The organism is Vibrio sp. TRT 29B02, from assembly GCF_050113655.1.
Lineage (GTDB): Bacteria > Pseudomonadota > Gammaproteobacteria > Enterobacterales > Vibrionaceae > Vibrio.
In genome coordinates this window covers 1-43,305 of the sequence record NZ_JBNJOJ010000038.1, presented here as the reverse complement: position 1 = coordinate 43,305, position 43,305 = coordinate 1, and the positions used below count along the sequence as shown (strand labels likewise).

The 43,305-nt window shown below is 45.7% G+C and carries 44 protein-coding genes and 3 pseudogenes; 17 read left to right on the top strand and 30 right to left on the bottom strand.

Translation table 11 applies throughout. From position 1 onward, the window contains the following. Positions 1-504, top strand: a pseudogene (locus tag ACQEXT_RS18950) (hypothetical protein); the annotation flags it as partial. Continuing rightward, positions 501-884 (top strand): hypothetical protein, encoded by a 384-nt coding sequence (locus ACQEXT_RS18945; protein ID WP_171052139.1) that lies wholly within the window; start codon positions 501-503, stop codon positions 882-884. The pseudogene ACQEXT_RS18950 and the gene ACQEXT_RS18945, both read left to right, overlap by 4 nt. A gap of 147 nt (positions 885-1,031) precedes the next feature. On the opposite strand, the pseudogene ACQEXT_RS18940 reads toward ACQEXT_RS18945, so the two are convergent. Beyond that, positions 1,032-1,315: pseudogene (locus ACQEXT_RS18940) on the bottom strand (IS5/IS1182 family transposase); the annotation flags it as partial. A 57-nt stretch (positions 1,316-1,372) separates the two neighbouring features. Between ACQEXT_RS18940 and ACQEXT_RS18935 the strand changes: the two are divergent. Next, positions 1,373-1,729, top strand: coding sequence for an AraC family transcriptional regulator (locus ACQEXT_RS18935; RefSeq protein ID WP_240800879.1), 357 nt, complete (start codon positions 1,373-1,375; stop codon positions 1,727-1,729). Between the two features lie 73 nt (positions 1,730-1,802). Here ACQEXT_RS18935 and speB read toward each other — a convergent pair whose 3' ends face one another. Then, complete coding sequence (gene speB / locus ACQEXT_RS18930) at positions 1,803-2,729, bottom strand: agmatinase (RefSeq protein ID WP_426953193.1); 927 nt, start codon at positions 2,727-2,729, stop codon at positions 1,803-1,805. After that, a complete protein-coding gene (gene speA / locus ACQEXT_RS18925) occupies positions 2,730-4,697 on the bottom strand; it encodes an arginine decarboxylase (RefSeq protein WP_426953192.1) in 1,968 nt (655 codons plus the stop codon). A 229-nt stretch (positions 4,698-4,926) separates the two neighbouring features. On the opposite strand from speA, the gene ACQEXT_RS18920 reads away from it, so the two are divergent. Then, entirely contained in the window at positions 4,927-5,448 is a 522-nt protein-coding gene (locus ACQEXT_RS18920) for a DUF2058 domain-containing protein (protein ID WP_138971152.1), read from the top strand. An 84-nt stretch (positions 5,449-5,532) separates the two neighbouring features. On the opposite strand, the gene cspE is transcribed toward ACQEXT_RS18920, so the two are convergent. The 18 genes from cspE to ACQEXT_RS18830 form a co-directional block, all read right to left on the bottom strand. Further along, positions 5,533-5,745: a transcription antiterminator/RNA stability regulator CspE gene (gene cspE, locus ACQEXT_RS18915; protein WP_138971153.1), complete on the bottom strand. Its 213-nt coding sequence runs from the start codon at positions 5,743-5,745 to the stop codon at positions 5,533-5,535. A gap of 323 nt (positions 5,746-6,068) precedes the next feature. Then, positions 6,069-7,292, bottom strand: coding sequence for a beta-ketoacyl-ACP synthase (locus tag ACQEXT_RS18910; RefSeq protein WP_331417248.1), 1,224 nt, complete (start codon positions 7,290-7,292; stop codon positions 6,069-6,071). Further along, positions 7,289-8,014 carry a 3-ketoacyl-ACP reductase FabG2 gene (locus ACQEXT_RS18905; protein WP_331427411.1) on the bottom strand — a complete coding sequence of 242 codons (726 nt, stop codon included), beginning with the start codon at positions 8,012-8,014 and terminating at the stop codon, positions 7,289-7,291. The genes ACQEXT_RS18910 and ACQEXT_RS18905 overlap by 4 nt, the downstream gene beginning before the upstream one ends. Beyond that, complete coding sequence (locus ACQEXT_RS18900; RefSeq protein WP_426953191.1) at positions 8,011-8,475, bottom strand: hotdog family protein; 465 nt, start codon at positions 8,473-8,475, stop codon at positions 8,011-8,013. The genes ACQEXT_RS18905 and ACQEXT_RS18900 overlap by 4 nt, the downstream gene beginning before the upstream one ends. Then, positions 8,468-9,655 (bottom strand): beta-ketoacyl-[acyl-carrier-protein] synthase family protein, encoded by a 1,188-nt coding sequence (locus ACQEXT_RS18895; RefSeq protein ID WP_426953190.1) that lies wholly within the window; start codon positions 9,653-9,655, stop codon positions 8,468-8,470. The genes ACQEXT_RS18900 and ACQEXT_RS18895 overlap by 8 nt, the downstream gene beginning before the upstream one ends. A 5-nt stretch (positions 9,656-9,660) precedes the next feature. Beyond that, positions 9,661-10,281, bottom strand: coding sequence for a DUF3261 domain-containing protein (locus ACQEXT_RS18890; RefSeq protein WP_426953189.1), 621 nt, complete (start codon positions 10,279-10,281; stop codon positions 9,661-9,663). Continuing rightward, entirely contained in the window at positions 10,278-12,623 is a 2,346-nt protein-coding gene (locus ACQEXT_RS18885) for an MMPL family transporter (protein ID WP_426953188.1), read from the bottom strand. The genes ACQEXT_RS18890 and ACQEXT_RS18885 overlap by 4 nt, the downstream gene beginning before the upstream one ends. Then, entirely contained in the window at positions 12,595-13,203 is a 609-nt protein-coding gene (locus tag ACQEXT_RS18880) for an outer membrane lipoprotein carrier protein LolA (protein ID WP_331427406.1), read from the bottom strand. Before ACQEXT_RS18880 ends, ACQEXT_RS18885 begins: the two co-directional genes overlap by 29 nt. Beyond that, positions 13,200-13,649, bottom strand: coding sequence for an acyl-CoA thioesterase (locus tag ACQEXT_RS18875; protein ID WP_426953187.1), 450 nt, complete (start codon positions 13,647-13,649; stop codon positions 13,200-13,202). The genes ACQEXT_RS18880 and ACQEXT_RS18875 overlap by 4 nt, the downstream gene beginning before the upstream one ends. Further along, entirely contained in the window at positions 13,649-15,202 is a 1,554-nt protein-coding gene (locus tag ACQEXT_RS18870; protein ID WP_426953186.1) for an HAL/PAL/TAL family ammonia-lyase, read from the bottom strand. The genes ACQEXT_RS18875 and ACQEXT_RS18870 overlap by 1 nt, the downstream gene beginning before the upstream one ends. Then, positions 15,183-16,895, bottom strand: coding sequence for a glycosyltransferase family 2 protein (locus tag ACQEXT_RS18865; RefSeq protein ID WP_426953185.1), 1,713 nt, complete (start codon positions 16,893-16,895; stop codon positions 15,183-15,185). Before ACQEXT_RS18865 ends, ACQEXT_RS18870 begins: the two co-directional genes overlap by 20 nt. 1 nt (position 16,896) lies before the next feature. Further along, positions 16,897-17,256, bottom strand: a complete 360-nt coding sequence (locus ACQEXT_RS18860; protein WP_426953184.1) for a 3-hydroxyacyl-ACP dehydratase — start codon at positions 17,254-17,256, stop codon at positions 16,897-16,899. A 15-nt stretch (positions 17,257-17,271) separates the two neighbouring features. After that, the gene (locus ACQEXT_RS18855) at positions 17,272-18,654 is read right to left on the bottom strand and encodes an AMP-binding protein (RefSeq protein ID WP_426953183.1); all 1,383 of its coding nucleotides are present in this window, start codon (positions 18,652-18,654) and stop codon (positions 17,272-17,274) included. 5 nt (positions 18,655-18,659) lie between these two features. Further along, positions 18,660-19,220 (bottom strand): hypothetical protein, encoded by a 561-nt coding sequence (locus tag ACQEXT_RS18850; protein WP_331427400.1) that lies wholly within the window; start codon positions 19,218-19,220, stop codon positions 18,660-18,662. Further along, positions 19,220-19,477, bottom strand: a complete 258-nt coding sequence (locus ACQEXT_RS18845) for an acyl carrier protein (RefSeq protein ID WP_269375223.1) — start codon at positions 19,475-19,477, stop codon at positions 19,220-19,222. Before ACQEXT_RS18845 ends, ACQEXT_RS18850 begins: the two co-directional genes overlap by 1 nt. Before the next feature lie 15 nt (positions 19,478-19,492). Then, on the bottom strand, positions 19,493-19,753 hold the full coding sequence (locus ACQEXT_RS18840) for a phosphopantetheine-binding protein (RefSeq protein WP_006879085.1): 261 nt from the start codon (positions 19,751-19,753) through the stop codon (positions 19,493-19,495). Between the two features lie 6 nt (positions 19,754-19,759). Continuing rightward, a complete protein-coding gene (locus ACQEXT_RS18835; RefSeq protein ID WP_426953182.1) occupies positions 19,760-20,533 on the bottom strand; it encodes a lysophospholipid acyltransferase family protein in 774 nt (257 codons plus the stop codon). After that, positions 20,530-21,258, bottom strand: a complete 729-nt coding sequence (locus ACQEXT_RS18830; RefSeq protein ID WP_426953181.1) for a beta-ketoacyl synthase chain length factor — start codon at positions 21,256-21,258, stop codon at positions 20,530-20,532. Before ACQEXT_RS18830 ends, ACQEXT_RS18835 begins: the two co-directional genes overlap by 4 nt. 70 nt (positions 21,259-21,328) lie before the next feature. Here ACQEXT_RS18830 and ACQEXT_RS18825 point away from each other — a divergent pair, with 70 nt between their 5' ends. From ACQEXT_RS18825 to ACQEXT_RS18810, 4 genes are all read left to right on the top strand, one after another. Next, positions 21,329-21,721 carry a hypothetical protein gene (locus ACQEXT_RS18825; protein WP_331427397.1) on the top strand — a complete coding sequence of 131 codons (393 nt, stop codon included), beginning with the start codon at positions 21,329-21,331 and terminating at the stop codon, positions 21,719-21,721. Between the two features lie 29 nt (positions 21,722-21,750). Further along, on the top strand, positions 21,751-22,818 hold the full coding sequence (locus ACQEXT_RS18820) for a class I SAM-dependent methyltransferase (protein ID WP_331417233.1): 1,068 nt from the start codon (positions 21,751-21,753) through the stop codon (positions 22,816-22,818). Positions 22,819-22,855: 37 nt separating this feature from the next. Beyond that, positions 22,856-24,103: an NAD(P)/FAD-dependent oxidoreductase gene (locus tag ACQEXT_RS18815; RefSeq protein ID WP_426953196.1), complete on the top strand. Its 1,248-nt coding sequence runs from the start codon at positions 22,856-22,858 to the stop codon at positions 24,101-24,103. A gap of 82 nt (positions 24,104-24,185) precedes the next feature. Continuing rightward, a complete protein-coding gene (locus ACQEXT_RS18810) occupies positions 24,186-24,437 on the top strand; it encodes a DUF3081 domain-containing protein (protein ID WP_138971154.1) in 252 nt (83 codons plus the stop codon). 44 nt (positions 24,438-24,481) lie between these two features. Here the strand turns inward: ACQEXT_RS18810 and ACQEXT_RS18805 are convergent, their stop codons facing one another. Beyond that, a complete protein-coding gene (locus tag ACQEXT_RS18805) occupies positions 24,482-24,841 on the bottom strand; it encodes a DUF413 domain-containing protein (RefSeq protein ID WP_138971155.1) in 360 nt (119 codons plus the stop codon). Between the two features lie 197 nt (positions 24,842-25,038). Between ACQEXT_RS18805 and ACQEXT_RS18800 the strand changes: the two genes are divergently transcribed. Beyond that, entirely contained in the window at positions 25,039-25,932 is an 894-nt protein-coding gene (locus tag ACQEXT_RS18800) for a LysR family transcriptional regulator (RefSeq protein ID WP_426953180.1), read from the top strand. Positions 25,933-26,023: 91 nt separating this feature from the next. Here the strand turns inward: ACQEXT_RS18800 and ACQEXT_RS18795 are convergent, their stop codons facing one another. After that, entirely contained in the window at positions 26,024-26,227 is a 204-nt protein-coding gene (locus ACQEXT_RS18795; RefSeq protein ID WP_138971157.1) for a hypothetical protein, read from the bottom strand. A gap of 147 nt (positions 26,228-26,374) precedes the next feature. Here ACQEXT_RS18795 and ACQEXT_RS18790 point away from each other — a divergent pair, with 147 nt between their 5' ends. The 3 genes from ACQEXT_RS18790 to ACQEXT_RS18780 are packed head-to-tail and all read left to right on the top strand — an operon-like array spanning position 26,375 to position 28,624. Next, a complete protein-coding gene (locus ACQEXT_RS18790) occupies positions 26,375-27,742 on the top strand; it encodes a DNA-3-methyladenine glycosylase 2 family protein (RefSeq protein WP_426953195.1) in 1,368 nt (455 codons plus the stop codon). Next, entirely contained in the window at positions 27,739-28,215 is a 477-nt protein-coding gene (locus ACQEXT_RS18785) for a methylated-DNA--[protein]-cysteine S-methyltransferase (protein ID WP_426953179.1), read from the top strand. The genes ACQEXT_RS18790 and ACQEXT_RS18785 overlap by 4 nt, the downstream gene beginning before the upstream one ends. A 4-nt stretch (positions 28,216-28,219) precedes the next feature. Continuing rightward, positions 28,220-28,624 carry a hypothetical protein gene (locus tag ACQEXT_RS18780; RefSeq protein ID WP_138971159.1) on the top strand — a complete coding sequence of 135 codons (405 nt, stop codon included), beginning with the start codon at positions 28,220-28,222 and terminating at the stop codon, positions 28,622-28,624. On the opposite strand, the gene nhaD is transcribed toward ACQEXT_RS18780, so the two are convergent. The 3 genes from nhaD to ACQEXT_RS18765 all read right to left on the bottom strand — a co-directional run bounded on the left by nhaD (position 28,617) and on the right by ACQEXT_RS18765 (position 33,427). Beyond that, positions 28,617-30,053 carry a sodium:proton antiporter NhaD gene (nhaD, locus tag ACQEXT_RS18775; protein ID WP_331427393.1) on the bottom strand — a complete coding sequence of 479 codons (1,437 nt, stop codon included), beginning with the start codon at positions 30,051-30,053 and terminating at the stop codon, positions 28,617-28,619. The two genes, ACQEXT_RS18780 and nhaD, sit on opposite strands and share 8 nt — an antisense overlap. A gap of 237 nt (positions 30,054-30,290) precedes the next feature. Then, a complete protein-coding gene (locus tag ACQEXT_RS18770) occupies positions 30,291-32,081 on the bottom strand; it encodes a leukocidin family pore-forming toxin (protein WP_426953178.1) in 1,791 nt (596 codons plus the stop codon). A gap of 443 nt (positions 32,082-32,524) precedes the next feature. Next, the gene (locus ACQEXT_RS18765) at positions 32,525-33,427 is read right to left on the bottom strand and encodes a LysR family transcriptional regulator (protein ID WP_138970841.1); all 903 of its coding nucleotides are present in this window, start codon (positions 33,425-33,427) and stop codon (positions 32,525-32,527) included. A gap of 121 nt (positions 33,428-33,548) precedes the next feature. Between ACQEXT_RS18765 and ACQEXT_RS18760 the strand changes: the two genes are divergently transcribed. Beyond that, positions 33,549-35,567: an alkyl/aryl-sulfatase gene (locus ACQEXT_RS18760; protein ID WP_426953177.1), complete on the top strand. Its 2,019-nt coding sequence runs from the start codon at positions 33,549-33,551 to the stop codon at positions 35,565-35,567. 73 nt (positions 35,568-35,640) lie between these two features. Here ACQEXT_RS18760 and ACQEXT_RS18755 read toward each other — a convergent pair whose 3' ends face one another. Beyond that, entirely contained in the window at positions 35,641-36,945 is a 1,305-nt protein-coding gene (locus tag ACQEXT_RS18755) for a dicarboxylate/amino acid:cation symporter (RefSeq protein ID WP_426953176.1), read from the bottom strand. Between the two features lie 447 nt (positions 36,946-37,392). Here ACQEXT_RS18755 and ACQEXT_RS18750 point away from each other — a divergent pair, with 447 nt between their 5' ends. The 4 genes from ACQEXT_RS18750 to ACQEXT_RS18735 all read left to right on the top strand — a co-directional run bounded on the left by ACQEXT_RS18750 (position 37,393) and on the right by ACQEXT_RS18735 (position 40,100). Continuing rightward, the gene (locus tag ACQEXT_RS18750; RefSeq protein ID WP_138970842.1) at positions 37,393-38,013 is read left to right on the top strand and encodes a LysE family translocator; all 621 of its coding nucleotides are present in this window, start codon (positions 37,393-37,395) and stop codon (positions 38,011-38,013) included. Positions 38,014-38,303: 290 nt separating this feature from the next. Continuing rightward, entirely contained in the window at positions 38,304-38,762 is a 459-nt protein-coding gene (locus ACQEXT_RS18745; protein ID WP_331417223.1) for a YaiI/YqxD family protein, read from the top strand. 9 nt (positions 38,763-38,771) lie between these two features. After that, positions 38,772-39,725, top strand: coding sequence for a LysR family transcriptional regulator (locus tag ACQEXT_RS18740; RefSeq protein ID WP_426953175.1), 954 nt, complete (start codon positions 38,772-38,774; stop codon positions 39,723-39,725). Between the two features lie 135 nt (positions 39,726-39,860). Then, entirely contained in the window at positions 39,861-40,100 is a 240-nt protein-coding gene (locus tag ACQEXT_RS18735; RefSeq protein WP_138970845.1) for a YdcH family protein, read from the top strand. Between the two features lie 141 nt (positions 40,101-40,241). On the opposite strand, the gene ACQEXT_RS18730 is transcribed toward ACQEXT_RS18735, so the two are convergent. The 3 genes and pseudogenes from ACQEXT_RS18730 to ACQEXT_RS18720 form a co-directional block, all read right to left on the bottom strand. After that, complete coding sequence (locus ACQEXT_RS18730; protein WP_426953174.1) at positions 40,242-42,038, bottom strand: aminopeptidase P family protein; 1,797 nt, start codon at positions 42,036-42,038, stop codon at positions 40,242-40,244. Positions 42,039-42,041: 3 nt separating this feature from the next. Then, positions 42,042-43,031 carry an ABC transporter ATP-binding protein gene (locus ACQEXT_RS18725; RefSeq protein WP_426953194.1) on the bottom strand — a complete coding sequence of 330 codons (990 nt, stop codon included), beginning with the start codon at positions 43,029-43,031 and terminating at the stop codon, positions 42,042-42,044. Between the two features lie 8 nt (positions 43,032-43,039). After that, positions 43,040-43,305, bottom strand: a pseudogene (locus ACQEXT_RS18720) (hypothetical protein); the annotation flags it as partial.

Sequence of the window (43,305 nt, the reverse complement as noted above, 5' to 3'; positions counted from 1 at the left end):
CAATTGCCCATCTACACGCAAATCAAGCGCAATCTAAAGCTATCCACTAAATCAGTCGTTCACAATGCGGATGAAATTCTCAAGACCGGCTTTGTAAAAGAATTAGGGAAGCGGATTGGTAATATTGCTCTTGGAATTTCTGCCGCCAGAGGTGTGGGTTATGTTGGTTTACTTGTGGGGGCCGTTAGCGGTGTCGATAACATTTTCGAAGCGTGCAAGGTGGATGGTACTGGCGAGTGTGGCAAGACAACAACTCGTGAAGTCGTTGGGTTTATTGGTGGCTGGTATGGAGGCCTAAAGGGCGGAACAGTTGGTGTTAGTCTATTTGTGCTTGCTGTTGGTGTAACGGCCTCAACTCCGATACTTGCTCTTGCTGCCATCGGTGGAGCGGTTGTTGGTGGGGCCGTTGGCGGTGTCGTTGGAGCAACAACTGGCAAAGCGATTGGAGATATCATGTATGAAAAGACAATCGAACTTTATGAATGGGGTGAGGATTTTCTGTGATTGAGGTTCTTAAAGATCTTGAAACTATTGTTGTTGGTTTGCTTTCTGCTTATGCCATTGTTTGGTCTGTGCCAGCTGTCTTTATGAGTGCAGTTGTTAGCTTAGGTAGTTTAAAACATATAATTTTTATTGATCAGCAGTTAGCGAAAGATCTTGATAAGTATTATGACCACAATGGTTATATGCGTCCTAAATATCAATTGTCTTGGGAGATTGGTAGCCGTTGCTTTGATTATTGGGTTAAATACCCATTCATACGTAAGCGTTCAACAACCAAATCAACGAAATTTAAAGTGTTTATGTGGGTTAATGCTTTAGGTATGTGGAGCTATATAGGAATTATATTTTCAACTTTTATTGAAAAATTGCTTGGTATTTAACTTTGATACAAGCACTTGTCATGTTTTCGACTCGGTCTTCGAGCTATTGGATGTTCCGCTCTGAGGAATCCCCTGATGATTTAGATAAAAATCGGCTTTGTTTCCTAATTCGATTTCAGTTAAAAACACGCCTAACATGACTAAATGTTAGGCGATCACCATCGTTTCGGGCATACTAGTCCTGTGAGCTTGTTTAACGCTTTTATCATGGCGTAAGTTTCACCAACCTGAGCATTGTAGTTTGTCAGACTTAATCGCCCACCGAACAACTGCTTAACTCGATACATTGCTGTCTCTGATAGTGAGCGTTTATGATAGCCGTACTGCTTTTTCCACTTATTGTTGGAGCCGTAGAGCTTTTGGCAACCTACCGCTAAATTCCTAGGGTGGCCACTCTCCCAGAAGGCAGCCCCTTCTCTAGGAGGGATGAGTACTTCCTTAGCTCTATAGCCTTTCTGTTCTTGGGGCTAACGGGACGCGAGCTTAATGTGACAGCGATTCACCTCCCTTACGCTGCTCCTGAATATCACCGCCAGTATCAGCAGCGCTTTGCTTGTCAGGTGAAGTTCAATCAGGATGAGTTAGTACTGCGGTTTGATGCCGAGCGGCTTGCGGTTCAGTTCGGATGTTCTGAGAGAACGTTGAGACGGCACTTGGAACAGTGCTGCACGAGTTATCAGCAGCTTTTGAATGAAGTGCGTGCCGATCTGGCTAAAGAGTATCTGGTTGGGACGCGTTTAACGGTAGAAGAGATTGCGTTTCGCCTTGGCTACAGTGATAGCGCTAATTTTCGTCGAGCATTTAAACGCTGGACAGGAACAACTCCCCAACACTTCAGAGCATAAATCTAGCGGCACAGATAGAACAAATGCCAGCAAAAATGCTGGCATTTGGTCGATAAATGGATGAGCTTTAAGATTATTCGCTTTCGCGATTAGAAGCCCATACGTACATCAGTTCAAGAGCAATGGTTGCTCCTGCAAGCGCTGTAAGGTCACTCTGGTCATAAGGTGGAGAGACTTCCACTACGTCCATGCCAACAACGTTGATGCCAGCTAAACCACGTAGAATCTTCAACACTTTATCTGAGTTCAGACCGCCACAAACGGGTGTTCCTGTACCTGGAGCGAAGGCTGGATCGAGACAGTCGATATCAAACGTTACATACACTGGCTTATCACCAATGATGTCACGAACACGTGCTACGATGTCCTCTGTGCTCAGATCGTTCGCTTCCATCGCATTGATAACGTTGAAGCCGTGACCATCTTGTTTGTATTCAGTACGGATACCGATCTGAACCGAATGCTTCGGTGAAATCAGCCCTTCGTTTGGCGCATGATAGAACATGGTGCCGTGATCATAGCTGCTGCCGTTAGCATAAGTATCGGTATGTGCGTCAAAGTGGATCAGAGCCATCTCTCCGTGATGTTTCGCGTAAGCGCGTAAAATCGGCAAAGTGATGAAGTGATCGCCACCCAAAGCTAACATGGTCTTGCCGCTTTTTAGGATTTCACTGGTTGCCGCTTCTAAACGGTAAGTGAAGTCTTCAGCATCGCCACAATCAAACACTAAGTCGCCCGCATCGATAACTTTCGCACGGTCGAAGACGTTGAAGTTCCATGGGAACTTTTTGCCTTCCCAAGCCAGATTGACTGACGCGCGACGAATCGCATCCGGCCCCATACGTGCACCTGGTCTACCTGATGTCGCCATATCTAGCGGCACACCGAATACCACCAAATCGGCGTCGGCTGAAACAGGGTTGCGCAGGTACGGCTTGCGCATAAAACTCATCGAGTTTGAGTAGAGTGAATAATCAGTCTTAGTGAACAAATCATTCATTTAAAAATCCTCTAAATAGGTGTAACCCGCTAGGCCACCTTCTAATTCTTCTAGAACGGTTTTCTGCTCGCTCGCTTCTACGCGCTCGGCAACCAGTTCACGATAGTGGTTACGAATCTTATCGACGTCGATATGAACGTAACGCATCATGTCCTCAACGGTATCACCCACGTCTATACGCTCAATGACCGTGTTGCCCGTGTCGTCAACCGTGACAACCGCGCTGTGAGTATCACCAAATAGGTTGTGCATATCACCAAGGATCTCTTGGTACGCGCCAACGAGGAAAAAGCCCATTAAGTATGGTTTGTCTTTGTTCCAAGCGGGCACTGGCAAGGTAGTTTCGATGCCTTGACCTTCAACGTACTGTTCAATTGCACCATCTGAGTCACAGGTGATGTCCAACATGACCGCGCGACGGTCTTCCACATTTTCCAAACCTGATAGAGGCAGAATAGGGAAGACTTGATCGATACCCCAAGCATCCGGTAGAGACTGGAACAGCGAGAAGTTGACAAAGAACTTATCCGCTAGTCGTTCGTTCAGCTCGTCCAGAATTGGGCGATGGAAGCGGTTTTTATTGCTCATTTGGCGGCTTAGTTCGAAGTAAATTCGAAGCGAAAGCTGCTCTGCCCATGCACGTTGCTGAAGATTCAGTACACCAGTCGCAAACTGAGAATGCACTTCTGCTAAGTCACTTTGAGTATCGTTATAGATCTCGATCAGAGCTCGTGCATCGCTGCCATCTTGGAGGTTTTCCCAGCTTCGCCACATATTTTGTAGCAAAGTTGGGTCTTGTGCATCGGGTGCAACCACATGCTCTGGATGATACGCTTCCGTACCAATAACGTTCGTGATCAATACCGCATGATGAGCAGTTAAAGAACGACCTGACTCTGAAATAATAACAGGAACTGGCTGTTCATACTGCTGACATACGTCACCCACAGTGCTCACGATGTTGCGAGCATACTCGATCAGACCGTAGTTCATCGAGTTTGACGATTGGCTGCGAGTGCCATCGTAATCAATCGCTAGACCACCACCAATGTCGAAGTATTTGATGCCAGCCCCCATAGCACGCAGTTCGCAGTAAAAGCGAGCAGACTCATTAACGCCATTGCGGATATCGCGAATGTTAGCCATTTGCGAGCCAAGGTGGAAGTGTACCAGTTGCATTGCATCTAGCTGATCTTCCTGTTTTAGGCGTTCGATAACGGTCAATACTTGAGAAGCGGCTAAGCCGAACTTCGATTTTTCGCCACCGCTTGATTGCCATTTGCCCGCTCCTTGTGAAGCGAGTCGGATGCGGAGACCTAGGCGTGGTTTAACGCCTAAACTTTCAGCTTCTTTTAGTACCAAATCAAGCTCAGAAAGCTTCTCTAGTACGATAAATACTTTGTGACCCAGTTTCTCGCCGATCAGGGCAAGGCGGATGTACTCTCTGTCTTTGTAACCGTTACATACGATCACTGAGCTGGCTTTTTGCGCCAGTGCGAGTACAGCGAGCAATTCAGGCTTACTGCCAGCTTCAAGACCAAGTTGTTTTGTTTCCAACTGAGCCTGACTTTCCAGGATTTCGTCAACAACTTCTTTTTGCTGGTTAACCTTAATTGGATAAACCAACAAATAGTTATTTTGGTATTGGTTTTCTTCAATCGCTTGGTTAAACGCTTGGCAAATACCATGCACGCGTTGGTGCAAAATCTGTGGGAATCGAACTAGTACTGGCAGGTTGAGTTGCTTTTGCTCTAGCTGCGAAACGATGTTACTCAATGGAATTTGGTGCGCGTTATCGCTGCGAGGTGATACATACACCTCACCCTGATTGTCGATACCATAGAAGCCTTGGCTCCAGTAGTGAACATTGTAATCAGCGCGAACACGGTCAAGTTTGGAAATGTTTTCCACATCAAATCTCACAAAGACAGAGATAAAAAAACATGATTCAGAATGGCCTGAAATCATACCTGATACGGGGCTGGATAGGGTTAAAAGCCGTCGTGTCGAGCGCATTAACGGATAAATATTAGCTTGAGTCTAACAAAACAATTTTGTCGCCACGATTGGATATGAACTCTGTGAGTTATATTAGAGCCTTTATCTGGACTTAGTGAAATTCAATCACAAGACTAACCTTTATTTGGCTAGGTTGAACCGCTAAAATGGGCACAAATTGAATAGTGTTGGATGAAACATGGCAAAATTAACACTCCAAGAGCAAATGCTAAAAGCGGGCTTGGTGAACGAGAAAAAGCTTAAAAAAGCGAAGAAAGGTTCTAAAAAATCGCGTGTTCAAGCACGTGAAGTCAAAGCTGCGGTTGAAGAGAATAAACGTCAGCAACAAGAACGTGATAAAGCGCTGAGCAATGAACAGAAAGAGCAACGCTTGAGCAAAGAAATTCAGGCGCAAATTAAACAGTTGATCGAGATGAATAAAATCGATCTTAAAGACGGTGACATCAAGTACAACTTTACCGATGGCACGTTAGTAAAATCTGTTTATGTTGAGTCTTTAGTTCGTGATCAACTGGCAAAAGGGATCTTGTCTATTGCGCGTAGTGAAGAGTCTTACGTTGTGATTCCTAGCAGTGTCGCCAAGAAAATTGCATTGCGTGATGAGAGTGCGATCATTGAGCAGAATGCGCCAGCTGAAGACCTTCCAGCAGAAGATGATCCATACGCTGATTTTGTCGTGCCAGATGATTTGATGTGGTAGAGCAAAATACCGACAAATAAAAAACCAGCCACTAGGGCTGGTTTTTTTAAATCTTAAATAGATGACGCTAAGGTCAATCTAAAATTAAGCAGCTACAACGTTAGCAGCTTGTGGGCCTTTTTGACCTTGTTCAACTTCGAAAGATACGTGTTGACCTTCTTTCAGAGTTTTGAAACCTTCAGAAGCGATTGCACGGAAGTGTACGAATACGTCAGCGCCGCCGTTTTCAGGAGTGATGAAACCGAAGCCTTTCTCTTCGTTGAACCATTTAACGATACCAGTAGTTTTGTTAGACATAATCTGTCCCTTATATAAATTGAATTAATCTTCGTTTATGCGCTGAAAATTTGAACTATTTAATGTAACAATGAAGCTAAGGGAAACACAGAGGATAACGCCGGTAACGCAGGAATTCTAAGGATTTACTTTTGACTTGCAGTTTCACTAATAACTCTGAATTGCAGAGCGAATAAATCTTACCTTATTCCACACGGTTGTAAAGAGATATTTTGCTAAAGTTGGTTATTTTTTGTTCACATTGATATTAAAGCCCTCATTGAGGGCTTTAATTGAGTATAACGACAACCTAAGAAAAAATCTTTTTATCACGGAGAGTTAACTTAGATCTTCTTAAAGATGATCGAAGTGTTGATGCCACCAAAGGCGAAGTTGTTACTCATCAGATATTCGACCTCTAACTCTCGACCATTGCCAGTGATGTAATCAAGGTTGCCACACTGCTCGTCAAGAGAGTCTAAGTTCAATGTTGGGCTGAACCAACCAGTGTGCATCATCTCTAGGCTTAACCACGCCTCAATCGCACCACAGGCCCCAAGAGTATGACCAAAATAACTCTTTAGAGAACTGATGGGTACCTTGCCCAGTGCGTTGGCTGTTGCGTTACTCTCTGCGATATCACCACGATCAGTGGCGGTTCCGTGTGCCGAGACATAGTCGATCTGCTCCGCTTTGATGCCTGCATTTTCTAATGCCATCTCCATACAGATTTGCATGGTTTCCATTTGTGGTTGGGTGACATGGGCTGCATCACAGTTGCTGGCAAAGCCAATGATTTCAGCGTAGATTTTAGCGCCGCGAGCCTTAGCATGTTCATACTCTTCCAGAATCAAAGTACCAGCACCTTCACCAATCACTAAGCCATCGCGATGAGTGTCATAAGGTCTAGGTGTGCTTTTAGGCGCGTCGTTTTTCAAACTGGTGGCAAAAAGAGTATCAAACACCGCGGATTCAGTCGGGCACAGTTCTTCGCCTCCACCCGCAACCATGACGGTTTGATAACCATGCTTGATTGCTTCATAGGCGTAACCAATGGCTTGACTGCCTGAAGTACACGCACTGCTCGTTGGGATCACTCGTCCTTTCAGGCCGAAGAACAGTCCGACGTTGACCGCGGTTGTATGAGGCATCATTTGTACATAGGTAGTCGCGGTAATTGCCTTGGTCGTTTTGTCATTGAGCATTACGCCAAAGGCACCGATCGCATCGGTACTGCCCGTTGATGAACCGTAGGCAATGCCAGTTTGTCCATTCGTCAGTACTTCTGCACCGATTAGCCCCGCTTGTTGCAGAGCATTTTCAGTTGCAACGGTCGCCAGTTTAGACACACGACCCATTCCGCGAACTTGTTTGCGTTTGTAGTGTTTTGGCAATTCAAAATCGTCTACAGGCGCGGCAAGCTTAGTATTGAGACCTTCGTACTGCTCATAGCTTGGCATGTACTGAGTGGCGTTTTGACAGGCTCTGAGTTTTGGTTCTACGGATTGCCAGTCGTTACCAAAAGCAGTAACACCAGACATGCCCGTTACGACAACGCGACGACTCATACCAGACCTCCGTTAACTGAAATGACTTGGCGAGTAACGTAACCTGCAATATCAGACATTAGATAACTCACCAGACCGGCAACCTCTTGCGGCTCACCCATTCGACGAAGTGGAATTTGCGGCATAGCGTGCTCTTTTACATGCTCATCAACCATACCGGTATCAATTAGACCCGGAGCGACACAGTTCACGGTGATTTTTCGCTTCGCCAGTTCAAGTGCGAGGGATTTTGTTGCGCCGATAACGCCCGCTTTAGCTGCACTGTAGTTAGTTTGGCCACGATTACCCATCAATCCAGAGACAGAAGCAAGTGTAACAATGCGGCCACCTTTGCGTTTTTGAACCATTGGCATTACGCATGGGTGAAGCACGTTATAAAAACTGTCGAGGTTGGTATGGATAACACCGTCCCACTCTTCTTCTGTCATCGCTGGGAACGCTGTATCGCGCGTAATGCCTGCGTTGTTCACCACGCCATAGTAAGCGCCATGCTCTGCGATATCGCTTTCTAGTTTATAACGGCACTCTTCGCGATTACTGATATCAAACTGGATCAGACGACCATTGCCACCATTTTCGATAATAGTGTCTAAGGTTTGCTGAGCACCTTGTTGGTCACCCATGTAATGAACGGCGATGGTGAATCCATCTTTTGCCAACTGAATTGCGATTGCTTGGCCGATGCCTTTACTTGCGCCTGTAACTAAAACTTGACGGGTCATTGGTGACTCCTGATTTTCATTTCTTGTAATTTTTGTTCTGAAGGTACGTATACATTTAACTGGCAACTCGCGACGGTCTGTTGTTCGAACTCGATACGCGCAGAGAAGACCGCCATACCATTATCTTCCATCATTTTCTCGGCATAGATGTCGAGCTGTTGACCATTTTGGAACGCATCACAATGAGAAATGTATCGACGGCTCCCAAGCAAGAAGCCGATAGGGGGTTCTGCGCCTTGTTGAATGGCGTGGTAGCCTGACCAAGCCGCGACGGATTGAGCCATAAACTCAATTCCTACATATGCAGGAAGAGTGCTGGTGTCAGTATTATAAAATGGATTCTTTGCACCTATATCCACCTGACAGTGGATGGTGTCTTGTTGAATGTCTAGCGCACGATCGATAAGGATCATCGGCTCATCATGCGGCAGTAATTGTGCGATAGGAGGATAGCTAGTCATGGATGTAACCAAAGATGAGACTGATATTGTTGCCACCAAATGCAAACGAGTTGCTTAAAATGGCTTTACCCTGCAATTTGGTCGTCGTTTCAACCAGTGAAACTTCGATATCCGCGGCTTTGTCACGGCAATGCTGCATGGGTAGCTCTAAGTCGTAATTCAAAATATGCCACGCAATGGCGGCTTCGGTAGCGCTTGCAGCGCCAAGGGTGTGACCGGTTAGAGGTTTGGTCGAGCTGACCACTACCCGATCGCCAAATAAGCGATGAATCGCTTTGCTTTCCATGCTGTCATTAAGTGGGGTTGCCGTTCCGTGGGCATTGATATAGCCGATGTCACCGACCACTAGTCCTGCGTCATCGAGCGCTTTTTGCATCGCTTGCTCTGCACCATTTCCCTCAGGGTGAGGTGCCGAAATATGGTGGGCATCAGAACTGTCGCCCGCGCCCAACAGAGCGACCTTAGATGGTTGATAACTCAACAACATCAAGGCGGCTGATTCGCCAATATTGATACCGTCTCTTGCTTGGCTAAATGGCTGGCAAAGTGTATTTGAAAGTGCTTCCAGACCATTAAAACCGTTTAGAGTTAAGCGGCAAAGCGTATCTACGCCGCCGACGATGACTGCATCGACGAGACCGCTACCCAGTAATCGTTGCGCTGTGATAAATACGCGACCACTGGATGAACATGCGGTAGAGATTGCGTAACATGGCCCTGTGATTCCGAAGTAGGCAGCAACAAAGTCACTGGTGTTGCCTAGCTCCTGCTTACGATAGTGGTAGTGTTCAGGGAAGGCGCCGCTCTCAAGTCTCTGTCGATATGCGATCTCGCCATCGGCAATACCAGACGTGCTGGTTCCTATGATAACGGCGACTCTTGAGGGACCAAACTCATTGATCGCTAAGCGAACCTTATGCTCAATTTGCTTTATTGCCGAGAGAGCCAATTGATTGTTGCGTGTATCAAACTCCGCGAGATGAGAAGGGAGCTCTGGAAGTGGGTCATCAATACGACCTACTACGGTGGAAGTACCCGTATTGAGGATATGGTCATCGACCACCATATTTGAGGCTTGTTGGCCGGACAGGCACAAGTGTATCTGGGATACGTCTGATCCCATCGCGGAATGAAAGCCACAATCTTGAATAAAAATCGGTTTAGAAACGTGTGTCAGCATGATGGCTATCTAGTTGGGGCTGTACTAAATTGCAGCGTTTTTATTTTTACAGTGTAGTTGTCGATTAAGTGATTAAAGGTAATTTCACCCACTAGCCTGTCCTTGTTGCTGTAATGGATGTCAATGACCTTTTCACCGGCGCTATCGAATATAGCTCTGGAATTGTTTTCATCAATCATTCTCCACCTTACCTTATTTAGAGGGGCTTCCCAAGCAGAACTCGGCCAGAGCGTGATCATCAGATTAAATAGCACTTGTTCTGGTTGTGGTAAGACGCCTCCAAGACCGCTCATCACATCTGTTGAAATGCTATCGTTTTGATAGGTAAGGGACAGAATCCGTGTTCCCCAAGAAGAAAAACCTGCCAGAACGAGCTTATCTTGCGAGACTTGCAATTGTACCGGCAATTGTTCGCTACGAGTTTGCGCTCCGTTTTGCCACTGCGCTTCAATTAATTGGCTAGCCGTCAGTGAATAACCTAGCGACGCAGGGATTGGTAGGTTTACTTGGGTCTGCTTGGCGACCACTACGGTTGGAGTTGTACTTTGCGGAGTGGAACTGCAAGCGCTAAGAACGCCCCCAAGCACTATTGAGCACAGTGTTTTCGCCAAAGTAGTGCGCTTCATTGTTTCTCCTCATTAATCGCGAGTGGAGACAGTAGCCAAGCGACAAAAATTCCGCTAAGAACTGTAATTCCAAAGCTATGAATGGCGTGTGTCTGGCTCAGTGACAGTAACCCGAAAGAGAGTAACGTTGTCAGAGCGGATAAAGTGATCGCCAGTAATGTACTTGGACTACGCGCTTTTTCAGCAAAAAATAGTGTGTAGTCGATGCCAATCCCAATTATGAGAATAAGTGCGAGTAAATTGAACAAATTTAGGGTTGAACCGAGCATCGCCGCTGTCGCGATTCCCACAAGACAAGCAATAAGGGAAGGGATGAGTATTAGCACTGCGTGTTTGAGACCATAACGTTTGACCAGTAAACCACTAATCACCACGAGGGCGATGACCAATAGTTCAAGGACTTTGACGCGGTACTCGCCAAACAAAGTAGAGATCTCTTCTGCCTTATTGAGGTAGCTTATATCGGGATGAGCGTGTGCAAACTGGTTGACGATTTCGGCATTGTTGAGCTTAGTGAGTACAACGATTGCGGCCACTTGCTGCTCAATCTGCCCTACATATAAGAAGCGCACAGGCTCAGAGACAATCTGCTGTAAATACTCCTGTAGATTTACTGGCTTAAACGCTTCTGCGAGTAAGGGCACAGACGTGAGCTTAAGTGTATCGCTCAATTTGTCGCCCTGTGATGCGTACAGATTCTCGATTAACTGGTAATCACTCTGTTGGCGTGTGATAGAACCAAGATATTGAGTCAGACTTTGATAACCTTCAATCGAGCCCTCTTGTTGCCATTGGTCTAGGGTCGGATGGAGCGACTCAAGGCGCTGCATTAGCAATTCATCATCATTGGCGGTCACGACTAACATCTGTTGAGAAGATTGCAGCCCACTGATTTCGTTGATCTGCTGCTCCTGCAATTTGAGGCTATCTGGCATAGCCTGAAGTTGACGGATATCGTCATCATAGTGCAGCGCAGTCAGAGGAAGTAAGGTGGCAGCCAAACAGATTACTGGCATGGTGAGTTTAAAGCTCGGTTTTTCCCATTGCCCCAACCAGCGTTGCCATAGCCAGTTGCCCGGTAAAGGTCGAGACTCGGTGGGGCGTTTGGCTAGAATCGGATACCAAGCGACAACGGTAGCGTAGGCTGCAATTAAACCAATCGACGAGAACAGGGCAAGTTGCTGTAGACCTGGGAAAGGAGCGATCAGCATCCCCAGATATCCAATCAAACTGGTGACCAGTCCCATCGAAATGGCTGCAAGAATATGTTTCAGCCCTTTGCGGCTATCCCAACTGTGTCCAGCAGCAAGGCGTTCCGTTAGGTAATGGAATGCGTAGTCGATGGAGACACCAATCAGACTGGCACCAAACACCAGACTAAACAGATGTACTCGCCCAAACAGCTCTGTGGTAACAGCAAGGGCCGCGACTAAACCGATGCTGATCGATAGCAGCGCTAGCATCAGTGGCGCACCACTTCTGAATACGCCTATCACCAAAACGATGACACCGAATAGCGAAAAAAGACCGATGGTGCTGATTTCTGATTTCGCACTCTTAGTTCCAAACTCGGCGTAGAAGAGCACACCCGTGTGGAGCGTCTGAGCCTGATACTGCGTGGTCAGTTGCTGCTCTATATCGATAATTTGGGATACACCCTCTTGGGCATTGAGGCTGTAAGGAGAATCTTTGAGTGTTGCCGTGATCAGCACATACTTCTGATTTTGGTGCCGAGTGGTCAGGTATCCGTTGTCGATGCTAAAGGCGGAACTTTGTTGAGTTAACTGGCCAAGATAGTCGCGAAACAACAAAAATGGGTCGCTGGCGAGTTCATTACCAGTGACGCCAGAAAATGGGTTATAGATCGATTGGACGACGTACTGAACTTGAGCCTCCGGTGTTGCCGTGAGACGTTGGCGTTGCTCCGGTGTGAGCTGTTGAAAACGGTGCTGAAAATAGTAACTCGCCCACTGCTGCTGTTGCTCGGCCGACACTTTTCCAGTGACTTCCGTAAATAGTCCAGTATCGGACAGAGCCTGCTCAAGAGCATTTGCCGCGGCAAAAAGCTGGTCGTCTTTTTGAGTACGAAGAACGAAGACCACTTTATCGCTGAAGTTGTTCGAAACGGTTTCAAACGCTTGCTCAGCAATGGGGTTTTGCTGGTTTTCTGGCAGCAACTTTAAGATGTTGGTCTCAATGGGAGATTGAGCTGACCAAATCCACTGTTTAGCCAGCAGGGCAAGAAAAAGCAATACTAGACCAAGCCAAGCTATTGCTATGTTCTTGCCACCCAAGCTTTGGCGAGTTGCATTGTCAGAAACTGAATTGCTCTTGTTCCGCATCACTTAGGCTCTCTGGCTGATGAGTCTGGTTGGTAAAAAGAATTTCGGTCTTGTCACCACGAATTTCCTGCAATATCAGACCATCGATATCCTGCTTTCCTGTCAGAGTGATAGACTCAAACACGGAGTTTAGGGGGGATTGTTTAGGTGTTAGCCTAAGCGTCCATTGCCCTTCGTTGATGGCTAAATTCAGATCAAACTGCTCTTGTAGTGCTTCGGTATCGCCATGGAAAACCGCTAGGAATACATGGCTAAAATAGAACGCCATTGGGTTCTCTTTTGCCGTGATAATCTGAGGCGCTTGTCCGGCAAATGTTTGGCGTAGCTTATCTTGTGTCAGCACCAACTGAACTGGGAATGGTGTAGTTTGCTGCCACAGTAACCCTTGTGCTTTGTTTAGCGTGAACTTTCCTTGCGAACTTAACGGTTGCTCAAACAGTTCAAGATGACGAAGTTGAGTAAAGTCGCCGCGAACGGTCGCGCTCTTGGCTAACTCTGTTTGCAGCGAGGAAAGATCCGTGACTTGCGCCCAGCTAAAGGGAGAGAGTGCTAATAAAGCGAGCATTAACCACTTTTTCATTGAGCGATTCTCCCGTGTTGGTGCCAATGCTCAATTTTATCGATAAAGATCTTCGGTGAAGCAAAGCACATTTCCTGTTCTTTGATACTGACTGCTACTTGTGTGGTGTGCGCTTTACACATCCTCGCACCTGTTTCAGCATCGGAGATTAGGTAATCGACACGCAGTCGATTCTCCCACTCAGTCAGTTTGGCAGTTACGCGGATTTGGTGATTGAAAGGAATCGCTTTCACGTACTTAACGCGCGTATCTATGATTGGCCACATGTAGCCAGATTCATTCATCGCGAGATAACCGTAGTCGATCTTCTCCATCATGACGCGGCGGGCTTCTTCAAAAAAGCGAAAGTAGTTGCCGTGGTAAATCACACCCATAGGATCTGCGTCTTGAAACGAGGTGACCAGTGTCACCTCAGATTCGAGTGGAAATTGGATTGCTTGCTCCATTAAGCCTCCGGATAGAGTGACCAGTGGCGTTGCTGAATTCGAGAAATAAAGTGGCGAAGGTCGTGTTCAAGTGGACGATCTTCTACGACAAATTCAAATTCATTTAATACCGCATCACGAATCATCTTGAGGTTGTCACTCATATGGTGCTCATCAAGTTCATTATGGCGACGACGAATCTCTACGGCCTGAATACTTGCAAGCAATGACGCCGCAGCGACTTGTTCGGTTAATTGGAGTACACGCAAACAGTCACGAGCTGCAATCGTACCCATACTGACCTTGTCTTGGTTGTGACATTCAGTTGAGCGAGAGAAAACGCTGGCTGGCATGGTGTGCTTCAACGCTTCTGCTGTCCAAGCTGAAATACCTATCTGCACTGCTTTGAAGCCGTGGTTGATCGGTTTACGTTCACCCTCTGCTCCCGTTAGGTTAAAGGGCAAGCCATTGTTGAACTTATAGTCCATTAGTTGTGCCATTTGACGATCGAGCAGATCCGCTAGGTTAGCGATACCCGTCTTGAGGGTATCCATCGCCATAGCAATATGACCGCCATAGAAGTGGCCGCCGTGCAGCACGCGTTCGTTTTCACCGTCAATGATTGGGTTATCGTTAGCGCTGTTCAGTTCGTTTTCGATCATTGAACGCAGCCACGGCAGTGAGTCCTGAACAACCCCAATCACATGCGGTGCACAACGGAGTGAATAACGATCTTGTAGACGGTCACTGTTGCGTGGAGGACGTTCGGCGTTGAGATCGGCACGCAGCCATGCAGCAACTTGCTGTTGACCAGGGTGAGGTTTCACCGCAAATAGTGCTTCATCAAAGTGAAAGTCATTGCCATGCATGCCGACAGAAACCATCGCGGTGATCTTGGTACATAGTTGAGCAAGATATTCTGCGCGTTTGTATGCCAGACAAGCGAGAGCGGTCATGACCGATGTGCCATTCATCAGGGCGAGGCCCTCTTTAGGTTTAAGATGAATAGGGTTGATGCCTAACTCGGCGTAGACTTCAGCGGTAGGGTGGACTTCACCTTTATAGATGACCTCTCTTTCTCCAATCAGAGCGGCAGCAAGATAAGAGAGTGGCGTTAAATCACCGCTTGCACCTACTGAGCCTTCTTGTGGGATACGAGGAGAAATGTCTTGGTTGATAAGAGTAACGATCTGGTTGAGCAAATCGTGTGTTACTCCTGAAACCCCTTGGGCTAATGAACATAATCGAGTGGCGAGCACGGCTCGCGCCTGTTGGTGCGAGAGCACTTCTCCTAGACCACAACCATGGAAGCGGGTGAGGTGAAGCGGAAGTTCATCGACTAGGTTCGGTGGAATCGCAACCGTGCAAGAGTCACCATAACCTGTGGTTACGCCGTAAATGACGCCTTCCTCTTTCAACAAACGTTCAAGAAACTGAACACCTTTGTCTATTTTAGTGGTGAATTGTGGTGAATTATTGAGGCTAGCATTGGCACCTTCGGCAATGGCAACTACATCTTCTATGCTCAGCGCCTGTGCGCCAAACGTAATGGTGTTATCGTTTTGCATCGTCATCTTGCTGATTACTTAATGTCCAAAAGTTGAAAAAATTATACCACTGCAGTGGCGCTTGCAGGGTGTAGTGTTGCAGACGTTGGGCATAGTCTTGCACAACCTGTTGTAATGCTGCTTGTCGCTCTTTGCGTGGCAGCACGATTTGTTCTCTAAACGGCTCAAAGTAGACGTTAAAGTGTGGCTTATCGCTACTGTCATCGCGAAGTCCAAAGAGTAAATAAACGGGGGCTTTCAAAATAGCCGCCAGCATAAACGGCCCTTGCGGGAAAGGCGCTGGTTTACCGAGAAAATCGGCCCACACCGAACGGCTCTCTTTGCTGGTCGATGTGCGATCACCAACGATCACGATCCATTCACCCTGCTCAATTTTTTGCTGTAAGAGAATCGCCGTATCGGGCCCCATAGAGCTAACCTGAATCAGATTGAGCTCAGAGCTAGGATTAACGGCTTTCATCACGCTGTTAAAGCGTTCCGCATGCTCAGTAAACACCAAGGCATTGATCTTGATATGAGAATGTCGACGCCCAAGCGCACGACACAATTCGATATTACCCAGATGAGAGCCGAGAATAACAACCCCTTGTTTGTTGTCCACCATACGTTGAAAGTTTTCCTGACCATGAATGGTTAGGTTCTCGACACTGAAGTCACCCTTCCAAGCAGCCAATTTATCAAGCATGGTATGACCAAACGACAGCAGGTGATGATAGCTGTCGAGTTTTTCTGGTAACTCGAAAGAGTGCTGCTGTGCGTACGACTTGAGTTGCGAGAGATAGATTTCTGATGCTTGCTTTGCATCCTTACCGACGAGGTGATAATAGCCGATAACCACTTTCAGAATAAGATTAAAGACTTTGCGACCCAGCAAACTGTAGATCGCCAGCAACAGCTTGATACCGAAGATCGTGCCTTGCTCTTGTCGTTTCGACCAGTGTGGCTGATCATCACTGTTGTTTTTTCTGCGCTTACGGGCGATTAGCTGGGGGACTCGCGGCAGCATGCCGAAAAACAGTCGAGTATGCATCCAACTGATTTTGACGTTATCCCAAAGTGCATCAAAATGGGATATTCCCCCTTCAGGGTAGATGACGCGAGTTTCAACAAACTCAATATCAACGCCTTCCCAATACATACGCACAAGGATTTCGATGTCGAAGTCCATCCGTGTGCCAATGTCATACTTGTCTAGCACTGCGATGGTCTTGTTAACGGGATAGGCACGAAAGCCGCACATGCTGTCTTTGATGGTCAGAGATAGTGTTTCTATCCAGACCCAAACATGAGTGGCATAGCGACCGTATAGACGAGCCTTTGGAACGCTATCATCATAAATGGGTTGGCCAGAAACCAAACAATCAGGATTGTGTTGTGAGCATGAAATCAGTGCAGGTAAGGCGTCAATGTCATGCTGGCCATCAGCGTCAATCTGAATCGCATGGCTGAAGTTCAGTTGATGCGCGTGGCGGATCCCGGCCATCACAGCACCACCTTTGCCTTGGTTTTGCGCCAGTGTTACTAAGGTAACATTGTCTTGCTCAGCGACGTCGATAAGAGCCTGTTTGGTGTTCGCATTGCTACCGTCATCAACAATAATAAAAGGTAAATCAAAAGGTTTCAGTGATGACACCACAGCAGCAATAGTGCTTCCATGGTTATAGCAAGGGATAACAAAACAGGGCTGGTAATTGTTCACCTTAGCCCCCTAATTTCATTTTTCCAGATGAGTGGATAACCCGTTGCTCGTTGTGAATTGAGCTGTATTTAAAGGTCAGCTTTTGTTTTTCATCGTCCCAGATCAGCTCTAAGGTAATCTGGGCATCTGGAAGGATAGGCTCTTGAAACTTAATCACTTCCATGCCTTTAAATGTCGGTGGAGTGTTGAGGTACTCAATCGCATAAAAGAGTGCCCAGTCAATCTGACTGACTCCCGGTAAAAGCGGGAAATGGCTAAAGTGACCACGAAAATCCAAGATATCCGCATCAACCTTAGCGCTAAGGGTGGCTTGGTTACCTTGAATGACAACATTTGTGATCGTTGGTTTTCTTTTATCCATGGTGCTACTTAATGTTTATGATTGGAACAATTTTTCAATGTCAGCGACTTGGCGCTTGCCCTGACTATTTAGCGGCACTTCATCGACAACACGGTACTTACGTGGAATCGCGATTGGCTCTAGCCAGTTGCGTAACGCTTGACGAAGAGCAATCCAGAATTTGCCTTTTCCGAGTTGTGCTATCTCCTGTTCACCAGCCGGAGTTAAGACGATAACCGCGCACAGTGCGATGCGATTTCCTTCGCTTTGCGGTATAACCGCACTTTCCTCGATCCAGTCGAGCTGTTCAAGACGTTTCTCGACTTCGACCAGAGAAATCCTTTTTTCTTCTACTTTGACAATACGATCGGTACGCCCTTTCAGCTCAAAACAGACTGTATCATGGAAGTGGCATTCGTCGGCAGTTTGGTACCAGTTATCGCCGTCAATGTGGGGGGCTTTTAATCGCAGACAACGCTCACTGTTAAGTTGCGCTTCGACACTTGGAAACAGTCTCCATGGTGTGGTTGGCACAGCTTGTTTTCGGTGAGCGATTCCCCCAGTCTCTGTGCTGCCAAACACTTCGATTGGAAGTGAACCGAATAGTTCTTGGCTATGCAGGGCAGCACTGTGCGTCAGCGGTCCTCCAGAAGAGAAGATGGCGCGCAGCGGAGCGCTATCGTGTTCTTCACTCAGGCGCTTTAATAACGCAGGACTGCTGATAAGCACGGTGTCATGACTGGCGTGGTGAACGAGCTGTTCAGGAAACTCAAGGTTGTGCACCGCGAACGGACGCCCTGAACATAATGGCCATAACAGGCGAAATAGCAGGCCATAAATATGTTGGTGAGACACAGTGCTCTCAATGCGAGAACCCGTTAGCTGATTGCCCCATAGTGACTCGAGAATGGCGATCTCGTTATCTAGCTGGCGCAGGCTTTTAACTATCGCCTTTGCTTTGCCACTTGAACCCGAGGTAAATAAGGTCAAGGTCACTGAGTCGACATCAAGAGGTGATGATAAATATGGCGTTGGCTCCGACAACGGCTCTGTTGAACGGCTGAGTAACAACGAAGGAACAGACTCAACAACGGGAACCAACTCATCGTGGAGCAGTAGATCGAAGTGAGAGCTTAATTCACGTACCGCTTCAGGTTGATAATTGCCAGGTAACACCAAACGTTTGTTGGCGTAGCAGACGGCAAAAAAACCAACCGCAAACAGATAGCTGTTTGCGCAACACAACGCGATTTTCTCAGCGCTGTGTTGGTTCAAAAGAGTTTGAAAGCGCTCAATATCGGCTTGGAACTGCATCCAGCTAAAGGTGTTTTGTTCTGCAAATGCGACAGGATAAAGACTTGGGCGCTGGGCACACAGCAGATCAGTGAGCGAGCAAAAGTCAGCTTGGTCAAGGTACATGATGTCTATCGGTCCTTTCGGATAAACTGGCGAACAATCCACTCAACAGCAAACAAGGAACCCGCGAGTAAGTAACTGATCAGACCGTTATATAAGGTCCAAAGTTCCATGGAGTGAAAGCAGGTGTAAAGTGCGAATAGTCCATTTAAGATAAAGAAACCGCACCAAACCGCAGTCACTTTACGTGTGTATTGTACGCCACTCGGAGGTAACTCAGGTTCTTGCAGCCGTGCCAATCTTTCGATGATGGTTTGTGGCTGCTTAAAACTGCTGGCGAATACCACTAACATACACAGGTTGACCACCACAGGATAAAACGTCAGCCAACCATGCTGCTTAAACAACATGCCAATGGCTACCAACGAAATACCGGTTACCGCACTGACTTGAGCTACGTACTTGAGTTCTTTTAATTGGCTGCGTTGGACACTGAGCAGTCGAATTCCCAAGGCGGCGATAAGCAGTATCCCCACCAAGGAAAAGCCATATTTTTCAATGCCGAAGTAGACAGCGAATGGGTAGGCGAGCAGGACAACTGCAGACAGAATTGTCAGCAATTGACGCATTAGGCTTCCTTCAGAAGCTCTGTGACCGCATTGACCACGTCATCAACTGTACGCACGGTACTGAATTCCGCAGGTTTGATTTTCTTGCCAGTTACGTTTTGCAGATGAACCACGAGATCGACAGCATCGATGCTATCAAGGTCGAGATCTTGATACAGATGTGCTTCAGGAACGATATCTGATGCATCGATTTCAAAAAGCTCTTCAAGTGCGTCTTTAACTTGCTCAAATACTTGCTGTTTATTTACGTCAGTCATGAAATTACCTACTCATTACTCACTGATTTGCGAAGAGATATAGTTTGCCAGATTGCTTACAGATGCAAAATGTTCACGAGTATTGGAATCATCTGCGTCAATGACAATGTTGTACTTTTTCTTAATCGCTAGACCGAGTTCGAGGGCATCGATTGAGTCTAAGCCTAGACCATCGCCGAATAGTGGAGCGTCCGTTTCAATCTCTTCGACAGTTAGGTCTTCTAGATTAAGCGCATCAATTATAAGTTGTTTGATTTCGTTATGTAGTTTTTCCACGTGGACCTACTTGTGACTTGGGTTTTCTGGAAAGAGTGTCTCTGATAAATGCTGCTGCAAGCGTCTGGCAGCAAGTGTCGGAGACGTAGTTTGCTCTATAAAGGGCTTAACCTCAACTTTATCCTTAACCTCTACTAGGAAAAAAGGCTTAGTTGGGGGGACTTGATACCACTTTTTCTCTTTTGTGAGAAAGCTCGGAGAAACGGTGATGTGAATGATGCGCAAATCTCGACCTGTGCGGACGGCAATTTGCGCAGCACCACGTTGAAGTTTGGATTCAACGCCAGGTGTTGTTCGTGTGCCTTCAGGAAAAACTAATAAAACATTTCCCTGTTCAAAGCGTTGTTCGCATATTGCCAATAAATCGTCTGGCGTTTCATTTGGAATATAACCCGCCGCTTTGACAATATGCTTCATAAACGGGTTGGCCCATATCGCTGATTTGACGAGGCAATCGCAGCGTTCTAGCTGAGAGGCGATTAAAACGTAATCAATGAGACTTGGATGATTAGCAACAATTAAGCAATTTTTATCATTGTGCAAAATGTCAGCGCCTAGGATTTTATAATCAATGGCGCCGGTCAACTTCATCAGCTTGCAGAAAAAGTTAAATGATCGCTGTATCGTATTCTGAACTTTATATTCTCTGGCCCTTTTATCACGGTACAATATGCGAATAGTAGGAATAACAATAAAGCTGAGCGCTAATCCACCTAAGCCAAAAACTGAAAAACAGAATCCAGTTGCAAACACACGCCAATATTGACCTAACTTAATCATTTTCGTTGCCAATTCCAGATTTGATTGTTGGCACAAATAGCCCATTCATTTCGCTCAGAAACGAACTGACGAATAAACTCTAACCCTTGAGGTAGAGAATGGGGCTGGCCGCTATCGTTATTTTGTTTGGAGATTTGGTACTGCTTTCCAACCGACAACACCAAGCCCAGTCCGTAGCCTTGATACTGCTGATGTTCATATTGCTGATAGGCTTCTGGAACCGGTTCATCAAAATCGACAACCAGTACTTTATGATCTGGATGATCATTGAGATAAAGCCAAGCCTCAAGCAAGGCACTTTGAAACGTATTTTCAGCGGCTGCAATTGAGGTTAGAGGAATGGTTTTTTTGGTTGCGATGGTGGCAAGTCCGGCTGCGGTATTGTGCACAGATTGGGAAAAAGCCATTGGAGAGGCTTCTTCGCCACGTAAGATATCACCCACTAAAGCAATACTGCGGTGCAGTTCTCCGTGGCGGCTGGCAAAAACCAGATAATCAATCTCGTGTTCATTTAACAGTTCAATGCTCGTTTGAACCGCCAGTTTGCTTAAATGACTCATTCTACGGCGCATCATCGGCGGTATGGCTGAGCAAATCAGGGTACCGTCTTGCGGCCATTCCAAGTTATTTGCCCAGCTTTCCCAATTTTGAGACGTGGAAAGTCCGTTAGAATGCGCGAGCCATGCATCGATGTTAAATGAGATATTGATTTCTGAATTTGACATAAAAATTTGAATTGTTGTTTTTACAGCGAAATACTATTGCAGACTTACACTTAATTAAGGAAATAATAATATGTCATCATTTAAGTTACTCGGCTCACTTTTGTTAGCGTTATTACTTGTTGGTTGTGGGCGAGTTCAGCCTGTAATGAATGTTGAGGATACTCCAGTTGGATATAATCTTCAAAGCAAACAAGTTAAGATGGCGATAATGCAAGCTGCGACGAATCGCGGTTGGATTGTCGAAGAAGTGAGTCCAACAGAATTGAACGCAAAAATTCATGTTCGTGACCACTACGCTGAGATAAAAATCCCATTTAGCGACAAATTTTACTCAATAATTTATCTCAACTCAGAAAACCTAAAAGAGAAGGGTGGCAAAATTCACCGTAACTACAACCGTTGGATAAACAATCTAAACGTAGATATTAAACGTCAGTTAGCGTTAACGGCTTCTGGTCAGTAATTAATTAGCAACTAATAGTTAGGTTTTTCGTGGTAAACAAAATTAAAGATCCATTCAACGCACTAGAGGCGAAGACAGAAGCTCAAAAGCTTTCATTTGCACCGATTGTATTTCACACGGCGCGTACTTTGCGTGACTTAGGTATTTTAACTGTACTTGACGATGCAGGCAGTGAAGGCTTAGATGCTGCCGCGATTGCACAAAAAACCGACGTTTCAGAGTATGGCGTAAAAGTGCTACTCGATATGGCCATCAGTGCAAACATTGTTTTATGGCAAAAACCTAACTATTCATTAGCCAATCTAGGCTTTTTTATTCTCCACGATGGCATGACCAACGCCAACATGGATTTCACCGCAGACGTTTGTTATGCGGCGATGATGCACTTAACTGAATCGATAGTGGAAGGTAAGCCCGCAGGACTGAAAGAGTTGGGTGAATGGGAGACGATTTATCAAGGCCTCTCACAATTGCCAGAAAGAGCGAAGCAAAGCTGGTTTAAATTTGATCACTTTTACTCCGATCGTTCTTTCCCTGTTTTACTTCAAGAAGTCTTTAAATCACAGCCAAAGCAGATCGTTGATATCGGTGGTAACACGGGTAAATGGGCGATGCAGTGCTGTGGATATGACAGTGAGGTTCAGGTCACCATTGTCGACCTACCTCAGCAATTGGAAATGGCTATGGCCAATGCAGTGCAGCACGGTTTTGAACAGCGTGTTACGCCTTTCCCTGCCAATATGCTCGACAAACAGCAAACTCTGCCCCCTCAAGCAGATATCTGGTGGATGAGCCAGTTCCTAGACTGTTTCTCTCCGATGGAGATCTTGAGTATCTTGAAACGTGTGAAGCAACAACTTCGTCCTGGCGATGCCGTCTATATTCTAGAGCTGTTTTGGGATGCACAGAAATATGATGCAGCATCGTATAGTCTAAACGCGACCTCGCTATACTTCACCTGTTTAGCCAATGGCAATAGCCGCTTTTATCGTAGCGACGATTTTCTGGAGATTGTCGAAGAGGCGGGCTTAGCCGTGATTGAGAGAACGGATGATATCGGACTCGGTCACACCTTATTAAAGTTGACGTCAAAATAGTCACTTTATCTGAACATGAGCAATATAAAAAATAATGATGAATAAAGAATTTACTCAAGTTGTTGTTGTCGGTGCCGGGCCCTCTGGTTCTACCGTTTCTGCGCTGCTTAATGCGCAAAATATCAAAGTCATTGTAATTGAAAAGGCCGAGTTCCCTCGCTTTTCGATTGGAGAAAGTTTGTTGCCAGCGTGTATGGAAGTGGTTGAGCAGGCTGGAATGCTAGAGGCCGTAAACGCATACGGCTTCCAATATAAAGATGGCGCCGCATTTAGACGCAATGGTGTCTATACCCAGTTCAACTTTACTGAAAAGTTTAGCAGTGGCCCGGGAACCACATACCAAGTTCAGCGTGGTAACTTTGACAAGGTACTTGCCGACAGTGCTGCACAACAAGGTGTCGAAATTCGTTACAAACATGAGCTGACGGCACTCGAGTTCATTGACCAGCGCTCGCTGCTTACGGTCACGGATCATCAAGGTAATCCCTATCAGATAGAAGTCGACTATGTGCTCGATGCCAGTGGCTTTGGACGTGTTCTACCAAGAATGCTCGATCTTGAAGAGCCATCGTGTCTTCCACCACGTAAAGCGATTTTCACTCATATCGTTGACAACATTGACGTTGAAGATATGGAGTATGACCGCAATAAGATTCTGATCTCTGTCCATCCTGATAATCATGATGTTTGGTACTGGCTAATTCCTTTTTCCAATGGCGTGTGCTCATTTGGTATTGTTGGTGAGCCTGAGTTCTTCGACAAGTACCCACAAGACAAGATAGAGGCAATTGAACAGCTGGCTAGTGAGGAGCCGGGTTTGGCTCGCTTGTTGGCGAATGCTGAGTATCCTAACCCTGCTGGCGAACTCGGTGGTTATTCAGCCAACGTTAAACATCTTGCGACATCGCACTACGCTTTGCTTGGTAATGCGGGCGAATTTCTTGACCCAGTGTTCTCTTCTGGCGTGACCATTGCCATGAAATCGGCACACTTTGCGGCAGATTGTATTGTTCGTCAGCTCAGTGGACAGGCCGTGGATTGGCAAAAAGAGTATGCTGAGCCTTTGATGGTTGGCGTTAACACCTTCAGAACCTACGTAGAAGGTTGGTATAACGGCACACTACAAGATGTGATCTTCTATCAGCGCCCAAACCCGCGTATTAAAGAGATGATTAGCTCAATTTTGGCTGGATATGCTTGGGATACTGATAACCCATATGTCAAAAATAGCCAGCAACGATTAGCGACCTTGGCGGAATTGGTTAGAGAAGACAAAAACGTCTAGATTTTGATACGGCTCAAGGTTCGGATTGGCTAAATAGGCCATTTCTGCTCATACTTTCAGTGTGAAATAAAGGAGGTTGGGGATGAAAAACGAACTTGATCCGAGCAAAATTCTTATGGCATATGAAACCGTTATGGCGAATGGAACGCCAACTGAGCACGGTAAAATATATGAAGGGGTGGAGGCATTCTCCGACTATGATGGCTATAACGTCTATATGCGGGGGAATGGCGTCGAGTTAAAAGTTGGTTTTCACAACACCTACCACCTCGACTATGACCAAGAACATCTGCGTGACAGCTTTCTTAAGAAAGTGGCGATGCTCGCTAAATAGACAAAGCCCTGAACGTATTGCGCTCAGGGCTTTTAATTTGGTGCTTAATCTTCTTCTACTAAGCTTGCGTCTTCTGAGTAGTCATCAGCGCCTGCTTCAGGTTTATTGCGACCATTTAGAGTATGGAAACGCTTGCGGCCACGAGCTAACTGAACATATTTAAGCCATACACGCTCAAGTTTTGATTTCGCTTTGCCAGGATGGACTAATACTTTGACAAAATGTTTCTCTTCGGCGTTTTCAGGCGTTAAATCACCAGACTCTAAGCCAAGCATAGTGTCGCCATAAAGCGTTAGAATTTCTTCCTCAGCAAGCGTAAAATCGCCAGACTTAGCGAATCCTCGTGGGAACTTAGTATTGTCGTAAAAACGTTTTTTGCCATGACGAAATTCGGTGTCAGACATTTTGTTAGCCTCTAATTGATCCTAAATGGGTGACCTAGAGCGAAAGTTAGGCGTAAAATTAACAAAAGAAAAACAAAACCTTTTTATCATTACTATTGAATAGTTTTATTAAATTTAGATAACACTTTAGTGACCTGAAGATTATAAGAATTCATCGAACTTGCTAACATTGCAAGATTGTCGGTAGAGGAAAACCAATGGACGTAAAAGTCTTTAGAACGTTTTTAGAACTGGCTCAAGTCAGACATTTTGGCAAAGCGGCAGAGAATCTGTACATCACCCAAGCGGCTGTTAGTGCCCGCATTAAACAACTTGAAAGCTACTTTGACACCCAGCTATTTATTCGAGACCGAAACAACATCAAGTTGACCTCTTCTGGTGAACGACTCATCGGTTATGCCGAAGTCATGGTGAGTACCTTACAACAGGCTAAACTGGAACTTTCGTTGGAAAGTGGCAAAGCCCTGCAATTAACTTTAGGTGGTACTGCCAATGTGTGGGATGCCTATCTTCAGAACTGTCTCAGCCTAGTGACCGGTGAATTTGAAGGTTATGGCTTTATGGCTGAGATCTTGGGTCGCGAAGCATTAACTCGTCAATTGCAAGAACGCACCCTCGATATGGCTTTCGCCTTTGATCAAATTAAAGCAGATGAACTTCACTGTAAAAAAGTCGCCGATGTCGTGCTTGTGCTGGTCTCGACTAAGCAAGATGCGTTAGATACGGTATTTGAAGATAAGTATGTCTATGTTGATTGGGGGACGAAGTTTGCCTCTGAGCACGCGGAGCGTCACGCTAGAATCGCAGCGCCTTACTTACGTACATCTACAGCCAGAATTGCTTTGGAATTCATCCTTGAAAAAGGTGGAAGTGCTTACTTACCAATTTCTCTCGTCGAGCCCTTCCTAGCGAGTGGACAGCTGTTCAAAGTTCAGGGAGTTGAGGATTGGTATCGTCCTATCTACCTCAGCTATCGTAAAGCGAGCAGTTCGGTAGATGCGATTAAGCAAGTGGAAGAGTTGGTGAAAACGATTGACCCAGTCACTGCATATAGCTTGCAGCAGATGGCAGATTTTTCCGTCGCTGAATAACTCGCTTTAAATCAAAGCCTCGCTAATGCGAGGCTTTATTGTATCTATGTTGGACAAGATAGCTGTTAACGCTACCTTGCGACTACTGCTTTTAAAGGCTCATTAAGCTCTCAATTGACTCCTCAATCGTTAATTCATGATAGCGACGTATCGACTGACCATCGAAGGCATCAATTAAAATTTTGTCGATATTGATGGGGCCGTGTTGGTCAATAATGCCTAAGATTTGTTCAACATTATCGCATGTCATAGTGAGATCGCTTTTAAGCACAACAGTGCAAGAGTGTAGATGCATAGCCAACTTCCTTATTATTTTTTAAGGTTTCATCTATAACTTTAGATGAGGAAAATGGCTTCGCAATCTCATTGAGTGCCGAAAATGGCTAGTATTTATTGTTATCCGATTTAGAATTTAAATAACAGTTTGAAGCGTATCGGAAAAATGATGGCTCAGGGAATGACATTTTTGACAAAAAAAGATTGCCATAACGCGAGAATGGCAAGAGACAGCCGTTTTGATGGGTGTTTTTACGTGGCAGTGAAAACCACAGGAATCTTTTGTCGACCGATTTGCCCAGCAAATCTACCCAAGGAAGAAAACGTCGAGTACTTTTTTGATAAGGCCCTCGCATTGCAAGCGGGTTATCGACCTTGTTTACGCTGCCGCCCAGATAGTGCGCCAAGTTCTTGGGCATGGAAAGGCGTCGAGGCGACATTTCAGCGTGCGGTTAAGTTAATTGAACAAGGCGCTTTGCAACACGCTTCTTTAGTCGAACTCTCTGAGCGACTCGGGATCTCAGACCGCTATCTACGTAAGTTGTTCAGCCACTATATTGGTATGTCCCCCAAGCAATACGCGCTGTGTTATCAATTGATGTTCGCGAAGCAGTTGCTGCATACCAGCCGTCTCTCCGTGACAGAGGTTGCTTTGGCGAGTGGATTCAATAGTCTTCGTCGTTTTAATGATGCGTTCAAGCAGCAGCTGAAATTGACACCGTCCCAGATAAAGAAGGATTTGGTGGCTTGTGCAGAGACGAATCATATCGATCTTGCTTACCGAGGCCCCTTTGATTGGCAGCACATGCTCGATTTCTATCGTTTGAGAGCGATCGATGGATTGGAACGGGTGGGGGCAGACGACTATCAACGTTGCTTCGAGTTGGAAGGGCAAGCCGGTTGGTTTTCTGTATCAAACCCCAAAACGGGCATTGTAAGATTGCAGTTTAAACTCGATGATATTTCGTGCCTGAGGTCGTTGGTTAATCAGGTTCGGCGTATGTTCGATCTCGACAGTGACTTGTTACTGATCGAGAAACATTTACATGACATCGAGCCAAAGCTAATCAAGCAATCGGGTATTCGTATCCCTGGGGTTTGGAGTCCTTGGGAAGCGGGGGTCAGGGCGATTCTTGGTCAACAGGTCTCTATCAAAGCCGCCATTGGGCAATTGAACTTGCTGGCAGCCACTTTGCAGCCAGATGGCGTCACGCATTTCCCCACTCCGAGTGAAGTGAACGGTGCAGATTTATCATTCTTGCGGATGCCTCAAAGCCGCAAGGATACGCTAGCAAGATTTGCTGCCTACATGACCTGTCACCCTGATGCGCCACCAGAGTCCTGGCTTGAATTAAAGGGAATCGGACCATGGACGATGAACTATGCGCGTTTACGAGGCGCCTCAGAACCTAACTGTTTTTTGGAGAGTGACCTAGTGGTGAAAAAAGCACTCAAGGCTTTCCCCAACCTCACTACGAATACAGTTTCTCCTTGGGGAAGCTACGCAACCTTTCATTGTTGGAGTCACGCATGACAAACTACTACACCACATTTCAATCACCATTAGGTGTCATGACGCTGCAAGCGAACCAAGAGGGGCTAGTCGGTGCTTGGTTTGAAACTCAAACGACTCAGCCAGACAGTTTGGGGATCTACACGGAAGACAACCCCATTCTTTGCCAAGCGGTTGTCCAATTGACTGAGTATTTCTCTGGCTCTCGCACCAATTTTGATCTTCCTGTTGCAGCCAAAGGCACCGTATTTCAGACTCAAGTTTGGAAGGCGCTAGCCACTATTCCATATGGAGAAACCTGGAGCTATCAGGATCTTGCTAATGCGATTGGTAACCCCAAGGCTGTTAGAGCCGTAGGGTTAGCGAATGGTAAAAATCCTGTTTCTGTGATTGTACCGTGTCACAGGGTGATTGGAAAAAGTGGTAAGCTAACAGGGTACGCAGGAGGCGTAGAACGCAAAGCGCAGCTTTTGCAGTTAGAGCAATCGGAGTGATGGAATGGTAACACGGATAAAAAGCACTGCGTTGTTGGTGTGTGGTTTATTGCCAGTCGCCCTAATGGGGTGTTCAGAAGAGAAGACAGAACGTATTCTCAACAAGCAAACGTATTCGTTTGAAGGGGTCTTCGAAAACCAGTACAACAGTGATCTGCTGGAATTTAAAGACGCTCAAGTGACTTTTATCAAGGAGAACCATCTGGATGTGATAAAAACGTTTGAAGTGAAAGATAACTATCTGACCATCCAGATGCGCAATAGCTCGAAGGAGAAGCGTGAAGACATCGTAATGCGAATTCACGGCGATAACGAGTTACTGACGTGCAACGTGTGTGCGAAATACCAGTTGGCCAGTACGTGGCAAAAGAGAGATTTCTCTCCTTTGCCCGCTGAAGTGATTAAGTAAAGAGAGCACCATTTAGCAATAGATGGGCAGCAATACTAGCCACGTAGCCCATCGCGATGACTGGCAGCCATTTCAAGTGACCAAAGAAGGTGTATTTTCCATGCGCCGCTCCCATCAATGCTACACCTGCTGCTGAGCCTATCGACAATAAGCTTCCTCCCACACCAGCAGTAAGAGTGACCAATAACCAGTTGCCCATACTCATGACTGGCTCCATGGTCAATACCGCAAACATCACTGGGATATTATCGACAATGGCAGAAAGTATTCCGACCATCACGTTCGCTAGCACCGGATCCCATTGGGTATACATGACTTCAGAGATCATACCTAAATAGCCTAGAAGGTTCAGGCCGCCAACGCACATCACGACGCCATAGAAAAATAACAACGTGTCCCATTCTGCATGAGAGACGCGTCGGAACACGTCAAAAGGCACCACTGAGCCTAAACGTTTTAACGCATGATCATCTCGATTTTCTATTGCCCGCGCTGCTTTTTTATGTAGAGAAGCTTTAAGGGTTTTGCGCAAGAAGAATCCGAAAAATTGCAGATAGGCGAGCCCCATCATCATACCGACCACGGGCGGAAAGTGCAGGACAGCATGAAAAGCAACCGCTGTTGCTATGGTAAGAACAAACAAAAAGACGATGCGCCTAGCTCCTCGTTTTAGCTCGACATGTTGGTGGACGACATCTGGGCGAGTCTTAGGAATGAAGAACGACATAATAAACGCTGGCACAAGGTAGTTGATGACGGAGGGTACAAACAAGGGCATGAACTCTCCAAACGAGACGTGCCCTGCCTGCCAAACCATTAGAGTGGTGATATCACCAAATGGACTGAAGGCACCTCCGGCATTGGCCGCGATAACGATGTTGATACAGGCTAGATTAATGAATTTGGTATTATCGCCTGCAACTTTCATCACGACTGCGCACATTAGCAGTGCGGTGGTCAGGTTATCGGCGATTGGTGAAATAAAGAAGGCGAGAATACCGGTTAGCCAAAAGAGTGATTTAAAGTTAAATCCTTTGCCGACCATCCAAGCCTGAAGTGCATCGAACAGCCGCCTCTCTTCCATTGCGCTGATGTAGGTCATCGCAACTAACAAAAACAGCAATAACTCCGCATACTCAAGCAGGTTATGTTCCAACGCAGCCTTAGCAACTTCAACCTGATCGTATTGGGAATAGACGTAACCAATCATTGCCCAGATTAAGCCTGCGGCAAGTAATACAGGTTTTGATTTCCTTAGCTGCAGGTACTCCTCTAGCATCACCAAGGTATAGGCGATAGCGAAGATGATGAGCGATGCATAACCAATGGTGGATTGGGTTAATGGTAAAACTTGTGTGTTCGAGGAAGCAGCAAATGTTGAAAAAGGTAGCAAAAAGAGGGTGACAAAAAGGGACCACTGCAATTTCATACTTTCACTCCTTGGAAAGCTGATTGTTGTTATCGTAAAACTATTCTAGAGAGGATTTAGCTGTGGTTATGTGAGATAAGTTGGATCCGATTGTATTCATTAAACATTTGTGATCTAAATGTTTGTTTTTTTGTGGCGATAACAAGTAGAGTCATTGCTTATAGAGGAAAAGATCCCCCCTGACATTAGAGTCAGGGGGGATCTTTTTGTCTGTAGTGTAACTTATATGGCGAAATATTAGTTAAAGAGGTTGGTAAAAGAAGTCATCGTCCTTACACTGACTTGTGAGTCGTCATAGTTATATAAACCGAGATTACCTGTGGTTTTATCGTGTCCAAGCTTTTGGTCAAAAAAGACATTGTTCAGGTTGTCACTGTTTTCTAACCACTCCCAGCGCTGGCTTAATTTCATCGCACAGGGCTGCAATCTACCCAGTGACTCTCCGTCGAGACATTTCTTGTTGGTTGTGCTCACGTAGCGACCAAACTGATCATAGATAAATGATTGTTGAGCACTATTAGAAAGACAATTGCGCGTGCTTAGCGTACCGTTGCTACTCGTTTGAATACATCGGTTATTAAAACTCGCAAGTTGTAGATTGACAGGTCGACCTCCCGTAAATACAGGGTGTGTCCAATCGACGGTGAAGCTGGTGTTAACACCAACTCTTCGGCGTGGAGTGTCTTCAAAACTATGGTAGGAAAAGTGATTACCAAAGAAGTAATAGTGGTAATAACGCCCGTGATAGAATGGACGCATGTTGACCGAAGACTCAATTGTAAAGCGTGTGGTTCCTGTCTCGTTTGCATTGGCTTTATAGATAACATCCATTTTTGGGACAAAACCTGAGTACGAAATCGGGCTTATACGGTTGAGATCAACAGGATATCTATCCCATACAAACACTGTATCGGTTCGTTTGTTCATCAAAGAGGCTGCGGTCCGAAATTGCTCTCGGTTCCACTTGAAAGTTATGTTTCTTGGCCCATTGGTGTTACGTTCAACACGATAATCGGACGTGTTAAAGGTTAGCCAACGGCTCTGATTATAACTCGCTTTAGCTTCTAGTTTTCTCTTAGCGTTTTCTAAGTTGCCGGATATCCCCAGTTCGAAACCAGATACTTCTCTTACTTCATATTGTGAGTTGATGTTGGATCTGGGGAATGTTTTTAATACCTGCGCTTTGCTATTCGAAGCATTAAATGTGAATCGATAATCTTCAGCGATAGCGTCGGTTACCCATTCTGTGTCGTAAGCATTTGACGTAGCTGACGTCCGATTATATGTCCTATGAGTATCGAGTTTATTGTTTAGGTTAATTCCAGCGCCGGACGATTCGTCATCTAAGCTAATACGAACGATTTTTGCGTCGGGAGTTGCTGAACCTGTTGTACCATATTGCAATGAACGTGCGAGACTAACTCGATAAATCAAAGATATATTAGGATAACTACAAAGGTACTTTTTAGAGTTGGGTGAACCAAAAAGTCGGGATTTTTGAAATCGACATTCATCGAATGTTATCCGTCGATTGACGTTTAAATAAAATGCTACGTGTGGAAGAGCCGCAGTGTTTTCCGACCGAGCGAATGAAGACGTATCGGTCTCAGTACTCAGTTCCAAATTACTCACGTTAGGATCATCTTCACTATCGACAGGAGAGAACATTAACTTCCCTTTGTATCTACTGACTATGAGAAAGTCACTGTCAAAAGTTAAGCCAATTTGTTGCCTCAACATTGATTTCGCTTGTTGTTTTTGCTCCTCGTCTTCAATCATGCTGAAATCGACAAGATAGCGATGATTTTGATTTAAAATGTCATCATTAACTGTCTTCATGGATGGGATATTGTTCTCATTGGTGAGCCAATAATCCGCATTAAAATATCTCACTTGGCTGCTATCTTGAAGGCTACTAAGCATCTGGACAGCTCTGCCTTGCGGTTCGTTAATGTTCGCTTGCGCAGTGTTAATAAAAGCTAAGCTTGCAAGGATAGCTATAGCATTGAGTGTTTTATTTCTCGGCATCACAAAAACACCTCTATGTAATCATTGTGCTAATTAATTCTGTTTTTTCCTACAATTGTGTTTTCTATCTCAATTAATAAAATAAATGATAGTGCCCAGTGATAAGGAAAATAAACAGAAGGCTATTAAGTCGTTATTAGATAACCACGTAGGCAGTATTGATACATGGCTAGCTAATATTGATAACCTAATTGTTAATTATGTTGGCTCAGTATCTAAGTTAAATATTTGTTAAATTTCAGTCGTTTCATTGCTTATCCCTTCTTGGGATGATGAATGTATACAGTTAAATGTGGTGATATTTGAACGAGTGTTGTAAAAAAACCTTCATTTAATTTAAATAAAGACAATTACTAAGTTAGTGAAGTATAAATTAGTTAAACCTCTATTTTTATGGGTCGGTTCCATTATTATTGTCAGGATATTCCTTGTGTAAGAAATATTTACCCGCTAATGAAGTAGGATTTGAGTTTATTACGTAGCCATTGGTTGGCTGGATTGAATTTCATTCGATTGTGGGCCATTAAGCGATATTTGACAGGGATACTGGTGAAAGGTGCATCCATAACTTGTAAATCGAGTCTATCTGCAAACTGGTTGGCAAGGCTTTTAACCACAGCGGCGAGGCAGTCACTGTTGGAAATCATGGTCATCTGCGACACTAGCGAGTCGCACTCCGCAGCAACTCGTCTCTCACCAATTGACTCTTCGGTGAAATAGTCGGCGAGGTAAGCCTGTTCCCTTCTCATCTTTAGTGTAACGTGCTTCTCTTCGTAAAATTGTCGGAGATCGACTGACTTATTAATCCTTGGATGTCCCCGGCGGGCAATGATGCAGATTTGATCGTCAAACAAGAACTCAGAAAAGAATGAAGGGGCAGAGTAGTTGGCAAAATCAATCGCGAGATCGGCTTGTTGTCGATTGAGGTTGTTGATCAGTTTCTCTTCACTCGACAAGGTTGGATGTAGTTCGATTTCAACGTTCCCCAGTTCCTTATCCGCATCGATTTTCGGCAGTAAGGTAAGCATGATGGGCTCTGTTGTGTAGACCACAAAACGACGTGAATGCTCGGTAGAAAATGCTTCAATACCTTGTATCGCGTTATGAATCTGACTCAGCGCAGGTTCAATTTGGCGCACTAACTCTTGTGCCTGATGGGTAGGCGCAATTCCGCGACCAGCTCGAACAAACAGTTGAACGCCGAGTTGTTTCTGCAAACGTTTCAAGACACCACTAACACCTGGCTGGGTTAATCCCAATACCTCAGCGGCAAGAGTAATCGAACGCTGTTGATAAACGGTAATGAATATTTTCAGCAAATTGAGGTCAATGTTGTCATTGCTCATTCTGGTTCCTTCAATACATAACAAAATGCGATGTTTCAAATAAAGTTACATGCATGTATTTAGATGTGTCAATTGAATAAAGTACATTTGTACCCAATAACGAGACACTATGAGGCTCCCTATGACTCGACGTTTTTTACCCTCAGCGATTTCATTGGCACTTATCGTTTCACACTCTGCTCTGGCTGACTATGCCAGTTTAGAAACGTACCAAGGCAACCCTGCGACTGAGCATACTAAGAGTGCAAACCAAGAACTTGCTAAACAACTGCCTTGGCAAGATGTATCAGCATTTGAGCGCACCAAGAAAGGTCTTATTGCGGAATTTGGTAGTCATCAGGCTGGCGAGTTAAAAAAGCGCTTTGATTACATGGCGGAGATGAATCTTGAACAACTGCCAGCAACGGTAAACCCGTCTATTTGGCGTCAGGGGATGCTCAACTATGCGGCTGGTGGTCTGTATCAAGTGACGGATGGTGTCTACCAAGTCCGAGGCGCGGATCTGTCCAACATGACTATCTACCGCACTGATAATGGCTATGTTATTCATGATCCTTTGTTATCCAAGCAAGCCGCCGCTGCCTCATGGGAATTTGCCAAAATGCATCTGCCAAAGGTCAATGGTGAACACAAGATTACCGGTATGATCTATTCGCATATGCACGCTGACCATTTTGGCGGCTCTCGAGGCATCATAGAGTCTGGTGATTTCATTGAAGGTGCGCCGATCTATGCACCAAACGACTTTATTAAAGAGCTGGCAGATGAAAATGTGATAGCGGGTACCGCGATGAGTCGCCGTGCTAACTACCAATACGGTACCACTTTAGATAACAACCCTCAGGGTATTGTTGATAATGCTCTTGGCTTGGGCACTTCGCGCGGAGAAGTGACTTTGGTTGCACCAACCCAAGAAATCTCAGAACGTGAGAAAGTCATTACTATTGATGGCCTTGAACTTCACGCGATCAATATGCCCGGTGCGGAAGCACCAGCTGAAATTGTGCTTTACGTTCCCAAATATCGTTCCCTAAACACAGCAGAACTCACTTATGACGGTATGCACAATATCTACACATTCCGAGGGGCTAAAGTTCGTGATGCCTTAGTATGGACTAAATATCTTACTGAGCTAAAACTGCGTTATGTTGATAGCGGATTGGTCGATAATATTCATGCGGCACACTCAGCGCCAGTGTGGAATGAAGCGAATACGGAGAACAATGAGATCTCGGACTACATGACGCTTCAGCGTGACAATTATGGCTTTATCCATAATCAGGCGATGCGTTTGGCAAACCATGGTGTGAAGATTCATGACGTAGGGCGTGAAATAGAAAAGATCATTCCAGAGTCCCAGTTACAAACTTGGCACACCAATGGTTACCACGGTTCATACAGTCACAACGCTCGTGCTGTGGTGAATTTGTATCTTGGCTATCACGACATGAACCCAGTGAACACCAATCCGTTGCAAACTAAGGACAAGTCTTGTGTTTATGTAGCCGCCGCAGGCGCTGACACGTTGTACAAAGCAGGTCAGGCACACTACAGCAAAGGTGAATACCAGCAAGCGTCACAATTGTTTAATGACTTGGTGCAGTGTCAGCCGGATAACATTAATTACCGTTTTGCGCTTGCAGATAGCTTTGAACAACAAGGCTATCAATCAGAGACAATGGCATGGCGCAACTCGTATCTGCAAGGTGCTGTAGAGTTAAGAACCGGTAAAGTACAACCTTCGATTAAACTGGCCTCAGCAGATGTGATTGCCAATACACCAACCGGTATGTTCCTCGACTTTTTAGCGGTGCGACTGAATGCAGAAAAAGCAGAGCAGGCAGGGTTGGACTTTAGCTTTGGTATCCACCATCCAGACATCAATGAGCGTTATTTTGGCGAAGTATCGAACTCAAATATGGCGAACATCGCCGTTGAGACGATGCCAAACACGGATGTAGAGTTAGTGATCAATAAGACTGACATGACAGAAATGGTGTTGGGGAAAGCATCTCTCGATCAATTGTTGAAGTCTGGCAAAGTGAAAATCAATGGTAATGCGGACCTGATTAATCAACTGACGGCTTCCTTAGATGACTTTGACGGCATGTTTGAAATTCTGCCAATGCCAACCAAGTAATGTAGGTCGATAAATAAAAAACGCCTCGATAGTGATATCGAGGCGTTTTAGTTTGTCTGACGCGGGTTAGCGATTAAGCTTCAGAGCGTTTTAAGTGAACTTCTTCTTCAGCCGCACCTGCCATTGGGTCGTTGAAGCGAGATTCGTCCAGTGCACCTTCAGACTTAGCAACAATAATAGTCACGGCACTGTCACCAGTGATGTTAACAGCAGTACGAATCATATCGAGTAGACGGTCAACACCCATGATCAGTGCGATACCTTCCAGCGGTAGACCTACTTGGTTTAGTACCATTGCTAGCATAACTAGACCAACGCCTGGAACACCTGCCGTGCCGATAGAGGCTAGGGTTGCTGTGAGGATCACCATCAGGTAATCACCCATCGTCAGGTCAATGTTGAACGCCTGTGCGATAAATGCAGTCGCAACACCTTGCATGATTGCAGTACCGTCCATGTTCACCGTTGCACCTAATGGTACGGTAAACGATGACACACGGTTCTCAACACCCATGCGGTTCTTAGCCGTTTCCATTGTCACTGGAATCGTTGCATTTGAAGACGCCGTCGAGAAAGCGAACATAATTGCGTCTTCCATCTTCTTAAGGAAGGTGATTGGGCTAAGACCAGTAAAGCCTTTCAGCATCAGGCTGTAAGTCACCAAACCATGCAAAAGTAGCGTGCCAGCCAGTACGAGGAAGTACTCTGCAAGGTTAACAATTGCACTTAAGCCCAGACCTGTAAACAGCTTCGCCATCAGGAAGAATACACCGTATGGTGCCAGATTCATCAGAATCGCAACCAGCTTCATGATCACGTCATTCAAATCAGAGAAAAATGAAGCGATGCGTTCACCTGGTTTACCTGCTGCACTGATCGCAATACCGAATAGCACGGCAAACACGATGACCTGAAGTGTTTTACCTTCAGCCATTGCGCTAATTGGGTTAGTCGGGAACATATCAATGATCACCTGACCAAGCGACGGAGCTTCAGCAGATTTGAATGAGCTTGCCGCTGTTAGGTCAGCGCCTGCACCCGGTTGGAATAGGTTACCCATAGTCAGTGCTAATGTGATAGCAACTGCCGTGGTTGCGATATAGAAAGCAAGGGTTTTGCCTCCCATACGACCCAAAGTAGAAAGGTCTTTTAATGAGCTAGTACCGCAAACCAGTGAAACAAACACCAGTGGTACAACAAGCATTTTTAAGCTGGCGACAAAGATCTGTCCACCGACTTCAAATAATCCATTAACAATATATGCATCGACAAATCCGTTGTCAGCAAATAGGCTGCGAATCGCAAATCCTGTCAAGATACCCGCTACCATACCGAGAATAACACGGCTGGTTAACGACATTGGCTTCTTGGTATTCATAGAGAACACTCCTTATAGTTATGCACCCTGAGTTCATTTCAAGGCGAGCAGGAGGTTAGCAGGCGAATGAAAAAATAAGAAAGCAAAATAGTGGAGGGGATGTGTAGATGTGACCGCTGTCACTGCTTTTTTGTGGTGTTTAACGGTGTGTTAACTAAATTGTGCAAAGTTATTATCTATAAAATCGCAAAATTAACACTGAAAATCCTAGCTGTTAAAATAGAATCCTTTCTCATTACGTGAGAATCCAAATGCATATAGTCATAGGGTTGGTCGAAAAGTGCATATATAGTCAGGAGTTATTCAGTTAGAGTCGTAATTTTCGATACGTCGCTTCTCGTACTGATAGGGACATTCTGTGCCTCTATTGCTTATGTCGGTGTATGGTGTTTGGCTGTACATTGCATTATGTTAGATCGCATTACTACTACTCACGATCTAGGTTCTATGAATACTGCTTTGCTGGGAATGTTTATTCCGACTTTTTTCTTTGTCTCCATTACTCCGGGGATGTGCATGACGCTTGCTCTAACATTAGGTATGAGTATCGGTTACCGACGAGCCTTGTGGATGATGGCGGGTGAACTGGTGGGCGTTGGATTAGTGGCGATAGCGGCGGTGGTCGGTATTGCTGCGGTTATGCTCAACTATCCTTGGTTGTTCGTTGCACTGAAATTTATTGGTGGTGGTTATCTACTTTATCTTGGCATCCAGATGTGGCGTTCAAGAGGCAAACTCGCGATCAATCTGGAACAGCAGGCTGCGGTACCACAAAGTGATTGGGACTTGGTGATTCAAGGATTTGTCACTGCTATTGCGAATCCCAAAGGTTGGGCTTTTATGATCTCTCTTCTACCACCATTTATCGATCAAAAAGCCGATCTCATGCCACAACTTGTGGTACTCGTCTCGATTATCTTAGTGTTTGAATTTATCTGCATGACGCTATATGCCACGGGTGGAAAAGGATTGAAACGCTTACTGGGTCACTCTCAAAATGTCCGTTTAATGAACAGAATTGCCGGAACATTGATGATGGGAGTTGGCGTGTGGTTGTTTGTCAGTTAACGATGCGTCTTTCCCACTTAGGTGAATGCGAGTGAACCGATTACCAGCCCCTGAGTAGCTCCCTCTCTCAGGGGCTTTTTACTTTGAGCGTATTGGCGTGTTTGTGGGTCAACTCGCGCGAAACGCAATGGGGTTGTTTGCCTGTCGGGCTTTCTAGTCAAAAAGATTTGCAGGGAGTAAGGTTAGTTTCGATACTGGAACTGCTGTACGCTTTAAATAACGCTATTATGCTTCAACAAATTGCGGTCTAATGATTGCGTTAATTAGAGAAGATTAAGGAATCGAGTTTGATGAAGATTTGGGTAGATGCAGATGCGTGTCCGGTCGTGGTTCGTGATGTTTTATTTCGAGCCTCTCAGAGGACTGGTGTCGAGGTGACTTTAGTTGCTAACCAATTTATCCGCACCCCAGCGTCGCCGAAAGTGACTATGTTGCAAGTACAACCTGGTTTTGATGTCGCAGACAACGAAATTGTTAAGCGCTGCCAAGTCGGTGACTTAGTGATCACCAGCGATATTCCTCTTGCAGACGAGATTATTACCAAAGGTGGTCATGCATTGAGTTCTCGCGGTGAAATGTTTACCAAAGAGAACATAAAGTCACGCCTTAATATTCGTGACTTTATGGAAACCATGCGTAGCAGTGGTATTCAGACGGGAGGCCCTGCGCCGCTTAGTCAGGCTGATCGCCAGCAGTTCGCTAACCATTTGGACAAGTGGTTAGTGCAATGGCAACGTTCGCAAAAGTAAGGCGCTGAGATGGCACTGGTTAATCAACTCTCTCTGTTTATTGATGTCGTGCAGCAGGGCTCGTTTGCTAAGGCTGCGGCGTTGAATGATATGGATAACTCATCACTATCCAAACAAATCAAGAAACTAGAGATAGAACTGGGTGTGCAGTTGCTCAACCGTTCGACACGCTCTTTCTCACTGACTCCTGCGGGTGAAGAGATCTTAGAGCAAGCACGGAATTTGGTTGGCACGTTGCATCACGTACAGTCGATAGCGGATTCTTACCATGCACAACCAAAGGGGCGCATTCGCGTAACGGCTCCTCTCCATATTGGACAGAATCATCTTCAACCTGTGATTACCCAGTTTCTTAAAAATTATCCTGATGTCGAGATTGAGCTGCTGCTTGATGATAAGCGTTCCGACATTATTTCTGACCACTTTGATGTCGCATTTCGTTTAGGAAGATTGGATGACTCGAGCCTGATTGCGAGGAAAATTGCTGATATCAGAGCGGTTATCTTAGCATCAGATACGTTTATTGAACGTTATGGGCAGCCGAAAACTCCGGATGAATTGGTTAAGCTACCTTCTGTTGTTTACAGTAATCGTTCATTGATCGTTGATACGATGAGACTCAGTGAACAGCCGGGTGGGGAAACATTTCTCAACTACAAGATGAAGGGAAACTGTAAGGTAAATGACGTGGCAACTCTCATAGCGGCGGTACAGGATGGATTAGGGTATGCGACCATATCGTCTTCCAACCTCAATCGGTCGATTGTCGAGATGAAGCTACGCCCTCTCCTCACACAGTATACGCTGTGCAATGGAGATCTCGCTTTGTATGCCCTCTATCCTCACCGTAAACAAACGGCATTGGTCAAAGCATTTATCTCGGCAGTTGAAGCCCATATAGGAAAACCGCCAATATGGGAGCAGTATATTCCTAACTTTGCTCACTTTTATCAAAAGCAATGAGGTTAGTAGGGGGGGGCATTGAGCCAGACCATTTTTCCTGCTACTCAGTGCGGGAGATCGCATAAATCAATTCCATTAACTGCTATGGTTAAAAAATAACCAGTTGTTTTATTCTCGAAAAAGGAGGTGTTATCTATGCTCGGTGAAGATCACTCACTACTTAAGGAATTTCCACAACATAAGCAAACAATACAAGCATTAGCAAAAGAGAGTCTGGAGTTCGCAGAATTGATGAGAGAATACAATGCTCTCGACAAAGATATTCGAAAGCTGGAGATGCGTGACTCGCCCATTAGTGATGAAGAGATGCATCTCATGAAGCACAACCGAGCTGAGATGAAAGATCGCCTTCATCAATACCTAATAAATCAGTGACATAATGAATGCTTATAACAAAGGCCCTTATCGGGCCTTTGTGGTTATTGAATTCTGTTATGTTTCAATGGAGTCGCCTTGACGAATTATTCGTTGTGCATGCAATTCATCTATGTTTCGTATATTAAGTGAATATTATGGTTATCGTGAAAATATCGGTTGAGTCGCTCGTTTTAGCCATGCCTGTTCATCATCGGCGAGATCAACCGACAACTGCCGCCAGCACTGCTGGTGGTAGTGGTTTAGCCATTCGATTTCGCTGGCATCCAACATGGACTTGTTAATGGCGTTAGTTGCAATTGGCGCAAGCGTAATGGTTTCAAAGCCGTAGAAAGTGCCGAACTCGTTACTTTCTACTTCAACCACCTTCATGATGTTTTCAATCCTCACACCATGGATACCTTCACGATAGATTCCTGGTTCATTGGTGATCACCATACCGGGTTTAAGTACGACTTCCGCAGGATTTTGTGAGAAGTTTTGTGGACCTTCATGGACATTAAGGCACATGCCGACACCATGACCAGTGCCACATTTATAGTCGATACCATGCTGCCACAGCACACCGCGAGCCATAATATCGAGGTTGGAACCTGTTGAACCTCGCATAAAGCGAGTTTGGCTTAGTCGAATCACCGCTTTTAGCACCAAGGTGTAATCAAATTTCTCACGTTCGTTTGGCGTACCGAAGTGAAAGGTACGCGTAATATCTGTGGTTCCACCTAGGTACTGACCACCAGAATCCACCAATAAGAAGTGACGTTCATCAACGTTATAGCAACTTGTCTCATCGGCGGCATAGTGCATTTTCGCCCCATGCTCTGCAAATCCAGCGATGGTTCTGAAACTCTCACCTAAATAGCCATCAATTTGTTTGCGGTAGCCCATTAGTGCCTGCTCCGCGTTAAGTTCCGTCACTAAGCCGCTAGGTACTTGCTCATCAAGCCACTTCATAAACTTGACGACTGCAACTCCGTCTCGGCGCAATGTCTCTTCCATATTCGCCAGTTCAGTGGTGTTTTTTTGTGATTTCATGTCGGTGACAGGACAGGCGCGATTGATCAGATCAAGCTCTGGCTTGAGCTGGCTAATCAGTAAACTGTCGGTGTTTTTGGCTGTATAGATCAACTGAGTCCGGTTTGAGAGTAGATTTAATGCGGTAATAAGATGTTGATACTCATGAATATGAACCTGATGTTCGTTTAGTGTACCCACTACCTCTGGCGTCAGTTTGTCATTATCGATAAACAGACGGCAGTTCTGCTTATCAATCAACAGATACCCTTCTGAAATAGGACAATATGCGGTATCTGCGCCACGAACGTTAAGTGTCCACATGACATCATCAAGGGTAGAAATGAGCAATGCGTCGGCGTTTTCCTTGGTCAGGTATTGGCGAAGCTGAGCTATTTTCTCGCTTGCGGTTAACCCTGCGACACTGACCGGATGATTAAACAGACATGCCTTTGGTCGAGTGGGTCTATCTTCCCAGATGGGTGAGAGTAGATCGTTTTCGAGCACCACCTGGATTGCTTTGTCGGCGAACGCTTTCTTCAATTCGTCATAGAATTGTTTACTGATACTGCGGCCATCTACGCCAACAATGGCATTCTGTGGCAGAGTTTGCGCTAACCATTGGGGAATGGTTGGTGTTTCTGGCAGACGTGCTTTAAACAGTTCCAGTCCAGAGCCTTGCAGTTGCTCGGCACCTTGTATGTAGTAACGTCCATCAGTCCAAAGACCACCGCCATCTCGGGTAACGACAACATCACCAGCTGAACCAGTAAAACCGGAGATCCACTGCCTTGCCAACCAATAGTCAGCGGAGTATTCACTGGCATGTGGATCATTATTGGTCACAATATAGGCATCGTAATGATGCTCGACCATGCCTTGACGCAGGGCGGAGAGTCGCTGAGGAACAGAGTGTAAAGTCATAATTCAACTTCCTAATAGAGTATGGGTACAGAAAATATGGTGTTCAGGCTGACCGCTTCGTGTTGGCATTTGTTGCCCACAAAGGTCGGTTGCACTTGGACAACGGGTACGGAAAACGCAGCCACTCGGTGGATTGATAGGTGACGGTAGATCGCCTGGCAACAATTGGATATCACGATGACGCGCCAGTGTAGGGTTAGCGATTGGTACAGCGGATAAGAGCGCTTTAGTGTAAGGGTGCTGGGCATCGTCGAAGACTTTGTCATAACGTCCGACTTCCATCGGCTTGCCGAGATACATCACCATAACGCGGTCGCTGATATGGCGTACTACGCTGAGGTCATGGGCAATCATGACGAGAGTGAGCCCCATCTCTTGTTTAAGATCATCAAGCAGGTTGATTACCTGAGCTTGAATTGAGACGTCAAGTGCACTGACGGGTTCATCACACACCACCAGATCAGGTTTTAGGATCAGAGCACGTGCGATGCCGACGCGTTGACATTGTCCGCCCGAAAACTCATGTGGATAGCGGTTACGCTGGCTGGCAAGCAGACCCACTCTGTCCATCATTGCAATCACACGACTTTCAACCTCTTTGCGACTCAATTGTGGTTCGTGAGTCAATAGCGGTTCGGCAATACACTCGGATATTGTCAGGCGAGGATTGAGACAGGCGGAGGGATCTTGAAATACCATCTGGAATTCACGGCGTCGTTTAGAGAGCTGGTGTTTGCCAAAATGGCGCATATTTTCGCTTTTCCAATAAAGCTCGCCGCCTGTCGGCTCGATCAATCGTAACAGAGCACGTGCCAGTGTCGACTTTCCACACCCTGATTCGCCAACGATACCTAAGGTTTCTCCGCGGTAAACATCGAGATCGATGCCATCAACGGCTTTTACCACTTTACGCTTACTTGGCAAGATGTGTTTGTTGATCGCGAAGTGTACTTTCAGCTCTCGCGCTGAGAGCAGTATGTCAGGTTTGTTCATCATTCCTCCTAAGCTGAACGCGCGATCGATGTGATGCTGCTGGGTGCGTGAACATGGCATGCCAGACCTTGACTGCGGGTCAGTGAACGAAATGCTGGCACAGAAGCACTGCATTCTGGTCGGTAATCTGCACACCGCTCTTTAAATGGACATCCTTTTGCATTGAGCAGTGCGCTGGGTGGATTGCCAGGAATGGTGGCTTTGTTGCCTAAATCGATGGAACTAAATCTAGAAGCTACGATCTGATCGGCTACACCCATCAATCGTCGTAGCC

Excerpts from the sequence above, each read along its gene's own strand:
- ACQEXT_RS18850 (WP_331427400.1), bottom strand. The coding sequence starts at position 19,220 with ATGCGTCAATTGCTGACAATTCTGTCTGCAGTTGTCCTGCTCGCCTAC.
- ACQEXT_RS18905 (WP_331427411.1), bottom strand. The coding sequence starts at position 8,014 with ATGACCCGTCAAGTTTTAGTTACAGGCGCAAGTAAAGGCATCGGCCAA.
- ACQEXT_RS18870 (WP_426953186.1), bottom strand. The coding sequence starts at position 15,202 with ATGACGATGCAAAACGATAACACCATTACGTTTGGCGCACAGGCGCTG.
- ACQEXT_RS18815 (WP_426953196.1), top strand. The coding sequence starts at position 22,856 with ATGAATAAAGAATTTACTCAAGTTGTTGTTGTCGGTGCCGGGCCCTCT.
- ACQEXT_RS18755 (WP_426953176.1), bottom strand. The coding sequence starts at position 36,945 with ATGAATACCAAGAAGCCAATGTCGTTAACCAGCCGTGTTATTCTCGGT.
- ACQEXT_RS18805 (WP_138971155.1), bottom strand. The coding sequence starts at position 24,841 with ATGTCTGACACCGAATTTCGTCATGGCAAAAAACGTTTTTACGACAAT.
- ACQEXT_RS18845 (WP_269375223.1), bottom strand. The coding sequence starts at position 19,477 with ATGACTGACGTAAATAAACAGCAAGTATTTGAGCAAGTTAAAGACGCA.
- ACQEXT_RS18730 (WP_426953174.1), bottom strand. The coding sequence starts at position 42,038 with ATGACTTTACACTCTGTTCCTCAGCGACTCTCCGCCCTGCGTCAAGGC.
- ACQEXT_RS18790 (WP_426953195.1), top strand. The coding sequence starts at position 26,375 with ATGATGGCTCAGGGAATGACATTTTTGACAAAAAAAGATTGCCATAAC.
- ACQEXT_RS18740 (WP_426953175.1), top strand. The coding sequence starts at position 38,772 with ATGGCACTGGTTAATCAACTCTCTCTGTTTATTGATGTCGTGCAGCAG.
- ACQEXT_RS18760 (WP_426953177.1), top strand. The coding sequence starts at position 33,549 with ATGACTCGACGTTTTTTACCCTCAGCGATTTCATTGGCACTTATCGTT.
- ACQEXT_RS18750 (WP_138970842.1), top strand. The coding sequence starts at position 37,393 with ATGAATACTGCTTTGCTGGGAATGTTTATTCCGACTTTTTTCTTTGTC.
- ACQEXT_RS18785 (WP_426953179.1), top strand. The coding sequence starts at position 27,739 with ATGACAAACTACTACACCACATTTCAATCACCATTAGGTGTCATGACG.
- ACQEXT_RS18835 (WP_426953182.1), bottom strand. The coding sequence starts at position 20,533 with ATGATTAAGTTAGGTCAATATTGGCGTGTGTTTGCAACTGGATTCTGT.
- ACQEXT_RS18770 (WP_426953178.1), bottom strand. The coding sequence starts at position 32,081 with ATGCCGAGAAATAAAACACTCAATGCTATAGCTATCCTTGCAAGCTTA.
- ACQEXT_RS18855 (WP_426953183.1), bottom strand. The coding sequence starts at position 18,654 with ATGTACCTTGACCAAGCTGACTTTTGCTCGCTCACTGATCTGCTGTGT.
- ACQEXT_RS18910 (WP_331417248.1), bottom strand. The coding sequence starts at position 7,292 with ATGAGTCGTCGCGTTGTCGTAACGGGCATGTCTGGTGTTACTGCTTTT.
- ACQEXT_RS18900 (WP_426953191.1), bottom strand. The coding sequence starts at position 8,475 with ATGACTAGCTATCCTCCTATCGCACAATTACTGCCGCATGATGAGCCG.
- ACQEXT_RS18795 (WP_138971157.1), bottom strand. The coding sequence starts at position 26,227 with ATGCATCTACACTCTTGCACTGTTGTGCTTAAAAGCGATCTCACTATG.
- nhaD (WP_331427393.1), bottom strand. The coding sequence starts at position 30,053 with ATGAAATTGCAGTGGTCCCTTTTTGTCACCCTCTTTTTGCTACCTTTT.
- ACQEXT_RS18810 (WP_138971154.1), top strand. The coding sequence starts at position 24,186 with ATGAAAAACGAACTTGATCCGAGCAAAATTCTTATGGCATATGAAACC.
- ACQEXT_RS18880 (WP_331427406.1), bottom strand. The coding sequence starts at position 13,203 with ATGAAAAAGTGGTTAATGCTCGCTTTATTAGCACTCTCTCCCTTTAGC.
- ACQEXT_RS18725 (WP_426953194.1), bottom strand. The coding sequence starts at position 43,031 with ATGAACAAACCTGACATACTGCTCTCAGCGCGAGAGCTGAAAGTACAC.
- speB (WP_426953193.1), bottom strand. The coding sequence starts at position 2,729 with ATGAATGATTTGTTCACTAAGACTGATTATTCACTCTACTCAAACTCG.
- ACQEXT_RS18780 (WP_138971159.1), top strand. The coding sequence starts at position 28,220 with ATGGTAACACGGATAAAAAGCACTGCGTTGTTGGTGTGTGGTTTATTG.
- ACQEXT_RS18890 (WP_426953189.1), bottom strand. The coding sequence starts at position 10,281 with ATGAAGCGCACTACTTTGGCGAAAACACTGTGCTCAATAGTGCTTGGG.
- ACQEXT_RS18830 (WP_426953181.1), bottom strand. The coding sequence starts at position 21,258 with ATGTCAAATTCAGAAATCAATATCTCATTTAACATCGATGCATGGCTC.
- ACQEXT_RS18895 (WP_426953190.1), bottom strand. The coding sequence starts at position 9,655 with ATGCTGACACACGTTTCTAAACCGATTTTTATTCAAGATTGTGGCTTT.
- ACQEXT_RS18765 (WP_138970841.1), bottom strand. The coding sequence starts at position 33,427 with ATGAGCAATGACAACATTGACCTCAATTTGCTGAAAATATTCATTACC.
- ACQEXT_RS18800 (WP_426953180.1), top strand. The coding sequence starts at position 25,039 with ATGGACGTAAAAGTCTTTAGAACGTTTTTAGAACTGGCTCAAGTCAGA.
- cspE (WP_138971153.1), bottom strand. The coding sequence starts at position 5,745 with ATGTCTAACAAAACTACTGGTATCGTTAAATGGTTCAACGAAGAGAAA.
- ACQEXT_RS18745 (WP_331417223.1), top strand. The coding sequence starts at position 38,304 with ATGAAGATTTGGGTAGATGCAGATGCGTGTCCGGTCGTGGTTCGTGAT.
- ACQEXT_RS18825 (WP_331427397.1), top strand. The coding sequence starts at position 21,329 with ATGTCATCATTTAAGTTACTCGGCTCACTTTTGTTAGCGTTATTACTT.
- ACQEXT_RS18860 (WP_426953184.1), bottom strand. The coding sequence starts at position 17,256 with ATGGATAAAAGAAAACCAACGATCACAAATGTTGTCATTCAAGGTAAC.
- ACQEXT_RS18735 (WP_138970845.1), top strand. The coding sequence starts at position 39,861 with ATGCTCGGTGAAGATCACTCACTACTTAAGGAATTTCCACAACATAAG.
- ACQEXT_RS18885 (WP_426953188.1), bottom strand. The coding sequence starts at position 12,623 with ATGCGGAACAAGAGCAATTCAGTTTCTGACAATGCAACTCGCCAAAGC.
- ACQEXT_RS18920 (WP_138971152.1), top strand. The coding sequence starts at position 4,927 with ATGGCAAAATTAACACTCCAAGAGCAAATGCTAAAAGCGGGCTTGGTG.
- ACQEXT_RS18875 (WP_426953187.1), bottom strand. The coding sequence starts at position 13,649 with ATGGAGCAAGCAATCCAATTTCCACTCGAATCTGAGGTGACACTGGTC.
- speA (WP_426953192.1), bottom strand. The coding sequence starts at position 4,697 with ATGATTTCAGGCCATTCTGAATCATGTTTTTTTATCTCTGTCTTTGTG.